This is a genomic window from Candidatus Clostridium eludens (genome assembly GCF_045310515.1).
Lineage (GTDB): Bacteria > Bacillota > Clostridia > Clostridiales > Clostridiaceae > Clostridium_B > Clostridium_B eludens.
Genome location: NZ_JBJHZX010000010.1, coordinates 1 through 57,671, shown reverse-complemented (window position 1 = coordinate 57,671; position 57,671 = coordinate 1). Strand labels below are relative to the sequence as shown.

Annotated in this window: 52 protein-coding genes, 5 tRNA genes and 1 riboswitch (1 of these 58 running past the window's edge); of the genes, 52 read left to right on the top strand and 5 right to left on the bottom strand. The window is 30.7% G+C overall.

Going from position 1 to position 57,671, the window contains the following annotated elements; all coding sequences use genetic code 11:
- On the bottom strand, positions 1-520 hold the beginning of the coding sequence (locus ACJDU8_RS08410; protein ID WP_406791703.1) for a glycosyltransferase family 4 protein. 608 nt of this gene lie to the left of the window's left edge; 520 of the gene's 1,128 nt are visible here — the first part of the coding sequence; its start codon is at positions 518-520; its stop codon lies beyond the left edge, outside the window.
- A 113-nt stretch (positions 521-633) separates the two neighbouring features.
- On the opposite strand from ACJDU8_RS08410, the gene ACJDU8_RS08405 reads away from it, so the two are divergent.
- The 11 genes from ACJDU8_RS08405 (at position 634) to spoIIR (ending at position 15,583) form a co-directional block, all read left to right on the top strand.
- A complete protein-coding gene (locus ACJDU8_RS08405) occupies positions 634-1,641 on the top strand; it encodes a CotS family spore coat protein (RefSeq protein WP_406791702.1) in 1,008 nt (335 codons plus the stop codon).
- A 124-nt stretch (positions 1,642-1,765) separates the two neighbouring features.
- Complete coding sequence (gene yabG, locus ACJDU8_RS08400) at positions 1,766-2,653, top strand: sporulation peptidase YabG (protein WP_406791701.1); 888 nt, start codon at positions 1,766-1,768, stop codon at positions 2,651-2,653.
- A gap of 204 nt (positions 2,654-2,857) precedes the next feature.
- Positions 2,858-3,094: a Veg family protein gene (locus ACJDU8_RS08395; RefSeq protein ID WP_333859646.1), complete on the top strand. Its 237-nt coding sequence runs from the start codon at positions 2,858-2,860 to the stop codon at positions 3,092-3,094.
- Between the two features lie 506 nt (positions 3,095-3,600).
- Positions 3,601-5,154: a DUF3794 and LysM peptidoglycan-binding domain-containing protein gene (locus tag ACJDU8_RS08390; RefSeq protein WP_406791700.1), complete on the top strand. Its 1,554-nt coding sequence runs from the start codon at positions 3,601-3,603 to the stop codon at positions 5,152-5,154.
- A gap of 130 nt (positions 5,155-5,284) precedes the next feature.
- Positions 5,285-6,085: a cyanophycinase gene (locus ACJDU8_RS08385; RefSeq protein WP_406791699.1), complete on the top strand. Its 801-nt coding sequence runs from the start codon at positions 5,285-5,287 to the stop codon at positions 6,083-6,085.
- A gap of 660 nt (positions 6,086-6,745) precedes the next feature.
- A complete protein-coding gene (gene cphA / locus ACJDU8_RS08380) occupies positions 6,746-9,370 on the top strand; it encodes a cyanophycin synthetase (RefSeq protein ID WP_406791698.1) in 2,625 nt (874 codons plus the stop codon).
- Between the two features lie 123 nt (positions 9,371-9,493).
- Complete coding sequence (gene ispE, locus ACJDU8_RS08375) at positions 9,494-10,336, top strand: 4-(cytidine 5'-diphospho)-2-C-methyl-D-erythritol kinase (protein WP_406791697.1); 843 nt, start codon at positions 9,494-9,496, stop codon at positions 10,334-10,336.
- Positions 10,337-10,811: 475 nt separating this feature from the next.
- A complete protein-coding gene (locus ACJDU8_RS08370; protein WP_406791696.1) occupies positions 10,812-11,006 on the top strand; it encodes a CLC_0170 family protein in 195 nt (64 codons plus the stop codon).
- 15 nt (positions 11,007-11,021) lie between these two features.
- Entirely contained in the window at positions 11,022-12,479 is a 1,458-nt protein-coding gene (locus ACJDU8_RS08365; protein ID WP_406791695.1) for a spore germination protein, read from the top strand.
- A gap of 106 nt (positions 12,480-12,585) precedes the next feature.
- Complete coding sequence (locus ACJDU8_RS08360; RefSeq protein ID WP_406791694.1) at positions 12,586-14,841, top strand: Ger(x)C family spore germination protein; 2,256 nt, start codon at positions 12,586-12,588, stop codon at positions 14,839-14,841.
- A 79-nt stretch (positions 14,842-14,920) separates the two neighbouring features.
- Positions 14,921-15,583 carry a stage II sporulation protein R gene (gene spoIIR / locus ACJDU8_RS08355; RefSeq protein WP_406791693.1) on the top strand — a complete coding sequence of 221 codons (663 nt, stop codon included), beginning with the start codon at positions 14,921-14,923 and terminating at the stop codon, positions 15,581-15,583.
- Positions 15,584-15,769: 186 nt separating this feature from the next.
- Here the strand turns inward: spoIIR and ACJDU8_RS08350 are convergent, their stop codons facing one another.
- Positions 15,770-16,978 (bottom strand): MGDG synthase family glycosyltransferase, encoded by a 1,209-nt coding sequence (locus ACJDU8_RS08350; RefSeq protein ID WP_406791692.1) that lies wholly within the window; start codon positions 16,976-16,978, stop codon positions 15,770-15,772.
- A 305-nt stretch (positions 16,979-17,283) separates the two neighbouring features.
- Between ACJDU8_RS08350 and ypeB the strand changes: the two genes are divergently transcribed.
- From ypeB to rho, 6 genes are all read left to right on the top strand, one after another.
- The gene (gene ypeB / locus ACJDU8_RS08345; RefSeq protein WP_406791691.1) at positions 17,284-18,657 is read left to right on the top strand and encodes a germination protein YpeB; all 1,374 of its coding nucleotides are present in this window, start codon (positions 17,284-17,286) and stop codon (positions 18,655-18,657) included.
- Between the two features lie 359 nt (positions 18,658-19,016).
- Positions 19,017-19,430, top strand: coding sequence for a YwiB family protein (locus ACJDU8_RS08340; RefSeq protein WP_406791690.1), 414 nt, complete (start codon positions 19,017-19,019; stop codon positions 19,428-19,430).
- A 274-nt stretch (positions 19,431-19,704) separates the two neighbouring features.
- The gene (locus ACJDU8_RS08335; protein ID WP_406791689.1) at positions 19,705-20,013 is read left to right on the top strand and encodes a ribose-5-phosphate isomerase; all 309 of its coding nucleotides are present in this window, start codon (positions 19,705-19,707) and stop codon (positions 20,011-20,013) included.
- A 253-nt stretch (positions 20,014-20,266) separates the two neighbouring features.
- The gene (locus ACJDU8_RS08330) at positions 20,267-21,865 is read left to right on the top strand and encodes a CTP synthase (RefSeq protein ID WP_406791688.1); all 1,599 of its coding nucleotides are present in this window, start codon (positions 20,267-20,269) and stop codon (positions 21,863-21,865) included.
- 414 nt (positions 21,866-22,279) lie between these two features.
- Positions 22,280-22,624 carry a hypothetical protein gene (locus ACJDU8_RS08325; RefSeq protein WP_406791687.1) on the top strand — a complete coding sequence of 115 codons (345 nt, stop codon included), beginning with the start codon at positions 22,280-22,282 and terminating at the stop codon, positions 22,622-22,624.
- Between the two features lie 227 nt (positions 22,625-22,851).
- On the top strand, positions 22,852-24,282 hold the full coding sequence (gene rho / locus ACJDU8_RS08320; RefSeq protein WP_406791761.1) for a transcription termination factor Rho: 1,431 nt from the start codon (positions 22,852-22,854) through the stop codon (positions 24,280-24,282).
- A 55-nt stretch (positions 24,283-24,337) separates the two neighbouring features.
- Here the strand turns inward: rho and rpmE are convergent, their stop codons facing one another.
- Positions 24,338-24,550 (bottom strand): 50S ribosomal protein L31, encoded by a 213-nt coding sequence (rpmE, locus tag ACJDU8_RS08315; RefSeq protein ID WP_406791686.1) that lies wholly within the window; start codon positions 24,548-24,550, stop codon positions 24,338-24,340.
- A 128-nt stretch (positions 24,551-24,678) separates the two neighbouring features.
- On the bottom strand, positions 24,679-26,679 hold the full coding sequence (locus tag ACJDU8_RS08310) for a methyl-accepting chemotaxis protein (protein WP_406791685.1): 2,001 nt from the start codon (positions 26,677-26,679) through the stop codon (positions 24,679-24,681).
- Between the two features lie 372 nt (positions 26,680-27,051).
- On the opposite strand from ACJDU8_RS08310, the gene ACJDU8_RS08305 reads away from it, so the two are divergent.
- The 29 genes from ACJDU8_RS08305 to mreB all read left to right on the top strand — a co-directional run bounded on the left by ACJDU8_RS08305 (position 27,052) and on the right by mreB (position 54,722).
- Positions 27,052-27,936, top strand: a complete 885-nt coding sequence (locus ACJDU8_RS08305; RefSeq protein WP_406791760.1) for a DUF1385 domain-containing protein — start codon at positions 27,052-27,054, stop codon at positions 27,934-27,936.
- Positions 27,933-28,799 carry a peptide chain release factor N(5)-glutamine methyltransferase gene (prmC, locus tag ACJDU8_RS08300; protein ID WP_406791684.1) on the top strand — a complete coding sequence of 289 codons (867 nt, stop codon included), beginning with the start codon at positions 27,933-27,935 and terminating at the stop codon, positions 28,797-28,799. The genes ACJDU8_RS08305 and prmC overlap by 4 nt, the downstream gene beginning before the upstream one ends.
- Positions 28,800-28,927: 128 nt before the next feature.
- Positions 28,928-30,001, top strand: a complete 1,074-nt coding sequence (gene prfA, locus ACJDU8_RS08295) for a peptide chain release factor 1 (protein WP_406791683.1) — start codon at positions 28,928-28,930, stop codon at positions 29,999-30,001.
- 66 nt (positions 30,002-30,067) lie between these two features.
- Complete coding sequence (locus ACJDU8_RS08290) at positions 30,068-30,703, top strand: hypothetical protein (protein ID WP_406791682.1); 636 nt, start codon at positions 30,068-30,070, stop codon at positions 30,701-30,703.
- 133 nt (positions 30,704-30,836) lie between these two features.
- The gene (locus ACJDU8_RS08285; RefSeq protein ID WP_406791759.1) at positions 30,837-31,499 is read left to right on the top strand and encodes a ZIP family metal transporter; all 663 of its coding nucleotides are present in this window, start codon (positions 30,837-30,839) and stop codon (positions 31,497-31,499) included.
- A gap of 59 nt (positions 31,500-31,558) precedes the next feature.
- A complete protein-coding gene (locus tag ACJDU8_RS08280; RefSeq protein ID WP_406791681.1) occupies positions 31,559-32,611 on the top strand; it encodes an L-threonylcarbamoyladenylate synthase in 1,053 nt (350 codons plus the stop codon).
- 25 nt (positions 32,612-32,636) lie between these two features.
- The gene (locus tag ACJDU8_RS08275) at positions 32,637-33,095 is read left to right on the top strand and encodes a low molecular weight protein arginine phosphatase (RefSeq protein ID WP_406791680.1); all 459 of its coding nucleotides are present in this window, start codon (positions 32,637-32,639) and stop codon (positions 33,093-33,095) included.
- Positions 33,096-33,192: 97 nt separating this feature from the next.
- Positions 33,193-33,642, top strand: a complete 450-nt coding sequence (gene rpiB / locus ACJDU8_RS08270; RefSeq protein ID WP_406791679.1) for a ribose 5-phosphate isomerase B — start codon at positions 33,193-33,195, stop codon at positions 33,640-33,642.
- 69 nt (positions 33,643-33,711) lie between these two features.
- On the top strand, positions 33,712-34,341 hold the full coding sequence (upp, locus tag ACJDU8_RS08265; RefSeq protein WP_406791678.1) for a uracil phosphoribosyltransferase: 630 nt from the start codon (positions 33,712-33,714) through the stop codon (positions 34,339-34,341).
- A 200-nt stretch (positions 34,342-34,541) separates the two neighbouring features.
- Positions 34,542-34,958 carry a deoxycytidylate deaminase gene (locus tag ACJDU8_RS08260; protein WP_406791677.1) on the top strand — a complete coding sequence of 139 codons (417 nt, stop codon included), beginning with the start codon at positions 34,542-34,544 and terminating at the stop codon, positions 34,956-34,958.
- A 46-nt stretch (positions 34,959-35,004) separates the two neighbouring features.
- On the top strand, positions 35,005-36,033 hold the full coding sequence (locus ACJDU8_RS08255) for an MraY family glycosyltransferase (RefSeq protein ID WP_406791676.1): 1,029 nt from the start codon (positions 35,005-35,007) through the stop codon (positions 36,031-36,033).
- A 52-nt stretch (positions 36,034-36,085) separates the two neighbouring features.
- Positions 36,086-37,234, top strand: a complete 1,149-nt coding sequence (gene wecB / locus ACJDU8_RS08250) for a non-hydrolyzing UDP-N-acetylglucosamine 2-epimerase (protein ID WP_406791675.1) — start codon at positions 36,086-36,088, stop codon at positions 37,232-37,234.
- A gap of 217 nt (positions 37,235-37,451) precedes the next feature.
- Positions 37,452-38,627: an acetyl-CoA C-acetyltransferase gene (locus ACJDU8_RS08245; protein WP_406791674.1), complete on the top strand. Its 1,176-nt coding sequence runs from the start codon at positions 37,452-37,454 to the stop codon at positions 38,625-38,627.
- 612 nt (positions 38,628-39,239) lie between these two features.
- The gene (locus ACJDU8_RS08240) at positions 39,240-40,415 is read left to right on the top strand and encodes an acetyl-CoA C-acetyltransferase (RefSeq protein WP_406791673.1); all 1,176 of its coding nucleotides are present in this window, start codon (positions 39,240-39,242) and stop codon (positions 40,413-40,415) included.
- Between the two features lie 1,371 nt (positions 40,416-41,786).
- A complete protein-coding gene (locus tag ACJDU8_RS08235) occupies positions 41,787-42,143 on the top strand; it encodes an ATP synthase subunit I (protein WP_406791672.1) in 357 nt (118 codons plus the stop codon).
- Positions 42,144-42,169: 26 nt separating this feature from the next.
- Positions 42,170-42,844 (top strand): F0F1 ATP synthase subunit A, encoded by a 675-nt coding sequence (locus ACJDU8_RS08230; RefSeq protein ID WP_406791671.1) that lies wholly within the window; start codon positions 42,170-42,172, stop codon positions 42,842-42,844.
- A 76-nt stretch (positions 42,845-42,920) separates the two neighbouring features.
- Positions 42,921-43,172 carry an ATP synthase F0 subunit C gene (atpE, locus tag ACJDU8_RS08225; protein ID WP_406791670.1) on the top strand — a complete coding sequence of 84 codons (252 nt, stop codon included), beginning with the start codon at positions 42,921-42,923 and terminating at the stop codon, positions 43,170-43,172.
- A 43-nt stretch (positions 43,173-43,215) separates the two neighbouring features.
- Positions 43,216-43,695 (top strand): F0F1 ATP synthase subunit B, encoded by a 480-nt coding sequence (locus tag ACJDU8_RS08220; RefSeq protein ID WP_406791669.1) that lies wholly within the window; start codon positions 43,216-43,218, stop codon positions 43,693-43,695.
- A 4-nt stretch (positions 43,696-43,699) separates the two neighbouring features.
- Entirely contained in the window at positions 43,700-44,245 is a 546-nt protein-coding gene (locus ACJDU8_RS08215; protein WP_406791668.1) for a F0F1 ATP synthase subunit delta, read from the top strand.
- A gap of 4 nt (positions 44,246-44,249) precedes the next feature.
- Positions 44,250-45,764, top strand: coding sequence for a F0F1 ATP synthase subunit alpha (gene atpA / locus ACJDU8_RS08210; RefSeq protein WP_406791667.1), 1,515 nt, complete (start codon positions 44,250-44,252; stop codon positions 45,762-45,764).
- Positions 45,765-45,784: 20 nt separating this feature from the next.
- Complete coding sequence (gene atpG / locus ACJDU8_RS08205) at positions 45,785-46,636, top strand: ATP synthase F1 subunit gamma (RefSeq protein ID WP_406791666.1); 852 nt, start codon at positions 45,785-45,787, stop codon at positions 46,634-46,636.
- Positions 46,637-46,648: 12 nt separating this feature from the next.
- Positions 46,649-48,043 (top strand): F0F1 ATP synthase subunit beta, encoded by a 1,395-nt coding sequence (gene atpD / locus ACJDU8_RS08200; RefSeq protein ID WP_406791665.1) that lies wholly within the window; start codon positions 46,649-46,651, stop codon positions 48,041-48,043.
- A gap of 49 nt (positions 48,044-48,092) precedes the next feature.
- Positions 48,093-48,491, top strand: a complete 399-nt coding sequence (locus tag ACJDU8_RS08195; protein ID WP_406791664.1) for a F0F1 ATP synthase subunit epsilon — start codon at positions 48,093-48,095, stop codon at positions 48,489-48,491.
- Positions 48,492-48,809: 318 nt separating this feature from the next.
- Complete coding sequence (locus ACJDU8_RS08190) at positions 48,810-49,547, top strand: hypothetical protein (protein WP_406791663.1); 738 nt, start codon at positions 48,810-48,812, stop codon at positions 49,545-49,547.
- Between the two features lie 190 nt (positions 49,548-49,737).
- Positions 49,738-50,997, top strand: coding sequence for a UDP-N-acetylglucosamine 1-carboxyvinyltransferase (gene murA / locus ACJDU8_RS08185; RefSeq protein WP_406791662.1), 1,260 nt, complete (start codon positions 49,738-49,740; stop codon positions 50,995-50,997).
- A gap of 133 nt (positions 50,998-51,130) precedes the next feature.
- The gene (spoIID, locus tag ACJDU8_RS08180) at positions 51,131-52,168 is read left to right on the top strand and encodes a stage II sporulation protein D (protein WP_406791661.1); all 1,038 of its coding nucleotides are present in this window, start codon (positions 51,131-51,133) and stop codon (positions 52,166-52,168) included.
- Positions 52,169-52,419: 251 nt separating this feature from the next.
- Positions 52,420-53,139 (top strand): peptidoglycan DD-metalloendopeptidase family protein, encoded by a 720-nt coding sequence (locus ACJDU8_RS08175; protein WP_406791660.1) that lies wholly within the window; start codon positions 52,420-52,422, stop codon positions 53,137-53,139.
- A 199-nt stretch (positions 53,140-53,338) separates the two neighbouring features.
- Complete coding sequence (gene spoIIID, locus ACJDU8_RS08170) at positions 53,339-53,593, top strand: sporulation transcriptional regulator SpoIIID (RefSeq protein ID WP_012104000.1); 255 nt, start codon at positions 53,339-53,341, stop codon at positions 53,591-53,593.
- A 97-nt stretch (positions 53,594-53,690) separates the two neighbouring features.
- Positions 53,691-54,722, top strand: a complete 1,032-nt coding sequence (gene mreB / locus ACJDU8_RS08165) for a rod shape-determining protein (RefSeq protein ID WP_406791659.1) — start codon at positions 53,691-53,693, stop codon at positions 54,720-54,722.
- Between the two features lie 99 nt (positions 54,723-54,821).
- Here mreB and yyaC read toward each other — a convergent pair whose 3' ends face one another.
- Positions 54,822-55,361 carry a spore protease YyaC gene (gene yyaC, locus ACJDU8_RS08160; protein WP_406791658.1) on the bottom strand — a complete coding sequence of 180 codons (540 nt, stop codon included), beginning with the start codon at positions 55,359-55,361 and terminating at the stop codon, positions 54,822-54,824.
- Between the two features lie 260 nt (positions 55,362-55,621).
- Here yyaC and ACJDU8_RS08155 point away from each other — a divergent pair.
- From ACJDU8_RS08155 to metK, 6 genes are all read left to right on the top strand, one after another.
- Positions 55,622-55,697: transfer RNA gene (locus ACJDU8_RS08155), tRNA-Thr, on the top strand.
- A 5-nt stretch (positions 55,698-55,702) separates the two neighbouring features.
- Positions 55,703-55,787: transfer RNA gene (locus tag ACJDU8_RS08150), tRNA-Tyr, on the top strand.
- A 12-nt stretch (positions 55,788-55,799) separates the two neighbouring features.
- Positions 55,800-55,875, top strand: a tRNA-Val gene (locus ACJDU8_RS08145).
- Positions 55,876-55,894: 19 nt separating this feature from the next.
- Positions 55,895-55,970 (top strand) — tRNA-Thr (locus ACJDU8_RS08140).
- 5 nt (positions 55,971-55,975) lie between these two features.
- Positions 55,976-56,060 (top strand) — tRNA-Tyr (locus tag ACJDU8_RS08135).
- A gap of 76 nt (positions 56,061-56,136) precedes the next feature.
- Positions 56,137-56,240: riboswitch (SAM riboswitch) on the top strand.
- A 69-nt stretch (positions 56,241-56,309) separates the two neighbouring features.
- Complete coding sequence (gene metK / locus ACJDU8_RS08130; RefSeq protein WP_406791657.1) at positions 56,310-57,485, top strand: methionine adenosyltransferase; 1,176 nt, start codon at positions 56,310-56,312, stop codon at positions 57,483-57,485.
- Positions 57,486-57,671: the final 186 nt, after the last annotated feature.

Genomic DNA, 57,671 nt, shown 5'->3' with positions numbered 1-57,671 from the left:
TATCTTCACTAGCGAGATGAGTAACGTATATTTTATTTTCTGGAAAATTAAAAGATTTAACTATGTCCTTTTTAGAGAAATTTGAAACTGTAATAATTCCATCGCATAAGGGTACTATTTTGGGTATATATTCTGAAAAAATTTTAAGGTATCTGTCACTTACAGTTTTAGGCATTCTATAGGGAATTACATCATGAAGTGTTATAATAAATTTGCAGTCTTTGTCAATAGGAAGTCCAACTCCATTTTGAGGTACATGATATATTTCTATTTTATTGTTTTTTATTATATTTGGTATACCAATTTCTTCCCAAAAATTAGCTTTGTTGTTTTGTGATACGTTATTTAATGTGAAATTTTTTTTGAGGTACATATCATTTTTCAAGCTTTCTGGCATAAAAAGCAGATAATTATTTATATTATCAATATCATTTAAGCACTTTATTAATTGATAAGTATAAGTCCCTATACCAGTACCCCTGTACCATTTTGCGGCACGTCCATCAATGCCTATTTTCATAAAATTGGTCCTCTCCAAATTACTATATTTCATTATATTAAAATGTAGTTAAAAATGTTAATGTTCTTCTAAATTAATTTAGGTGTTCATATAAATATATAGGGGTGATTAACATGATGCGAGAATTTGAAATAGAAAGACAATTTAATGTAAAAATTGAAAATATAAAACCAAGCAGAGGAGTATATTTATTAAAAACAGATAATGGGATGAAATGTTTAAAAAAGATAAATTATGGGACCCAGAAGCTTTTGTTTGTTTATGGAGCCAAAGAGCATCTTATTAAGAATGGATTTCCGAATGTAGATAAATATTCCATCAATATAGATGGAAATCCATATGCACTTATTAATGAAGATATATATACCCTTTCAGAATGGATTAAAGGGAGAGAATGTGATTTTAGAAATAGGGAAGATATTGTGAATGCAGCTAAGTGCTTAGCAAATATGCATATAGCTTCTAAAGGATATGAACCACCTGAAAACAGTAAATTGAAAACAGATCTTGGAAGATGGCACCATCTTATGGAAAAAAGAGTTAAAGCTCTTGATAAAATGAAGGATATGGGGAGGAAAAAAAATAATAAGGGAAACTTTGATTTAAATTATATGAAAGTAGTTAAGTTTTATAAGGATTTTGGTAAAAAAGCAATTGAAACTTTGGAGAATTCTAAATATGATGAATTGTGCAGTATTACTGAAGAGGAAAAGGGATTTTGTCATCATGATTTTACCTATCATAATATAGTAGTAGATGAAGATAATAAATTTAATATAATAGATTTTGATTACTGTAAAAGGGAAGTAAGGGCTTACGATATCTCATCTTTTATGATTAAAGTTTTAAAAAGGTCCGATTGGAATATAGAAAATGCACAAGTTATTATTGATTCTTATAATGAAGTCAGTCCAATTAAAGAAGAAGAATACAAGGTAATATTTGCCTTCTTATTATTTCCACAACGTTTCTGGAGATTGGCAAATAGGTACTACTATAATGAAGTTAATTGGCCAATGAATACTTTTAACAATAAACTAGAAGAATTAATTGCTGAACAGGAGAAATATATTGACTTTATTAAAAGATTTAAAGAAATTTATAATGAAAAAAACATCTAAATTAAAAGGTAAGGTCTATATCTGGATTTTAAATTAATCCAGTATAGACCTTATTTTTTGCACTTAAAACAGTATATAGTCATAATATATAGCATGACTTTTTATATATGGGGATGTATAGAATATGAAAATAGGTGATGTAGTAGTAAGAAAATCTTATGATAAAGATATAACTTTTAAAATAATAGACTTAAAACAAACTAAAGATGGTGTTGTATATAATTTGAAAGGAATAAATTTAAGAATAATTGCAGATTCCATGGAAGAGGATTTAGAAATTGTTTCACAAAATTCCTTTACAGAAGAGGAGAAGATATTCAATAAACAGGTTAATAAATCAATTAAAAATATTTTAATGAATAGAGGAGGATTTAGACAAAGGGGCGGTTTTAGGCAAGAGTATAATGTAACGAAATTCGCATCCCATAATTCTAAAAATGAATTGGCTTTTGGAAGGCCTGGTAAGATACTTCATATAGATGGAGATGCAGAATACTTAGATGTGTGTCTTAAAGTATATAAGCAACTTTTATTAGATGTGGTTGGAAAAAATATAGAGGAAAAAGAACAACCTGAAAAAGTATTAGCTTTAGTAAAGGAAGTCAAACCAGATATAATTGTTATTACAGGACATGATGCTATAGTTAAAGATGCTAAGGATTATATGGATCTAAATAATTATAAAAATTCCAAATATTTTGTTGATACAGTATCAGAACTTAGAAATTATAAATCTAATTATGATGACTTGGTAATATTTGCAGGAGCCTGTCAATCTTGTTATGAAAAAATTTTAGATTCAGGTGCAAATTTTGCAAGTTCACCTAGTAGAGTACTTATACATTGTTTGGATCCAGTATTCTTGTGTGAAAAGATAGCTTATACTAATATAGAAAAGGTTGTATCAATTCAAGAAGCTTTGCAAAATACAATAACAAGAACCAATGGCATTGGAGGATTGCAAACAAGAGGAAAATATAGAGAAGGATTTCCAAAATCGCCATATGTATAAAAATCATAAAAATTGTAAATATTATTGTATATATGAGGGACTTAGAGAAATAATCATTTTAAATAGTATAAATAAAGATAAGTTAAGTTTGTTTACAAAGGTTTAATATTGACAAAATAATTTATTAAGGATATACTAAAGTGTTTAATTGACATAACTAGATTTAAAGTGTATAATATAAAATGTAGAAAGAGGGTGTTTGGAATGGATGGTTCGAACGTATTAGCTTCTATAAGAGAAAATATAGAAAATCATGTAGGAGATAAGGTAACCTTAAAAGCAAATGGTGGAAGGAGAAAAGTTTTTATAAATAAAGGAATAATAGAAAAAGCTTACCCCAGCATATTTGTAATTAGGTTGGAGAATGACACCCAAAGGAAAGTCACTTATAGTTATTCAGATGTTCTAACTAAAACAGTTCAATTGGTTTTCGCAGTATAAATTGGTACTGAACTCAGAGCCAGTTTATTTTTACAATATCTATTAAATCAATTTATTGAAGTTACTATTCTTTTATTATTTCAGTAATGATCATTTGATATTTAAGCAATTGCGTTTTTAGATAGAAAATTTATTAGTATACATTTATAAGATAAAGTATTTTATTCATGAACAATAATTTTTAATATTTTATGTGGAATTAAAGTAGTATGTAGAATAGTTACTGTTCTGGATACTACTTTTTATTTGTTAATTACTTAAGTTCGAATATAGATATATCTCATAGGGTAAGAAGAAAGATGGCAAGTTTCCATCTTTCTTCTATGGTATAAAAGGGTATTGAGAATTTATGAGAGGTTATATGGTTAACAACCAATTTAATATTACGTCAAAACTCTGCAAATGTCAATATTAATAGACATTATAAAATTATCCAGAATGTTAGCATATTTTTTACTTTCAATTTATATATATAAGTAGTAGGCCTTATGGGGAGGTAAATAAATATGGATATAGATTTTATTAAGGAAAATATAGAATGTGAACAGATGTTGGCTGAAAATTTTTCTGATACTATTATAAAAGAGGAGTATATAATACCTGATACTCACCCGGATGTAGCAGATATTTTAATTCTTGAAGCAAGACCTGTTATAACTAATAAGGAAGTAATGCAAGATAAAGTATTTATAGAAGGGAAAGTAGAATATACTATACTTTATCGTGCTAAAGAAGATGAAGATGTGGGTATTTATAGTGTAGGTTATACAGGAGCTTTTTCTAATTATGTGGAAATGCCTGGAGCGGAACATGTGATGCTTTGTGATTCTAATTGTTATGTAGAACATATGAATTGTATGATAGCAAATGAGAGAAAAGTATCTGTTGAAGGAATTATAAAACTAAAGGCAGAGGTGTATAAAAAATACAAATTTGAAGTTATAAAAGATATTGGAGGTTCTGAGGATATACAAATGTTAAAAAATCCTGCTACCATAGATAAAATAGTAGGTACAGTCTCAGGAGATTTAGTTGTGAAAGCTGAAATACAAGTACCTGTAGATAAACCTCAAATTGAAAGTATATTACAATATGATGTAAATGTCCACAAGAAAAATGTAAAAATACTAGAGAATAAGGTATCTGTGGAAGCTTACGTGCTTACTAGGTTTCTTTATAGAGGAAAAGATACACAGGATATTGTATGTGTAGAAAAAGATGTGCTTGTAAATAAGGAACTTTCATTAGATGGAGCTTTTCCTTCCATGGAAAGTTATACTGGTTTTAATGTAAGTGAAGTAGAAAGAAATGTTAAGGAAGATGATTTAGGAGAAAATAGAATAATTGAAGTAGAAGCACTTGTAACGGCTAATACTAAAGTTATGTATAAAGAAGATATTGACATAATAGAAGATGCTTATTCTCCATCTAATTTTATGCAGATGGAAAGAAAAGATTATGAATTGAATGTAGTGCACGGACAAAACACTGTTCCAAGTATAATTAAGTCTAATATAGAATTAGGTAATGAGCATAAACCTACAGAGGTACTTATGTGTCATGGAGAAGTATGTACCACCGATAAAAAAATAGTGGAAGATAAAGTTATTGTTGAAGGAGTTTTAAATGCTAAGATATTGTATAAAGATTCAGATAATCAAATAAATAAGGTTTCTGATGAAATACCGTTTAGCTGTACTGTAGATATACCTGATAGTAAAATTGATATGCAGTGTATATCAAAAATATCTTTAGAAAGTATAGAAGCAAACATAGAAATAGATACTATAGCTGTAAAGGCAGTAGCAGAAGTGTATGCAAGGGTGAATTATATTACCCACAAAGAATTTTTAGTGAATATAGATACTGTTGAAGGAGAGTTCCCAGCTAAAAAATCTAGCTTGACTATTTATGTAATTCAGCAAGATGATACTTTATGGAAAATAGCAAAGAAATACTACACCACAATAGAAAGCTTAATAAAATTAAATGATATAGAAGATCCAGATGCCATAAAAGTTGGAGAAAAACTTATCGTACCTGGGAGAGCCATAATATAATTTAGGTGTATATATACTTCAGTAGTAAACTGCTGAAGTTTTTATTTTATGGCTATTTTCAGATAGCATGCGCATAATAATTAGGAATATGGAAAAAATATAAAATATCCACAAAAGAAGGTGTATGATTTTGGAAGAAAAGTTGGAAGGAAATTTAATAATAATAGGAGGGGCAGAAGATAAAACTGGTGATAAAAAAATATTGAAAGAAGTTTGCGGCAACTTAAAAAAAGACGAAGATATACTTGTAATTGCCACTATTGCTTCTGAAGTGCCTGAGGAATTAGGAAATGAATATTATAGAATATTTACAGAACTAGGCATAAAAAATGTAAAAATATTAAATATAATAGATAGAAAAAGTGCTTTTGCTGTAAACAGCATAGAAACAATAGAAAACGCTGCATTAATATTTTTTACAGGAGGTGACCAGCTCAGAATAACAAGCCTCATAGGTGGAACACCTTTATATTCAAAAATTCAAGAACTATATGGAAATGGATGTACCTTTGTTGGAACTTCTGCGGGAGCTTCTATTATGAGTGATACTATGATAATAACGGGGCCTAATGATGAATCACCTAAGAAGTGTACTTTGAAAATGGCTCCAGGACTTGGCCTTATAAAAGGTGTAATTATTGATCAACATTTTGCACAAAGAGGAAGAATAGGAAGGCTTTTAGTAGGAATAGCAGAAAATCCTCAAAGTCTGGGTATTGGAATAGATGAAGATACAGCTATTATAGTTAAAAATAACGGACAATTTACGGTAATGGGTTCGGGAGCAGTATATGTAATAGATGGTTCTAACATAACTTATAGTAATGTATCAGAACAGTATCAGGATGAGATATTATCCATCTTTAACGTAAAGCTACATATACTTAAAAATGGAAATAAGTTTAACTTTTCTACTAAAGTGCCTTCATAATAGGTAAGGGATTTTTAATTTTTGTACGGAATAAATGATAGCTTGTTGAAATATTTTAAAATGAACTAATTTTATAAGCAGTTTTTAAATTGGACATATTTGTTAAATAAGTCATTATAAAATATATTGGTAAACTAAATTATATAGAGGTTAACAAAAGGTCAAATAGATATAAGGGAGGAGTCGGAAAAAACCGTTAAATCAGTAAGGTGTCTGAAAATAAATACTGAGTTAGAGGTGGTAAGGCATTTTATATAAGGCAACAGCTCAGGTTCTTTGATAGTGATGTCAATGAATTCTGTTTGGAGCAGTATTGTGTAAAATATCATACCGACTGATAGTTATTTATTTGAAGATGACTAAATAGCATACGAATATAGATGCTGATATACCGTAAACTAAACGGGATTTTAAGCCCTTGGAGTATCAGGCCAAACGAAAGTAGCCTATTGGCAAAATCAGATACTATGAAGGGGGAAGTAAACAGAATTTTTATCAGGTTTTCTTAGATTCAGTGAAATTTTCTTTAGCTAAATTTTAGAAGAACTTATTTAGGCTGGCAGTAATGCTTATCTCCTACTTTGAAAAACTGGGTGTATTAGTTATGGCAGCCTTGGGATAGAAGTCAAATTGTTTACGTAACGGGCAATATACACAAAAATGAGGATAGATGATTTTAAAATTTTTGAAGGAAGAAATATATTTGCTCATAAAAGGTGCATAAAAATGTCTGTAGATTTGGAAGGATATAGTGAAACTCCAACTAATCAAATAAAAGGATTTAATAAAACTTTATTAGAGGTTATACCAGAGTTAGAGGAACATAGATGTGGCATAAACGAAAACCATGGTTTCAAAAAGAGATTAAGAGAAGGAACTTATCTAGCTCATGTTTGTGAACATATCATCATTGCTATTGAAAATAGTTTAGGAATTAACGTATCTTACGGCAAATCCCGGGAAATAAATGGGGATAAATATTACATAATATATGAGTATTTATATAAAAATACAGGTGTTGAAGCTGGGAAAATAGCCGTAAATCTAATAAATTCTTTTATAAAAGGAGTAAATTATAATTTCGATAAAGCCATGTCTTATTTAAAAGAAGTATTAAAACATGAAAAAATAGGTTCTAGTACATCATGTATAATATCTGAAGCTAAAATGAGGGGAATACCTGTAACTAGGATTGGAAATGAAAGCATGTTTAGATTAGGATATGGAAAGTATAGTAAAATAATAGAAGCCACCATATCTTGTAATACAAAAGCTGTAGGGGTAGATATATCCTGTGATAAAATGTTGACTAAAGAAATGCTGAAAAATCAATGTTTACCTGTAGCGGAGGGAGGAAGAATAGGGAATCCTTTAGAATTAGTCATAAAAGCTAAGGAAATAGGATATCCTATAGTTTTAAAACCTTGTTGTGGCAACCAGGGCAGAGGAGTATTTGTAAATATACAAGATGAAAAAGAGGCTATAAGCTCCTATAAAATATTATCTGAAAATTTTAGTGACATAATGGTAGAGAAAAATATATGTGGCAAGGATTTTAGGGTATGTGTAGTTAATGGGAAAGTAGTGGCTGTATCAGAGAGGATACCTCCTTATGTTATAGGGGATGGAGTAAAGACAATACTTGAATTAGTAGAAGATATAAATAAAGATAATATGAGAGGAGAAGGTCATGAAAAACCTTTAACTAAAATAAAAATAGATGAGGAACTGAGATCTTATATAAGTAAAAACAATTATACTTTAAATAGTATTTTGCCAAAGAATAAGAAACTTATAATAAGAGAAAATGGAAACTTGTCTACAGGAGGAAAAGCAATAGACTGTACAGAGCTAATATGCAAAGAAAATATAGATATTTGTGAAAGAACTGCAAGTACCATAGGATTAGATATATGTGGTATAGATATATGTTGTAATGACATAAGGAAACCTTTGATTGAAAGCGGAGGAGCCATAATAGAAGTAAATGCAGCGCCTGGTATTAGAATGCATCATTATCCAGGTAAAGGGAAAAATAGAAATGTAGCAGGGGCTATATTAGATATGTTATTTCCTATACCTAAATCCATACCCTTAGTTTCAGTTACGGGAACCAATGGTAAAACCACTACCACCAGACTTGTTGCTCATATTTTAAATAAAGCTGGATATAAAGTAGGTATGACTACTACAGGAGGAATATATATAGACAATAAATGCATATGCAAAGGGGATACTACAGGATATTACAGTGCTAAAACTATTTTAAGTAATGAAGAAGTGGAAGCTGCAGTACTAGAAACTGCAAGAGGCGGCATAATAAAAAAAGGTCTTGCCTATGATTTAGCAGATGTAGCTGTAATAACAAATATAACAGAGGATCATTTGGGTATGGATGGAGTAGATACCATAGAAGATCTAGCATATGTAAAAGCCTTAGTTGGAGAAGCTGTAAAGAAAAATGGATATGTGGTTTTAAATGCAGATGATTTAATAAGTAAAAATATAATTAATAGAATGAAGGGTTCTATTATAATGTTTTCAAAGGATAAGAGTAATCTGATTCTTAGAGATACTATAGATAAAGGTGGATGTGGCATATATATTGATGGATGTATCATGTATTTAGAGAAAAAAGACGGGGCAATTCCTATAATATCCATAGAAGATATAAAAATATCTTTAGGTGGAAAATTAGCTTATAACATAGAAAATGCTATGGCTGCTTGTGCTGCTGCAGTTGCACTTAATATAGATCATTCTGTTATAAGGGAAGGATTAAAAAGTTTTTATTGTGATCTTTCTTTTAATCCTGGACGATTTAATATATATAACTTGAATGGAATAAAAGTAGTTTTAGACTATGGACATAATATAGAAGGATATAAGGCAGTAATAAGTGCAGCTAAGAGTTTTAATTACAAGAGATTAGTTGGAATAATTGGAGTACCAGGGGATAGAACTGATAAAAGTGTGGAAAAAGTAGGAGAGATTGCAGGAAAAAATTTTGACTACATATATATTAAAGAAGATAAAGATAGGAGAGGCAGAAAATCTGGTGAAATAGCTTCTATTCTTAAAAAAGGCGTAATGAAAACAAATTTTAGTTTAAAAAAGGTAGAGACTATATTAGATGAAAAAATGGCCTTAGAAAAAGCAATAGATACTGCTAAAGAAGGAGATTTTATAATAATATTTTTTGAAGAAATGGATTCTTTGATAAAATTGCTAGATAAAAAATTAGATGAAGTAAATAAAAAATTAAATTCAATAGCTATGATATAGAGAAAAAAGCTATACTTTAAATATTTTAATCATTGTAAAAGTATAGCTTTAATTTTAAAATAATATTATACTTTTAGAACTAGTTCATTTTGAATATGGTTGAATAATTTTGGAGGATTAACAATGTTAGTAAAAGCATATGCTAAAATAAACCTTTCACTAGATGTAGTTGGAAAAAGAAAAGATGGGTATCATCTTTTAAAAATGATAATGCAAACTATAGATTTATATGATGTTTTAAAAATACAAAGGATTGAAAAAGGAATACAAATACAGTGCAATAAATCATATATTCCATGTGATAACAAAAATCTAGTATATAAGGCAGCTGAATTATTTGGAATTAAATATAACATAAAAAGTGGATTGAATATACATATTTATAAAAATATACCCGTAGCAGCTGGACTTGCTGGAGGAAGTACAGACGCAGCTGCTGTATTAAAAGCTATGAGAGACATATATACACCTGGGTTGAATTATAAAGAATTAATTGAATTGGGAACAAGCATAGGTGCAGATGTGCCTTATTGTATAATAGGGGGAACTGCTTTATGTGAGGGAATAGGAGAAAAAGTCACATCTCTCACTTCTTTTAAAAATCATGTTTTAGTACTGGTTAAACCATTTTTTGGAGTAAGCACTGCAGAGGTATATAAAAGTTTAGATGTAAGTAAAATAAACATGCATCCTGATACAGATATGCTACTAAGTGCTATAAATTCAGGGTCACTATTGAAGCTAAGTAGAAATATGAAAAATATATTGGAAAATGTAACTTTGAAGCAGCATCCTTTACTGAGAAAAATAAAAAGAGAATTAATTGACTTTGGGGCACTAGGGTCTTTGATGAGCGGGAGTGGTCCAAGCGTTTTTGCTTTTTTTGATGACATGTTAAAGGCTCAAATGTGTTATGATAAAATGAAAACTAAATATAAAGAAGTGTTTATTACCAGAACTATATAGATTTGAGATTAATATTTTTTTGTTTAGTTCTTCATATATCAAGTGATTCTTAGGTTCAGGTGGAGTATGCTTATGAGAACTGTTTTTCTCCAGCTGAACCTTATTAACAGTATTCTTAGTGTCTTTAGCACTTAGAATACGTTATCCTTTAGGGGAAGAACTTATCCCAGGCGCGTAGCACCTCTTATCCCCCACTTTGATAGAAAAGCAGAGAACCCAAAATTTTTAATTTTGTGTGAATCGCTTTCACAGAGTGCGATGGGGGTGTTAGTAGTGGTAGCGATCGGATAAAAATCTCATATTAAAATTGTATTTACAAAATGATTTACTGTTGGCAACATGATTGTCAACATTTTTTTATTTTGGCATGTGAATATATGTATTAATTATACTCAGCTTATGTATAAATAGCTTTTAATAGGCAAAGAATAACTTAAGATTATCCTTAAAGTAATAAAAGAGAGAAGGAAAAGGTGTGAGAATAGTTCACTTGCTGAATAAATATTTTTTTATACTTATGATGGTTCAGGGAGTTTTTCTAGTATTTATTGATCCCAAAAAGTTTAAAAGGGACAAATTAAGAAAAACAGCTTTAAAGTCTAGAATAATTGGAATAATTTTTATGGTATTTTCAACTGCGATATATATCTTCTCTATGTATTCTTTTTAAAAGGAAGTGACTGGCATGAAAGAAGAAGTAAAGAGTGCAGCATACTCTCAAGTAGATAAAAATATAGACTATTTAAAGGAATTATTTGAAGATAGTTCAGACATAGTTTTTAGAGAATTTTACATAGGTGATGTAAAATGTGCCATAGTATATATAGATGGTATGGCAGATAAAATACTTTTAAGTGATTTACTAAGGGGTTTAATGACTAGAGCTCGATATGTAAGGCATGTGGAAGGAATAAAGGATAAATTAATAGCTATATCTGATGTAAAGGAATTAGAAGACTTTAAGAAGGGAATTGATCTAATACTATCCGGTGATACTCTGATGTTTCTTGAGGGATTGAAAAGTTTTTATATACTTTCAACAAGGCTGTGGCCCGTAAGAGGTGTATCAGAACCTTCGGGAGAAACTGTTTTAAGGGGATCTAGGGATGGTTTTACAGAAACCCTTAGATTTAATACAGCTTTAATAAGAAGAAGGATACGGGATACAAGGCTTAAAATTGTACCAAAGCCCTTAGGAGTAAGATCTAAAACTGATGTAGTAGTGCTGTACATAAATGACATAGTTAATACTAAGGCTTTAGAAGAACTGATGAAAAGATTAGATAATATAAAAATAGATGCAATTTTAGATAGTGGATATGTAGAGCAGCTTATAGAGGATAATAAATGGTCTCTTTTTCCCCAAATTCAAAGTACTGAAAGACCAGATGTAGTAGCATCCGCGCTATATGAAGGAAGAATTACTATATTAGTAGATAATTCTCCTTTTGCAATTATAGTGCCTGCTACAATGCCTAATTTATTTCAATCACCAGATGATTATTATCAAAGATGGATATATGGTTCAACTATAAGAATGATAAGATTTATATCTATTATAATTTCGTTAATAATGCCTGCTCTTTATGTTGCGGTTACTTCCTTTCATACGGGAATAATACCTACCAAATTAGCATATTTTATTGCAGCTTCAAGAGAAGGAGTACCTTTCCCAGCATTTATTGAAGCTATAATTATGGAGGTGAGTTTAGCATTATTATTGGAATCCGTAGCTAGACTACCTAAATCTATAGGTGCTACTACAGGTATAGTAGGAGGTTTGATTATAGGTCAGGCAGCAGTTCAAGCAGGGGTGGTAAGTCCTATAATGATAATTATAGTTTCAATTACTGCTATAACAAGTTTTACCACACCTAGTTATGAAATGACTTCTGCATTTAGATTAATTAGATTTCTGCTTATAATTGCTTCAGCAATAGCTGGATTTTATGGAATTATGATTGGTCTTATATTCACTTTAATACATTTAATCAGACTTAAGAGTTTTGGAATATCTTATTTATCTCCAATGGTGAATGAAAATAGCAATGATTTTAAAGATATGTATTTGAGATTTCCTATTAGTTTTTTAAAGAAAAGACCAAAATATATGAATACTCGAGATAAAGTAAGACAAAGATGAAGTATTTGAAAGCGTGAAATGGATGAGAATGGGATTGGTATAAGTTTTTAATAACATCATATTTAGATTATAAAGCTTAAATTGGGATAAGGAGGTGAATATACTTATGGAGCATAAAAATTTTATAACAGGGTTTGGGTTGTTCAGCACTATTGTGGCAACTATCGTAGGAGTTGGAATATTTTCGTACCCCAGGGAATTAGCAAGCAAAGTAGGTACTGATGGATGGATTGTAACTATAGGAGCAGGAATACTAATTTATTTATTATTTTATATTTCTTATAAAGCTATAAAAGTAAATGAGTATAATAAATTTAATATTATACTTGAACGTAATTTTGGAAAAATATTTGGAGGTATTTTAGCACTTGGATTTGTGGCATATAATGTATTTTCCATATCTTTAGGTATGAGAATATTTGTAGAAGTTGTAAAGATGTATTTACTAGAAAGAACTCCTACGGAATTTTTAATAATTATCACTATATTTGCGGGAATTTATCTTGTGAGAAATGAAGTAGATGCATTAGTAAAATTTAATGAGGTTTCTTTCTGGATAATGTTTATTCCCATAATTTTAATGCTTTTGTGTGCTTTGAATAAAACAGATTTTACTAATATTTTGCCTGTGTTTAGGAATGATGCTTATAATTATTTGGATGCATTAAAAAGTGCAATATATAGTTTTGCTGGTATAGAAATAATATATTTAATTGGACCTTTTGTAAAGAATAAATCAAGTATAAACAAAATAGCCTTAAAGAGTGTTATATTTATAACTTTATTTTATGTCATAGTTGTTGTGTTTGTTTTAGCCATTTTTTCTAAAGAACAAACAAAAATATTATTGTGGCCTACAATAACTATGATAAATTCTATAAATATACAAGGAGCTTTTATAGAGAGATGGGAAGGAATAGTAATGGCTATTTGGATTATATTTTACTTTACTACTTTTTCTAATGTATATTATTTATCCTCTGATATAATAAGAGATGTATTTAAATTAGATGATATAAAGCTATCATCAGCTATAATAGCTCCGGCAATATATATAGTAGCGTTATATCCACAAAATATAGCAGAATTATATAGTATAGGAGATAAATTTGTACCTGTGTTATTTTTATACAGCGTAGTTATACTTCCTATAGCCATACTTCTATTTGGGAAATTAAGAAAAAAATCTCACGGAAGTAAAGTAGCGTCCATACTTATAATTTGTGTACTTTTAACTGGATGTTGGGATAAAGTTGAAATAGAGAATACTGAATTAGTGTCTATAATTGGAATAGATGCTGGAGAAGATATAGGAAAGAGGAAAGAACTTAAAAATGTGAAGCCTACAGATCCGTTAACATCTATAGATTTTAAAAAACTTCATGTAACTTTTGGAATACCGGATTTAAGTAAATTAGGTCCAGACAAAGGGGGAATATCTGGTGATAAATACATAGATGTAGATGGATATTCAATACAGGATGCCATAAGTAAAGCTATTCTTAAAAGCAGTAGAACTGTGAAATTTAGTCATACAAAGTTGTTAGTATTGGGTCAAAACTTAATGATGTATCCAGACGTGGTAAAAGAGGTTATTGATTACCTTCAAAGGGAACCCGCTTTAAACAGAAATATGTATATAGTGACGTCAGATGGAAATTCACAAAAATATGTAAAATTTAAAACCTCAGTAGAAAAAAGTGTTGAAATGTATATATTAGGTTTAATAGAAAATAATAGTAAGAATAGTGAAATCCTACCTGTTACTTTAAATGATTTTCTGATTCAAATGAGTGAAAATGGAAATAGTATATTACCTAAAATGGTTGTAGATGATGATAATAAAAATATAAAGGTTGTAGGCACAACTGCAATAAAAAATTTTAAGCAAAATGGAAATTTAAATGAAGTAGAAACTGCTAATATAGAATTATTAAGAGGTAATTTAAAAAGTGGTAAAAAAATGATATATATAAATGGGCATCCTGTGGACATAACAATTGATAATGCTAGTAAGAGAATGAGAATGTCCCAAGAAAAAGGAAAGATAACCTTTTATATAAATTTAGATATAGAGGGACAAATAAAAAACTACTATACTAATGATAAAGTTTTGTCCGTAGATACACTGGGTTATATTGAACAGAGTTTTAATAAAGCTATATCGCAAGAATGTGAAGCGGTAGTAAAAGTTACTCAAAAGGAGTTAGGAATTGATCCTGTGGGATTTAGAGAATATATTGAAAAATATCATCCAGGTGTATGGAGCCAGGTAAAAAGCAACTGGGAAAACGTATACAAAGATGCAGTTGTAAATGTAAATGTGGATACAAAAATAAGAAGAATTGGAGTAGTAAAATAAAATACAGTGAATATAAATAAACTTATATGTCAATAATTACTAATGAAATATCAAGGATTAAAAAATGGGGGTATGATTTATGAAAAGATTTTTATTAGTATTTATTATAAGTGTTATAAGTATATTTGCTGTATCTTCTTATTTAGTTAAAGTAAAAAGTAGTAGCTTACAAAGTGATATGGCTTCTAAAATTATAAGATTTCATGTTATAGCAAATAGTGATTCACAGAGTGATCAAAAGCTGAAATTAAAAGTTAGAGATGAAGTATTAAAATACATGACACCTAAACTAAAAAATTGTAAAGATATAAATGAATCTAGGAAAGTCTTAAAAGAAAACAATGAAGAGATACTCAATATAGCAAATAAGGTAATAAAAGAACAAGGTTATAGTTATAATGCAAAAAGTAGTTTAACTAAGGTTAATTTTCCTATAAAGAGCTACGGTAATATAACTCTTCCACAAGGAACATATGAAGCTTATAGGATAATCATAGGTAGTGGAAAAGGTCAAAATTGGTGGTGTGTTATGTTTCCGCCGTTGTGTTTTGTAGATATTACTAAGGGACAAGTGTCCTATAAACAGGTATCAAATGAAATGAAGAAAGTCTTAACACCGGAAGAATATAAAATGGTCAATAATAACATATTGTATGCAAATAATAAAAAGGATGATAAGAATAACATAAAAGTTAAATTTAAAATATTAGAAGTGTTAAAGGATATGGGTCTGCAAATATAATATACAAAGAAAGATTATTATATGAAAAATATGGACAAGTGTATTTTTGCTAATAAATTGATAAAATTAAGTTGGGAATTGAGAATTAAGAGTTATAGATAATTTTTTATTATACTTTGGCTTTTTACTCTTAATTCTAAACTTAAACATGTTTTTAGGTACTATGGAATAGTTTTAAAATTATTCTTAAAAAAGATTCTTCTGGATATTTAAAAAATGTTTTAGAGTTACCTTCAGCATAGATTTTTTTGGCTTTATTAACGAAGTTTCAATTAACTTTTTTTGTACAAGCAGATTAATTAAATTAAATATATTATTACTAGCATGGGGTTTAGAAAATTTGTCGCAATTTTTAACTATAGCTTTTAACTTATCTTGAGAATCTAGAAGATCTTCTATATTTTGTTTCAGTTTTTCTATGTCCGCCAAATTCACAGCTAGATTGTGTTTCAGTAAAAATTCTGCATTTTTTTCCTCCTGGCCAGGTATTGGAGAAAGCAATCCAAGCGGTATCTGACATATTAAAGCTTCGGTAATGGTAAGTCCTCCAGGCTTAGTTAAAAGAAGATCACTGGCTTGCATATATTTGTTCACCTGATAAGTAAAACCTATAATTATTGTTTTCTTTGAAGAATTTTCTTTCATTTTCAGGAGCTCTGAATAAAGCTTTTTATTTTTACCTGTTATAATTATTATTTGAATATCCGCATTAACTTTATTTAGTTGTTTATATATGTCTATTATTTTACCCATACCTAGGCTTCCGCCCATAATTAATATGGTAAATTTAGAATGAGATAATTTTAAACTTTCTAAAGTATCTTCTCTATTATATTTTATATTGAATTCAGGTTTAACAGGTATGCCTAAATTGTAAATAGTATTTTCAGGTATACCCTTAGATATCATTTTATTAGTCATGTCTTTATTAGAAACTATGTAAGCATCCAAGTAAGGATGAAGCCATGAATTATGAGGATAGTAGTCAGTAATTATACACATACATGGTATAGCCATATTATATTTTGATTTTAGCACTGATAACATCTCAGCAGAGAATGAATGAGTAGATATTAATATGTCCGGATTGAAATCATTAATAAGCGGAAGTAGCTTATAAGTCATAGCCTCAATAAGTCTTGAACTTATAACGTTTGTAATTTTGTAATCATATTCCGAATATGTATATAATTTTCCATACAAAGAGGGAGATAATTTTAAAGATTTTAAATAACCTCCTACTACTACCTTATCTATTATGGGATTTATATATTTAAGAGTATCAATAATTTTTATTTCTGATTTTGGTGCTCTTAAAATTATGTAATCTTTTAAGGCTTCTGCAGCATTACCATGACCGCCACCAGCAGAAATTGAAAGAATTAAAACCTTCATTTAATCACCTTCTGATTGAATATGTAATTTTATTATATAAAATGTAGTAAAAATAATAAACTGATTTAACAAACATTTAAGAAAAAATTAATAATAAAGTTTAGATACATTGATAGTATTAGCGTTTATGTTACATATTAAACAAAACAATACATAACAATTAGATAAATGTAGATAATATAATATATAAACTTAATGTAAAAATATTAAGAGCATTTTTATATGTTTTGTTATATTTGAAATTATTTATACTAGAATTTATTGTAATTTATACAAAAATAGTTGTAAGAAAGAGGTGTAACTTTATGAGGATGACTAAAAAGAGAATAATATATACTGCCTTAGTAACGCTTATTGTAGTGTTTTCAAGTACTTTTGCAGTCTTAATGACTCTTGAGAGAAATGATTACAGAAATTATTTGCAAGGTGAATATGGTAAAAGTATGTATGAATTAATAGATGCGGTTGAAAATATAAGAACAAATTTAACTAAGGCAGCCATAGTTAATTCAAGAGAGCAAAAAATAGTGGTCTTTGAGGAAATATTCAGACATTCTGCTGTAGCAAGTGATAAATTACATTCGTTACCAGTGTCCCAGCCTACAATATCAGATACTAGCAAATTTTTAACTCAAACTGGAGACTTTTGCTATAGCTTGGCTAAATCGTCTACAGAGGGAAATCAGCTAACTGATGAAGATTATAGGAGTATAGAGAGATTGAAAAAGCAATCCACTGCTTTAGAGAATCAATTGAAATCTGTAGCTGACAGCATAAATCAGGGAAGAGTGCGATGGGGAGAAATAAGGGAGAAAGTTACAGGAGTTCTTGCGAAAAACAACAATGACGCATCTATATCCCAGCAGTTTCAGGGAATGCAAAAGCAAATAGTTCAATACCCTGCATTAATTTATGATGGACCATTTTCAGATAATGTACTTGAAATAACTCCTAAAGTTAATTCTCAGAAAGAAATATCAAAAAGTGAAGCAGATAAAATGGCCAGGCAAATTATAGGGAAAGATAAAATAGAAAGTCTAGATGTATTAGAGTTCAAAGGAAAAGCCAATATACAAACTTATAGATTTACAGCAGCGCTTAAGGGTAGAACGAATAAAAATAATAGAGTGGTATGTGAAATAAGTAAAAGGGGAGGGGAAATATTTTACCTGATAAATGACAGAAGTATAAATAATAGTTCCATGGATGTAGCAAAAGCAGTAAATACTGGGCTAAAATATTTAAATAGTTTGGGATACAATAACATGGTTTCTACATATTCTTTAAAATATGGAAATGTAGCAGTTGTAAATTATGTATATAGTCAAGATGGTATTATTATGTATCCGGATCAAATAAAATTGAAAATAGCTTTAGATAATGGAGAAATTATAGGTGTAGAAGCAGAGAAATATCTAATATCTCATGAAGAGAATAGAAAAATCTCTACTCCTAAAATAAGTTATGAGAAAGCTAAGGGAAAAGTTGGTGGTAAGCTAAATATAGTAAATAAAAGACTTGTTGTAATTCCTACAGATACTAATAAAGAAGTATTATGCTATGAATTCTCTGGAAATTATAATAATGACAATTTTAAAGTTTATATAAATGCACAAACTGGTTATGAAGAAAGGATAATCCAAATAATTAATACTCCAAACGGTCAACTTACTATATAGTGTATGAATATAAAATCACGCTCTTTTGAGTGTGGTTTTTTAAGGTATACTTAAATGTATTATACTTTTATAATACATTTAAATATTAAAGTTACTTTGGTATAATATAATATAATTTAAATATTATATTAATAGATAAATATTATCTTAATTATGAATGTTAGGAATAAAGTTGAAATAACGGACAATATTACAGAAAAATTATTAAGAAAGGAAGGTGAAAGATCTTATAGCTTTACTAAAATTAATGTTAAAATTATATTTATGAAGTAAAAAGATAACTTTTTATAAAATTGTATAGCTGATTTTTAAATATATAGCAGGACATTTCGTATTTTAGTAGAGTATAAGCTTGTATTATGAAAAAGAAGGCAATCATATCTGTATCTAGTAAACAAGTTGACAATGAGGTTATAGAAGTTGTTACTCCAGGAAATTTTTATATGAAAAATGATTCTTATTATGCTGTCTATGAGGAAACAGAGTTATCTGGTATGGAAGGAACTACCACTACATTAAAGATAAAAGATGATAAATTTTCTCTTATAAGAATGGGCAGCACCAGTACTAAAATGGATTTTAACAAGAACAAGAAAAGTGTATCGATTTATAAGACACCTTATGGAACTATAGAATTGAAAATACAAACTAGTAGATTAAATATAAATATAAATGAAGCAGGGGGAGATGTGTTTGTCAATTATAGTATGAGTGCTGCAGGACAAGCTCCGCAAAATACACAATTAAGAATAAATATAAAAACGCAGGAATAAATTTCTTGCGTTTTTATATGATTAAAATTATTCATATATGGCAATTAATTAAATATGAAGTGATTCTTAGGTTCAGGTGGAGTTTGCTTATGAGAAATACTTTTCTCCATCTGAAACTTATTAACAGTATTCTTAGTGCCTTTAGCACTTAGAATACGTTATCCTTTAGGAGAAGAACTTATCCAGGTGCGTAGCAGTGCTTATCCCCCACTTTGAAAAAGGTAGGGGTGTTAGCAATGGTAGCGTTCGGATAAAATTAAAAGGGGAAGAATATATGAATAAGTATTTTAGAGATAAGGAAGAAGTATATTCCAAAATAATTAATATGTTGTGTGAATATAAAGGGTTAAGTAAGCAGGAGTTAATTGACATATTAAAAGATAAGTCCTGTAGATATTTATATTTTTTACTTATAAAAAAATATAAATGTTGTGATTTAGAATTAGTACAGAAAGACTTTCCTCTATTAAATGAAAACAAAATAAAGAACAACGTAAAAAAGGCAGAGGAAAAATTGTTATTAAACAAGCACATAAGAGAAATGTATTTTGAGGCAGAAGAAATAATAGATAAGGCAAAATAAAATAAATATTTTTTTAATCCGGTATTAAAAAAACTAGTATATAAATGAAAAATGTGATATTATATTAAGTATGTTTTTGACAACAAACATACCATTTTATATTATAAGGGTACTTTTAATTATAAAACTAATTAAATATTTTGTCAATATATTTTTTGGATTTTTATTAAGTAATATAATTAAAAGTTATATAATCTAAATTTTATTAGGATAAAAAACAGGGGGTGACGCTGCTTTTAAAAGCAGAAATTTTATGAATACAAAATATATATTTGTAACTGGAGGAGTGGTATCTTCACTGGGAAAAGGAATAACAGCTGCTTCGTTAGGAAGACTCTTGAAGAATAGAGGACTTAAAGTTTCAATTCAGAAATTTGATCCATATATAAATATAGATCCAGGAACTATGAGCCCATATCAGCATGGAGAAGTTTTTGTTACAGATGATGGAGCAGAAACAGATTTAGATTTGGGTCATTATGAAAGATTTATAGATGAGAGTTTAGGTAGAAATAATAATATTACCACGGGGAAAATATACTGGTCAGTAATATCAAAGGAAAGAAAAGGAGATTATCTAGGAAGTACAGTTCAGGTAATTCCACATATAACAAATGAAATAAAATCAAGAGTATATAAGGTTGCAGAAGAAAAAGATATAGATGTAGTTATAACTGAAATTGGAGGAACCGTAGGAGATATAGAGTCCTTGCCGTTTTTGGAAGCTATAAGGCAGATAAAATATGATGTTGGTGTTGAAAATGTATGTTTCATACATGTTACTTTAGTTCCTTATTTAAAAAAATCAGGAGAATTAAAAACTAAACCTACTCAGCATTCTGTTAAAGAATTAAGAAGCATAGGCATACAGCCAGATATAATAGTGTGTCGTTCGGAAAAATTAATTTCTGATGATTTAAAAGAGAAGATAGGGCTATTTTGTAATGTAGAAAGACATTCAGTTATTCAAAATTTAGATGCAGAAAATTTATACGAAGTTCCATTAATGCTTCATCAAGAAGGACTGGATAATTTGGTATGTAAAAAATTAAAACTTAAATGTAATGAAATAGATAATACTGAGTGGATTAGTATGGTAGATAGAATAAAAAATTTATCTAAAAATGTTACTATAGCTTTAGTCGGAAAATATGTAGAACTTCATGATGCATATATATCTGTAGTAGAGGCTTTAAGTCATGGAGGATATGCCAATAATGCAAATGTAAACATAAAGTGGTTAAATTCCGAAGATATTACAAGTAAAAATGTGGGAGAGCATTTGAAAGATGTAAATGGTATATTGATTCCAGGAGGTTTTGGTGATAGAGGAATAGAAGGTAAAATATTAGCAGCAGGATGGGCTAGAGAAAACAAAATACCTTTTTTCGGTATATGTCTTGGGATGCAATGTGCTCTAATAGAATTCGCTAGAAATGTACTTCAATATAAGGAGGCTCATAGCTCAGAGATAGATCCAGGGACTAAGTATCCGGTTATAGATTTAATGCCTGATCAAAAAGATATAGATAAAAAGGGAGGCACTATGAGATTGGGGAAATATCCCTGCAAACTTTTGAATGATAGTACGTCTTTTAAAGCTTATGGAAAAGAAGTTATATATGAAAGGCATAGGCATAGATATGAGGTCAATAATTTTTATAGAAATGAATTATCAGAAAAGGGTTTAATGCTTTCAGGAACAAGCCCTGATTCAAAGTTAGTAGAAATTATAGAAATAAAGAATCACCCATGGTTCATAGGCGTACAATTTCACCCAGAACTTAAATCGAGACCTAATAGACCACATCCTTTATTTAGGGAGTTTATAAAAGCTTCTTTAGCAAAATAAGAATAAATAATTTATTCTTGAATTTTCATTAAGGTATCTTTAAAAGAATGACTAGCCAGTATACTGATATATTTCACATGATCCATCATAGATAAGCTATCATGGAAACTTATTCGTTATTTTATGTAAAATATACTTAGTATTTTGAGCTAGTTATTTATTTTGAAATATCTATATTAAGTTTTTTGTCAAAAAAATAGTATACTATAGGTGATATTAAGAATTTTATGAAGGATTTTGATGATATTTATAGAAATTAACATATATAAGTAATTTATTTGATTAAATATAGGTTCAAAATACTCTTGAAGAAATAATCATTTATTACAACAATCTATTTTACGCCATGCCTGGAAACATAAACCATAAATGATGTAACTTAAAAGTCTGAAAATAATTTAGGAGGTGAGTTTTATGATATTTGAAACAAATATGAGTATTGCTATAAAAACTATAGAAAGAAACTATATAATTAAAAATCTTTCTGTGTTTAATCTAAATAAAATTAATGAAAATTCTACTTCCTTAAAGGTAAACTTTATAAATAATAAAATATTGTCTTTAAAAGTAAAATGTGCATTCTGTGAAAATATACATCATTATAGGTATAGCGTAGGTGAACTTATTAGAAAAGACATTACAATTGGAGGATGTGAAATGTTGGGATTTCCCATGTTATATATAGGCAATTATAAAATATTGGAAGATGAAATTTTAAAATACAGTAAAGTTAACACTCAAATATATGCAATGATATAATTTTTTTATTATTTACGTAAAAAATATGGATTAAATTATGAAAAAAGGGTATAATATATGTTAAAAGTATATCCTTTCCATATAAAATCTCTTTAATTGTTTATAAAAAATGTATTCATATGTATTTTCAATATTTATTTTTAGTATTCCCTGAATTAAGTTGTATTATAATTTCAAATTAGATAATTGTGAGGTGTTACCTTTTGAAGGATAAAGATATAAATGACATGACGGTTACAGAGCTAAGGGAAGTTGCAAAAACTTTACAAGTAAAAAATATATCTAAATATAAAAAAGTTGAATTGATTGAAGAAATTAAAAAAGTTTCTCCTGCACACATAAAAAAAGATGGTGTTATACTTAGAGAAAAAATAAGTCCTAAGAACGAAGGAATAAGTAGACATAAAGAGATGGAGCATACTGTGAAATTAGATGAGATGAAATTACAGGAACCCAAAGTAGAAGAACCAAAAATAAATTGTGATGAAAAAAAGGAAAAACTTAAAGAAATGATAAATGAATCGGACAGTGCAAGGGGAGTACTTGAGATAATTGAAAATAATAATTATGGATTTTTAAGAGGAAAGAATTATTTAACAGGTCCTGATGATATATATGTATCTCCCTCTCAAATACGAAGGTTTAATTTGAAAACTGGTGATGAGGTCTGTGGAAAGGTTAGAACTCCAAAAGAAGGAGAAAAATTCAAGGCATTACTATATGTTGAAAGAGTAAATGGAGAAAATCCGGAAAGAGCAGTTGGAAGAAAACCTTTTGAAACACTTACTCCCATATATCCAAATCAAAGATTAAGACTAGAAACTAATAGTTCGGATTTATCTACTAGGCTTATGGATATAATCTCACCTATAGGAAAAGGTCAAAGAGGAATTATAGTTGCCCCTCCTAAAGCAGGTAAAACTACTCTTCTAAAAAAGATAGCCCAAAGTATTTCAAAAAATCATCCAGGAATAAAACTTATAGTTGTACTTATAGATGAAAGACCAGAAGAAGTTACAGATATGCAAAGATCTATAAATGGAGAAGTTATTTATTCGACTTTTGATGAAGAACCAGAACATCATACTAAAGTTGCTTATATGGTACTTGAAAGAACAAAAAGAATGGTAGAACAAGGACAGGATGTAGTAATACTTTTAGATAGTATTACAAGACTTTCAAGGGCTTATAATTTAACTATAACCCCAACGGGAAGAACTCTTTCAGGAGGGTTAGATCCTGGAGCACTTATAATGCCTAAAAAGTTTTTTGGTGCAGCCAGAAATATAGAAGAAGGGGGAAGTCTTACTATATTGGCTACTGCTCTCATTGAAACCGGCAGCAGAATGGATGATATGATATTTGAAGAATTTAAAGGAACTGGTAATATGGAAGTTCATTTAGATAGAAAGCTTCAGGAGAGAAGAATATTTCCTGCTATCAATGTGTATAAGTCTGGTACTAGAAGAGATGATTTACTTTTTGAAAACCGTGCAGAAAAAGAAACTGCTTTTAACATAAGAAAAGTATTATACGATGAAAATAACAATCAAAATATTTTGGAACAATTGATAAGTTTAATGTCAAAGACTAAAAATAATTTACAGCTTATCAATATTGCCAATAAAATAGATATGGGAAAATCATCAGATAAATAATTAAGATAAAAACCTGTCTTTATGTTAAAAGACAGGTTTGTAAATAATGGAAATTTTATTCTTCATTTTTTAAATTGAATTTCTTTAAGAATCTATCAACTCTTCCACCGACATCCACTAGTTTTTGTTTACCAGTAAAGAAAGGATGGCACTTAGAGCATATTTCCACTTTTAATTCTTTTTGTGTTGAACCAGTTGCAAAAGTGTTTCCACATGCACACTTAACTACCGCATCATGATAGTATTCTGGATGTATGCCTTTTCTCATGTTATTCACCTCTTTCAAGTTTAAAGAGTAAAACTTTAATTTTAACTTCTGTATTATAACATAGCTATAAATTTAAGTCAATTTATATTTTCATACCGATATGATGTTAGAAAAATCAATATATATAATTATACATTAAATTTATTTACTATTTCACTTAACTTAATATATATAGCCTTAAGTTCTTTCATGTTTTCATTTATATTTTCTATTGAGTTATTCTGTTCTTCAACTGAAGCAGCTAGCTGCTGATTTTTTGCAGAAGATTCTTGTGAAACAGCAGATACATTTTTTATAGATTCTATAACATAATTTTTATTTAAGTCTACTTGTTTAACTTTTTGTGCCAGCATATCTATATTTGGCAGCATGTTATTCATAGAACTTTCAATTATGGAGAATGATTTACTGGACTGCTCCATGCTTTCATTAGCTTCCATGTTAGTTTTAACGGAATTGCAGACACTTGTCCGTGCAATTTCTATCTCGCTTTGTATTTCTTTTATTACTTTTGAAATTTTACTTATAGCTTGCTTTGTCTGGGCTGAGAGTGACCTTACTTGATCTGCTACTACAGAAAATCCTCTTCCGGATTCTCCTGCTCTGGCAGCTTCGATAGCAGCATTTAATGCTAGTAAATTAGTTTGCTCTGATATAGATTTTATGGCATCTACTATTTCGCCTATGGATTTAGATTTTTCTGTTAAACTATCCATACTTTTTGATACTTGTTCAGATGCTTTATTATTGTCTTTTAATCTTAAGTCTAAGAGCTTTATTGTTTCAATTCCCTGAGCACTAGTATCTTTTGTAGTATAAAAATATTTTTTAACCTGGTTGGCTTTATTTGATGCATCGTTAATTTCATATGATAGATTATTTAATTTCTCTACACCTTCATTAATATCATTTGCCTGAATGATTGAACCCTTTGCCATTTCTTCTGTAGTTCTAGAAACTTCATCTATTGACTTTGAGGACTCATCTAATGCAGTGGATATGCCAGATGAATATATGAATATGTCATTAGAACTATTTTTTATATCCTGAATTATAGCAGTTAAAGTACTGGAAAGTGATTCTATATCTGATGCTATTGTACCTAATTCATCTTTGTTCTTAATTATGCTGTTTAATTTATTTTTATCATATTTGAAATTTAATTTTTCTATTTCAGATATAACATATCTTATATTATTTATAGGTTTAGATATCATATTCGAAATGTATTTAGAAATTACAATAGCAGCAATTATACAAATAATAAAAATAATTGAGTTTAGAATTACAAGCAAACTTAATTTTTTTGTAAATTCACTTTTAGGTACTACAAACCCCACAGTCCAGTTTGATATTTTAATTTTAGAGGATAAGAAATATTTATCTACTCCGTCATAATCTTTTATGGACAACAATTTATTATTTCCATTTCCAAATTGCTTATACTTTCCATTCATAAAAGTATTTAAATTTTTAAGGGTATCTCCAGATGGTTTTAATTGCTTGTATGGATGAACCAGTACATTATTTTCTTCATTCAGTAAATAACCATAACTGTTTTCAACAGGCGTTGCCTTTCCTATTAAATCTGTAATAACATCCATTTTTAAATCTTCTGCTACCACCCCTACAACTTGTCCGTCTTTTACTACAGGTGTTGTTATGGATACAACTATCTTTTTAGTGTACATATCAAAGTATGGAATATATGATGTAGTGTTTTTTTCTATTGTATTTTTATACCAGGATCTTTTGGTACAATCATACCCATCCGGAGGTACCCAACCTGCTCCATCTAAAATGCCTTTACTAGGAAGTCCCATATATAAATCGGATATGTTAGAATTCGATTTAAGCTTTTCTTTAAAATAGGCAAGTGACTTATCATTATCTCCTATAATATTATCATCGTACATATTTTGTACGATTTGGTTAAATAAAGCGGTTTCTTTATCTAACCAGCTATTGACTATGTTTGAATAGTTCTGTGATGATTCAGCCATTTTGTCACTGTATTGATTTATGATGATATTTCGTGATACAAAATAACTTCCAATAGATGAAAACAACAATAATATTATAGTTAATGATAAAGTTAAAAAAGTGATTTTGCTTTTAATGCTTTTCATGATGACGCCTCCTCTTGCTCTAATAAAAATAAAGTGTTTTTATAAAAATAACTTTATTTATATATCGACAATATTTTTGATAATTTAATATATTTCGCATAGATTATTTATCAAATTCTTCATCAAATCTAAGGCGTGCTTTTGAACTGTGTAGGCATCCTGTGATTAGTACTATATTTATAATCTTTAGGAAAATCCACATGTAGATATATACAATTACTTTAATATTTTAGTTATTATACATAAATATGTACTTTTATATATGGTAAGTGTTTGTTAAAATAGATTTATCAATTTAAAAAAGTTTTAGAAGGAGGGATATTAGTGTCAAAAAATATATCTGTTGGAGGACAAGCGATAATAGAGGGCGTTATGATGAGAGGTAAGTGTGGCGTAGCCACAGCTGTAAGAAAATCAGATGGTGAAATTATTGTTAATAGAGAAGAAAGCATACCTTATAGTAAGAAGAATGTCTTTTTTGGATTACCTATTATAAGAGGATTCGTATCTTTAATAGAATCTTTAGTTATAGGTATACGTGCATTGAATTATTCTGCTTCCTTTTTTGAAGAAGATGGAGAGCAATCTAAATTTGATAAGTGGTTTGAAAATATATTTAAGGAGAAAACTGAAAGTGCCATTATGGCAATAACTTTAGCTATATCTTTAGTTATTACTATCTTGTTATTTTTTATATTTCCTACTTTTATAGCAAATATATTTAAGAAACTTGGAATACATGGAAGTATATCTCTTAATATGATTGAGGGAATAATCAGGGTTTTTGTTTTCTTATTATACTTGTTTCTAATAGGTAATATGAATGATATAAAAAGAGTATTTCAGTATCACGGTGCGGAACACAAAACTATTTTTTGTTATGAAAGTTCAAAAGAACTTACACCACAAAATGCACAAAAATTTGGCAGGCTTCATCCAAGATGTGGTACTAATTTTCTGTTTTTGGTTATGATAATAAGTATAGTACTTTTTTCACTAACGGGTTGGGGCAGTATTTGGGAGAGAATTTTATCTAGAATATTATTATTGCCTATAGTTTCTGGAGTTACTTATGAACTTATAAAATGGCTGGGAAAAAACAATAATTTTTTATCTAGAATTATATCTTATCCGGGACTTATGCTGCAGAAGATTACTACAAAAGAACCGGATTATGAGCAATTGGAGGTGGCAATTATGGCATTAAAGAGTGCACAGGGAATAGAAGAAGATGGAGAAAGTAGAGAATTATTATGATGTGTGAATCTGGTAATATTAATACACTTTTAAAATATGGGTATGAGATTTTAAAGAGTAAAAAAATAGATAGTTATGTCTTGGATACACAACTTTTATTAGGAAAGGCTATAAATAAAGACAGGTTATTTATATTTATAAATGGAGATCATAAAGTTACTGAGGAAGAAACCGAAAAATACTATTATTATTTAGAATTAAGAGAAAAAAAAATGCCCGTAAAATATATATTGGGACAGTGTGAATTTATGGGGCTGGATTTTATTGTGAAGCCTGGAGTATTAATACCACGGCCGGATACCGAAATTTTGGTAGAACAGGCTCTGAAGGAAATAAAAAACAACAAATTTTGTAACATATGTGATTTATGTTGTGGTACAGGAGCTATTGGAATATCTTTAGCCCAATTTATAGCTTATATAAATGTAGAGTGTTGTGATATATCAGATATAGCCTGTGAAGTTACAATGCAGAATATAAAAAGTCACTGCTTAGATGAAAGAGTTCATATAGTGAAAAGTAATTTAATGGAGTATTTTATTTCAAATAAAATAAAATTTCATATGATTATATCTAATCCTCCTTATATAAAAGAGGATGTTATAGATACACTGATGGAAGATGTAAAGAATTATGAACCTCGTGAAGCACTCTCTGGTGGAAAAGATGGTTTGGAATTTTATAGAAAAATAGCTGAAGAGAGTTTGAAGGTTTTGGCCAAAAATGGAATGATAATGCTGGAAATAGGGTATGACCAGAAAGAAGAGGTAACTAATATACTGCTACAGCATGGATTTAAAGATATAGTTTGTATAAAAGATTTGACAGGAAAAAACAGAGTTATTAAAGCAATGCTTCAATAACATTTAAAATAATATAATAATTTATACAGATATTTAATTATTTTTACAGGTATACATTTATTGTGATGAATAAAAATGATATGATATAATAATGAATTGTGAAAATATTTATACGGAGTGATAAGATTATGTTAGAGAGGCTTAATTTCATAGAAAATAAATATGAAGAACTATCTATTAAAATAAGTGATCCCACAGTTATAGCAGATCAAAAAAAATGGCAGAAGTTATGTAAAGAGCATTCAGAATTAGAAGAGATAGTTATGAAATACAGAGAATATAAAAAATCTTTACAGGATTTGGACGATAATAAGGAAATGCTAAAAGAAGAAACTGATAAAGAAATGAGGGATATGGAACAGGAAGAAATAAAAAGGCTTACAGAGATTATAGAAAAGAGGGAAGAGGAACTTAAAATACTTCTTCTGCCCAAAGATCCAAATGATGATAAAAATGTATTTGTAGAAATCAGGGGAGGGGCAGGAGGAGAAGAGGCAGCTTTGTTTGCGGCAAATCTTACAAGAATGTATACAAGATATGCAGAAGTTAAAGGCTGGAAAATAGAAACTATAAGTTTAAATGCTACTGACATAGGCGGATTTAAAGAAATAGTATTTATGATAAAGGGCAGAGGTGCATACAGTAGATTGAAATATGAAAGCGGTACTCACAGGGTACAGAGGGTTCCAGATACAGAATCAAGTGGAAGAATCCACACTTCAACGGCTACTGTAGCTGTGTTGCCGGAAGTTGATGATGTGGATATAGTAGTTAACCCTAATGATATAAGAATAGATGTATTTAGGGCATCAGGTCATGGAGGACAGTGTGTTAACACTACTGATTCCGCAGTAAGAATTACCCACTTACCCACGGGGCTTGTAGTATCCTGCCAGGATGAAAAATCACAGCTTAAAAATAAAGAAAAAGCTATGAAGGTCCTTAAATCAAGGCTTTATGAGAAGGCTGAAGAAGAAAGAAATGCAAGTATAGCAGAAGATAGAAAAAATCAAGTAGGAACGGGAGATAGAAGTGAACGAATAAGAACTTATAACTATCCTCAGGGAAGAGTTACAGACCATAGAATAGGAATTACTTTATATAAGCTGGATTCATTTTTAGGAGGGGATATAGATGAGATAATCGATGCGTTGATAACAGAAGATCAAGCTCAAAAGATGAAAGCTATAGGAAGCAGATAATATATAAATTACAATCCGAACCTAGAAAGGAGATGGAAAACCGTTAACTGTGTCTAACGGGAAAGTATGAATATAGATAAGGCTATTAGAAAGCAAAAAAAATCTTATAAGATATTTATGCTATCTATGAGCTTTATTTTTTTTCTGCTGCCCACGGTTTTTATATTAAATCGAAAGTTCAATATATTTTATATAATTTATCTTGTAGTGTTAGAAATACTTATTTTTCTAGCAATTGTTATAATATTCAATAATGAATTTTTAAAATTTCAATATGATGGCTATAGAGTAAAAGTAAACATGGGAGTAAGAAATATTAAATTAAATATAATATGTGATAGAATTATATTAGTACATGTGGAAAATTATATAGTAAAGAATAGTAAACGAGTGGATTTTAGAATTATTTTTCTTTCTACAGCTAAATTTAGAAATAATAGAATGATACCTGTAAACAAAGAATTCTTAAAGAAATATTCTTATGTAGCTCGCCAATATAATAAGCTGAAAATTTTACATCCTCATGTGAATTTCTATTATACTATAATAAAAAGTGGAGGATTAAATAAATATCTTTTTTTGGATACTATCTATAAAAGCTGTGTTTATGCTTATTTTACTGAGGAGTCCATAGAAAAAATAAAATATTATAGGGAAAATTCCGAAAAATATGATTTGTATAGGAAAAATATAACTAATTGAAAATATAATTCATATATTATGAAGTGCTGCAATAAATATGAAATATAAATAATAGACAAAGGTGAGTTTTATTTTGGGTACAAATATATTTTATATAGTGGTGGTAGGCAGCATAGTGTCTCTTTTAGGAACTATGATAGGGGCTTCACTAGGAGTAGTTGTGAAAAAGCCTTCTAATAGATTCTTGGGATTTATAATAGGTTTTGCAGGAGGAGTTATGTTGTCTGTAGTGGTATTTGATTTAATTCCTGAAGCTATTAGCAAATGGAGTTTTTCTTCCACTATAATATTTGCAATTTTAGGAGCTATAATCATTGCTGCAGTTGATGATAAAATAAACATAAATAGTTCCAACAGACATATTAAAGCAGCATTTATGGCTTCACTAGCACTTATGCTTCATAATTTTCCGGAAGGAATAATAGTAGGGTGTGGCTTTGCAGCAGGCAGTACACTTGGTATAAAGATGAGTATTATAATTACAATTCATGATATACCAGAAGGTATTGCCGTAGCAGCACCGCTTGTAGCATCTAACGTAAAAATTTCCAAGATACTTTTTTATGCTTTTATTACAGCTTTTCCAACTGCCATAGGAACTTTTACAGGTGCTTATATAGCCAATATTTCTCCAAACATATTGGGTATATGTCTTTCTATGGCATCTGGAATAATGCTATATGTAATATGCGGCGAAATGATACCAGAATCTTCAAAGCTTTGGGAAGGTATAACAAGTACATTGGGAACCTTAAGCGGCATTATTATAGGACTTATAATAGTACAGATACTATAAATTTTAAAAATATAACATATTATAAAAGTTTGCTTTATTATAAAAGGTGGTATTGTTTTATGAATACAAAGGTAAAAATCTTAAATGAGAAGGATTTAGATGTGGAAGTTATTGAAGAAGCAGGAAAAATAATAAGAGATGGGGGTCTTGTAGCTTTTCCAACGGAAACTGTATATGGGCTTGGAGCAAATGCTCTTGATCCTGAAGCGGTAAAAAAGATATTTCAAGCTAAAGGTAGGCCCCAAGATAATCCTTTAATTGTACATATAGCTGATATGGAAGATATAAAATCACTAGTTCTTCACATACCTGATGTGGCCTGGAAGTTTATAAAAAAATTTTGGCCGGGACCTATGACTATAATTCTTCCTAAATCATCAATTGTCCCGGATATTACCAGTGCATCACTTAAGAATATAGGAATTAGGATGCCCTCCAATATAATAGCTAGAGAACTTATAAAAGCGGCAAAAGTTCCTATTGCAGCGCCTTCTGCCAATATATCAGGAAGGCCAAGTCCTACAGATGTAGAAAGATGTATAGAAGATTTAGATGGGAAAATAGATTTTATATTAGGCGGAGATATATGTGAAGTGGGAGTAGAATCTACTGTTATAGATTGCACTGTAAGGCCCAGCTGTGTATTAAGACCAGGAGGTATAACTCTTGAGATGTTAAGGGACATAGAAAAAGAAGTCTATGTTGATCCAGCTGTAATGAACAAGACAGATGTAAACATGGTACCTAAAGCACCAGGAATGAAGTATAGACACTATGCTCCCAATGCACCTGTAAAAATAGTTAAAGGAGATTTAGATAAAACTATTGCAAAAATTAATGAAATGGTGGAGAATTATATAGGTGAAAATAAACTTATAGGAGTAATTGCTACGGATGAGACAAAAAAGTTTTATAAGAATGCAGTAGTTATATCAGTGGGTAGTAGACATAATATATCAAGTGTGTCTAAAAATTTATTTGAAACGCTTAGAAATTTTGATGATAAGAAGGTAGATATTATAATATCTGAAGCTTTCGAAGAAAAAGGCATTGGATTGGCAATAATGAACAGATTGAATAAGTCTGCCGGTTTTGATATTATAAAGGTATAATTTTTGCTTTGAGGGAGGTTAGTTCATGGAAGAAATATTATTTGTTTGTACTGGTAATACATGTAGAAGTTGTATGGCAGAATCCATATTTAATTTTAAATCTGACATAAATAATATTAAGGCTATTTCAGCAGGATTGTCAGTAATAGAAAATAGTGTAACCTCTAAAAATTCAGCGGCGATTTTAAAACAAAATATTGATATAGACATACACAAAAGAAAAGCTGTCCAACTAGATGATAATATGATAAAAAATTCAAAATTCATTTTAACTATGACTGCTTACATGAGAGATATATTGAGACAAAATTTTAAAAATTTTAAAAATAAAATATATACTTTAAATGAATTTGTTTCTTTAAAAGGAGATATAAAAGATCCTTTTGGACAGGATGCAGCTGAATATAGGAGTGTTTATATTCAACTGGAAAATAGCATTTTGCTGTTAATAAACAAGTTGAAGGAAGATATGGGCATTAACTAAATGTTATTATCTTCTTTTTTTACGAGTTTGGGCTTTTATCAAATTACTGGCAGTATAATTTAAAATAATGTATTATATATTTTTGGAGGTATTTTTTATGAAAATTGCTTTAGGTAGTGACCATGCAGGATTTCCTTTAAAAAGAGAAATAATAGAGCACCTGAAAGGTAGAGGCATAGAGCTTGAAGATTTCGGAACCCTTTCGGAAGTGTCCTGCGATTATCCTGATTATGCATTAAAAGTTGGAGAACAGGTTGCAAATAAGAATTATGATCTTGGAATATTGGTATGTGGAACTGGTATAGGAATAAGTATAGCTGCAAATAAAATTCCTGGAATTAGGGCAGCGCTTTGCGGAGATACCTTTAGTGCCCATGCATCCAGGCAGCATAATGATGCAAATATACTTGCCATAGGGCAGCGGGTAACAGGTGTTGGACTTGCCCTTGACATAGTGGATACTTTTTTGTCTGCTAGGTTTGAAGGAGATAGACATGAGAAAAGGATAGATAAAATAAGGCAGATAGAAAAAAAATACAGTAAATAGTAGCTGATGATTAATAATTACCTACCGGAAATTATTAAGTAGTAACTAAATAGATTGGAGGATATATGAATGAGTAAGATAACACAAATAACCCATCCGCTTATATTACATAAATTGTCTTTAATAAGAGATAAATATACAGGTTCTAAAGATTTTAGAGAACTTGTAGAAGAAGTAGCTATGCTTATGGCTTATGAGGTAACTAGAAATCTCCAGACAGAGGAGGTAGAGATAGAGACTCCTATATGTAGAACAACCTGTAAGATGCTTTCAGGAAAAAAAGTAGCTATAGTGCCTATACTGAGAGCAGGTCTTGGAATGGTGGGTGGAATGTTAAAACTCATACCTGCAGCAAAAGTAGGACATATAGGTCTTTATAGAGATGAAACTACACTAAAACCAGTAGAGTACTTTTGCAAGCTTCCTCAAGATATAGGAGAAAGAGAGGTAATTGTTACAGATCCAATGCTTGCCACGGGAGGGTCTGCTATAGATGCTATAACTATGTTAAAACAGAAAGGTGCTAAGAACATAAGACTTATGTGTTTAATAGCTGCCGAAGATGGCATAAAGGCAGTTATGGCAGCACATCCGGATGTTGATATCTATACGGCAGCTGTAGATAAAGAATTAAATAAAAATGGATACATAGTTCCAGGTCTTGGAGATGCTGGAGATAGGTTATATGGAACAAAGTAAAAATTGTTTATATTTTTAAGTAAGGAAGCCCAATTTATATTAAGATGGGCTTTTCTTACTTAAAAAATAATAGTTCAGTTTTGCAGAGGTTTAAGTTTGGGTGTATAAATCTATGGTATGAAAGGAATTGTTTTAAAATATTATCTAATAGTTTATAATATATAATGTATTCTTATAAATTGAGGAGATAATTGTTAGCTATGAGAAAAGATTGGGATAATTATTTTATAGATATTGCATTTAAAGTGGCGGAAAGAAGTACATGCTCTAGATTGCATGTGGGGGCAGTCCTTGTAAAAAACAGGAGAATAAAAGGTACTGGCTACAATGGAAGTCCTAGGGGATTAGAACATTGTGATGATGTAGGATGTTATATGAAAGACAACCATTGTGTAAGGACCATTCATGCAGAAGTAAATTGTTTACTTGAGGTATCGCCAGATGATAGGGAAAACTCTACATTATATGTAACACATATGCCTTGTCCAGAATGTCAAAAATTAATAATTACTTGTGGAATTAAAAGAGTTGTATATTGTGAAGACTATATACCTGAAATTAATTGGTTTAAAAAAGCACCTAAAATTGAATTGATATGTATAAAAAGAGCAAAATAATATAATATCTAAATAAATACATAAGATATAATTAAGGAAGGTTAATATGAATAGTTTATATCTATTTGCAATAGTATCAATAGTATTTTCGCTTGCACTTACACCATTTGTTAAAAAAATTGCTGTGCAGTTAAAAATTATAGATATACCAGAAGGGAATAGAAGAATACATAACAAACCCATACCACTCTTAGGCGGGTTGTCCATATATTTTTCTTTTGTAATCACCTTATTGTTAAAGCAAGGTAGCCTTACTGGGGATGAGATGGGGCTTATATTGGGTGCTACAGTAATAGTAATAGGAGGCCTTTTAGATGATAAATTTGATATAAAGCCTAGATATAAATTAGTATTTCAGCTTGCAGCTACTTTAATTTTAATGATTTATGGTGTAAGGATATCAGTAGTTACCAATCCTTTCAGTAGTTTATATGAATTTGTTGATGTAGGGATAATGTTTATTCCATTAACTATAATTTGGGTGGTGGGAATTACTAATGCATTAAACTTAATAGATGGGCTGGATGGCTTAGCTGCGGGTATTGGCTTAATATCTGCTTTAACTATTTTAATTATAGCATTGTTAAACAAGAGATATGAAGCTGCCATACTTGCTGTTATATTATGCGGTGCCCTACTTGGATTTTTACCTTACAATTTTAATCCTGCTTCTATATTTATGGGAGATACAGGGGCACAATTATTGGGTTTTCTGCTTGCAGCTATATCCATTGAAGGCGCTTTAAAATCTGCAGCAGCATTTTCCATAGCGGTTCCTATTCTTGCACTAGGAATACCAATATATGATACTCTTTTTGCCATGATAAGAAGAAAAATCAATGGTAAACCTATTATGCAGGCAGATAGAGGACATCTTCACCACAGGCTTCTTGATATGGGATTCAGTCAGAAACAAGCCGTTGTAACAATGTATATTATAAGTGCGGTACTTGGCAGTTTTTCTATAATAGCCATGGAAATAAATGTACAGAGTTCTTATTTTCTTTTGGCAATAGTTATGGTTATTTTAGTTCTTATAGCTTGGAGAGTTGGATTTTTTAAACATAGAGAGTAAGGTAGAACGCTTGTGATTCATTTTCAGATAGCTAAAAATGGAGGTTTTAATTATGGGTAAACTTAAAGTTATTACGATATTTGGAACAAGGCCTGAGGCAATAAAAATGGCTCCTCTAGTTAGAGAGCTTAAAGGAAGGCAGAGCATAGAAAATAAGATCTGTGTTACAGCTCAGCACAGACAGATGCTGGATCAAGTTTTAGAGCTTTTTAATATTGTTCCTGATTTTGATTTAAATATAATGAAGAGTAATCAAACGTTGACAGGTATAACAAATAGAGTACTTCAAGGTCTTGAAGAAATATTCGAGAAGGAAAATCCTGATTTAGTACTTGTTCACGGAGATACCACTACTACATTTGCAGGAGCGTTAGCAGCTTTTTATAGAAAGATAAGAGTAGGCCATGTTGAGGCAGGACTTAGAACTTACGACAAATATTTTCCTTTTCCAGAAGAAATGAATAGAAAACTTACAGGTGCTATAGCTGATTTGCACTTTGCGCCAACATCTGGTTCCAGAGATAACCTACTTAAAGAAGGAGTACCTGTAAATAAAATATTTGTTACTGGCAATACTGTAATAGATGCAATGAAATTCACAGTACAAAAAGACTATGTATTTAATAATAATGAATTAAATAGCATAGATTACAATAAAAAGAAAGTAATAATGGTGACTGCCCATAGAAGAGAAAATTGGGGAAAAGGAATCGAAAATATCTGTAATGCACTTAAGAAAATAGTTGAAGAAAATAAGGAAGTGGAAGTAATTTATCTTGTACATTTAAATCCCATAGTAAAAGATATGGCATATAAAATACTGGGATGTGTTCCTAGAGTTCACTTATTGGACCCTTTGGATACTAAAGAGGCTCACAATTTAATGGATAGATGTTATATGGTTATGACTGATTCAGGAGGACTTCAAGAAGAGGCTCCTCATCTTGGGAAACCTGTATTGGTACTTAGAAGCGTAACTGAAAGACCTGAAGCTGTAAAAGCAGGTACAGTAAAATTAGTTGGGACTGATAAAGATAATATAGTGAAGTTTGCTAGAGAACTCATATTAGATTCTAGTAAATATGATGTTATGAGTAAAGCCATAAATCCTTATGGAGATGGAAAAGCATCGGGAAGAATAGCATCAGCTATTTTACAGTATTTTAATATAGAAAAAGGAGAATATGAGGAATTTATTTGAGCATACTACTTTTAGATTAATAAATTTAAAATATATAATTGATCAGTGAAAAATAAGGCTGAAAATATGTGTTTTAGCCCTTAGAAAAACTTTGTGTTTTTTTTAACAAAAACGTTGACAACGTTATAATTACTTAGTATAATTAATCTATAGACAGAAAACTTTGTAAATTAAAGTTAGTTATTTATTTTAAATAAACTTTTTAGGAGGATTTACTATGAGAGAAGTAGTTATTGTAAGTGCTGTAAGAACAGCTATAGGAAGTTTTGGAGGAGCTTTTAAAGATGTTCCTGCAGTAGAATTAGGAGCTACAGTTATAAAAGAAGCAGTAAAAAGAGCAAATATTAAACCAGAACAAGTAGATGAAGTTATATTTGGAAACGTATTACAAGCAGGTCTTGGACAAAGTCCAGCAAGACAAGCAGCTGTAAAGGGAGGAATTCCTGTAGAAGTACCAGCTTTTACAATAAACAAGGTGTGCGGATCAGGACTTAGAACAGTAGCTTTAGCAGCTCAGATTATAAAAGCTGGAGATGCTGATGTTGTTATAGCTGGTGGAATGGAAAACATGTCTGCTGCTCCATATGTACTTCAAAAGGCTAGATGGGGACAGAGAATGGGAGACGGAAAATTAGTGGATGCTATGATAAATGACGGATTATGGGAAGCATTCAATAAATACCACATGGGAATTACAGCTGAAAATGTAGCAGAAAAATGGAATTTAACAAGAGAAATGCAGGATGAATTTTCAGCAGCATCCCAACAAAAGGCAGATGCAGCTCAAAAAGCAGGAAAATTCAAAGATGAAATAGTACCAGTAGTTATTAAGACTAAAAAAGGAGAAAAAGTTGTTGATACTGATGAATACATTAAACCAGGAACAACTGTTGAGTCATTAGCAAAATTAAAACCAGCATTCAAGAAAGATGGAACAGTTACAGCAGGTAACGCTTCAGGAATAAATGATGCAGCAGCAGCATTAGTTGTTATGAGTGCAGATAAAGCAAAAGAACTTGGAATTAAACCACTTGCAAAAATACTTTCTTATGGAAGTAAAGGATTAGATCCAACAATAATGGGATATGGACCATTCTATGCAACAAAATTAGCGCTTGAAAAAGCTAACATATCAGTAGCAGATTTAGACTTAATAGAAGCAAACGAAGCATTTGCTTCCCAGAGTTTAGCTGTAGCAAAAGATTTAGAATTTGATATGAGCAAAGTAAATGTAAATGGTGGAGCAATAGCTTTAGGACATCCAATTGGTTCATCAGGTGCAAGAATACTTGTTACATTACTTCATGAAATGCAAAGAAGAGATGCTAAGAGAGGTCTTGCAACATTATGTATAGGCGGCGGAATGGGAACTGCTTTAATAGTTGAAAGATAATAATAAATGATATATTAATTTTGTTTAAATAAAAAAACAAAGTAAGTTATACTTACTTTGTTTTTTTATTACTTAATTTTATATTTTCCACGCTAACATTTTTAAATATAAAACGTTTTCTGCTTTTATAAAAAATAAGACTAATTAGGTAGAACTTGTGGATTTATTATTAAAAAAAGCCAATATAAGTAATTCGACGTTCTTAATATATTTCAAAATAAGCTGTATTTAGGAATTTTCGGCTAATATATACAAATATGATTAAATAACTCAAAGAACATATGAGAGACTTTACATACAGTCTATTTATGAAACTTTGTGTTTTTTTTAACAAAAAATATTGATAAAATATTAATTAATTAGTATAATTAACATATAATAGAATTGTATGAATTGAGTTAATTATTTAAAAGAATGCCATTTAAAAGATAAATTTAGATGATTGCGAATTAACGTCATGCAATTTCAAGATTTATAGAAATTTTCTTAATAAAATAACAATGTTTTATATATAAAAATGTAGGTACTAAGATTTAAAGTCCTTGAAGTTTAATGACCTAAAATTTCACAAGACTCTAATTTAAATAAATTTATTTTAGGAGGATTTGATTTATGAAAGATGTAGTTATTGTAAGTGCTGTAAGAACAGCCATAGGAAATTTTGGAGGAGCTTTAAAGGATGTTCCAGCTGTGGATTTAGGTGCTATAGTTATAAAAGAAGCAGTAAAAAGAGCAAATATTAAACCAGAGCAAGTAGATGAAGTTATATTTGGAAATGTAATACAGGCAGGTTTAGGACAAAGCCCAGGAAGACAAGCAGCTGTGAAGGCAGGTATTCCTGTAGAGGTTCCAGCTTTTACATTAAATAAAGTTTGCGGTTCCGGACTCAGGACAGTAAGTTTAGCAGCTCAACTTATAAAGGCTGGAGACGATGATGTTGTTGTAGTTGGTGGAACTGAGAACATGTCTGCTGCTCCATATATACTTCCAAAGGCTAGATGGGGATACAGAATGGGAGAAGGAAAATTAATAGATGGTATGATAAAAGATGGACTTTGGGAAGCATTCAATAATTATCATATGGGAATTACAGCTGAAAATATAGCAGAAAAGTGGAACATAACAAGAGAACAGCAAGATGAATTTGCAGTAGCATCACAGCAAAAAGCAGAAGCAGCTATAAAGGCTGGAAAATTTAAAGACGAAATAGTACCAGTGACTGTTAAGCAAAAGAAGAAAGAAATAGTTTTTGATACTGATGAATTCCCTAGATTTGGGACAACTATTGAATCATTAGCAAAATTGAAACCAGCATTTAAAAAAGATGGAACAGTTACAGCAGGTAACGCTTCAGGAATAAATGATGCAGCAGCAGCGTTAGTTGTTATGAGTGCAGATAAAGCAAAAGAACTTGGAATTAAACCACTTGCAAAGATACTTTCTTATGGAAGTAAAGGATTGGATCCAACAATAATGGGATATGGACCATTCCATGCAACAAAATTAGCACTTCAAAAAGCCAATTTGACTGTAGGAGATTTAGATTTGATAGAGGCAAATGAAGCTTTTGCTTCCCAGAGTTTAGCTGTGGCAAAAGATTTAGAGTTTGATATGAGTAAAGTAAATGTGAATGGTGGAGCATTAGCCCTTGGACATCCAGTTGGTTGCTCAGGCGCAAGAATACTTGTTACATTACTTTATGAAATGCAAAGAAGAGATGCTAAGAGAGGTCTTGCAACACTGTGCATAGGCGGCGGAATGGGAACTGCTTTAATAGTTGAAAGATAATATATACTAGTCTTAAATAAGGAACAGAGTAAGTTTTGGTTTACTTTGGCTTAGAGTGTAGCCAAAAGCCAAATTCTAGATATGAGGATTTGGCTTTTGGCATATAGTGTCAAATAGTAATCTCATTCCATGATTCTCTTTACTATCAGCAGGTACATTCCATGTTTTTTTCTTCTTTTATATACGCATTTAACATATTTATCACCTTGTATAATGAACTTATAGTAAATTCATCATACTTCTCCTTTCTTTAGGATAATTTACTATAATAATATAGGACGCTGTGGATTAGTTGGATAACGCATGATGTTTTATATAGAGCAAGGATACATTTAACATAAAGCGAGTGGAACATAGCGGACTAAACAATAAGGAGTGTTCTTATGATTTATATTGGCATCGATGTAGCAAAGAATAAGCATGATTGCTGTATCATTGGTTCAGGTGGTGTTATTATTAATGATTCTTTATACGCGCAGTATTTTATCTTTTTAAAAATAATACCGCATTTGTTTCACAAATATAATTCTATTTTTTGAAAATGTAACTTTTTAAGAAACTAAAAATATGATTTTTTTAAAAAAATTATCTTGGCTTTATATAGTTGGTCTTTTAATTTAATTATACAATCACGACTCTATGTCCTTTAAAATGGGAATGGGCACTTTGATATATTTTAAAATGATGCATTTCAAAATAAGGCATATTTGAACATTTCAAGATAATATATGGAGGTATAATTAAATAGCTTAGAAATCATAGAAAAAGCTTTATATACATTGATCTTTATAAAACTTTGTGTTTTTTTTAACAAAAAATGTTGATAAGATATTAATTAATTTAGTATAATTAACACATAATAGAATTATATGAATTAAGCTAATTATCTTAAATAATATTGTTTTTAACATAAATTCAGGTAACTGCCGGTTGGTGCCATGAAATTTTAACACTTATAAAAATTTTTTTAATTAAAGTAGTGAGGTTTATATTTAAAAGATAAGTACTAAGAGTTAAAGGTCTTGCAACGCTTTACATAGGTGGCGGAATGAGAACTGTTTTAATAGAGAAGAGGTAATTTATATAAACGTTTAGATAGGTACGGGAAATATGCTTTTAAGGAATCGGTTTATTTAATGGACATGTTTCTTGTGTTTTTATGATAACTTTAGATTATGGAAGCTAAAAAAGTTCTTATATAATTTTGAGAAATAAAAAGATATAGCTGAAAATCGATATGTATTAATGAGGTGATTTATCGTAGTCAATATATAACGTAAAAAATAGACAAATTTTAAGTTTCAACAAAAATTAATTTTAGTTATATAATTATTATATAACTGGTATACTGGTATAGTAGGTGAGTTTTATTTGGGAGAAGACTTGAAAAATGTATTAAAGAATGTAGGTAAAATAGATATTGTTATTGCCATTATAGTTTTAATATTCTCTTTTCAATTTTATAGAAGCTATACATTTATTGTCATTATAGGCCTTGTAATGGCAATTATAAACTTTATATTCAATGCAGTTACAAGCAGTTATTTATTGTCTATTGGAGGAAAAAAAAATTTGATTATCCTTTCATCGGCAATAAGAATTATAATTACAATAGGTATTATATTATTACTTTATAAGAATAATAAATATAACATTGTAGCTTTTATAGCAGGATATACTTTACATTATGTAGCCATTATTATATATGGAGTAAGGACAAAAAAATAAAATATAGTTAGAGAAGGGGTGTTTATATGAGTCTAAACGCTGAAACAGTATTTTCATTAAACATATTAAATCACACTCTAAATGTAACCACGAGTATTGTTGTTCAATGGATAACTATGATTGTAATTACTGTTTTGGTAGTAATTCTGACCAGGGATTTAAAGGAGATCCCAGATAAAAGACAAAGTGTTTTAGAAATGATCGTAGATTTTATAAATGGTTTAGTCTCTAGTAATATGGGCTCCAGATACAAGAGTTTTGTGCCATTTATAGGTACTATGGGTATTTTCTTGTTTTTTTTAAACTTATCAGGATTGGTGGGGGTGGAGCCATCCACTAAAGATATAAATGTGACAGCTGGATTTGCACTAATAAGTTTTGTGGTGATCAATGGAAATGCATTTATGAAAGCTGGAATTAAGGGGTATGGTAAAAAATTAATTGAACCATTTCCTTTAATGTTTCCAATGAATTTAATTGAGAAATTTACTCTCCCAATTTCATTGTGTCTAAGGTTATTTTGCAATATGCTGGTAGGTTCGATAATAATAGGTCTTCTCTATCAATTAAGTCATATTACTGCATTTGTAATCCCAATACCGTTTCACTTCTTTTTTGATGTATTTGATGGTATTATACAAGTGTATATATTTATGATGCTTACTATGTTGTATACTAGAATGGGGGCAGAAATGGAATAATTCACAAATAGCTATATCAAAATATTGGTGTAGGTATTATAAATTCAAATTTTGTTTAAACTTAAGGAGGAGAAAAATGAATATTGATGCTAAAACTTTCTTAGATGGAATGTGTGCAATAGGAGCAGGCTTAGCTGCAATCGGATGTCTTGGCGGTGGTGTTGGTATAGGTACTGTTACAGGGAAAGCAGTTGAAGCGATAGCAAGACAGCCTGAGGCTAGAGGTCCTGTAACGTCAACAATGTTTATTGGCTTAGCTTTTGCTGAAGTTACTTCGTTATATGCTTTGCTTATTTCAATACTGCTACTGTTCTTAAAATGGCAATAAGAATATTTTTTGAAAAATAAGCCTGAAGGGAGGCTTTTAGGATATGAATGGAAATGTATTCACTATAATTGTTACAATAATAAACTTTTTCGTTCTTATGGCTATATTAAAACACTTTTTTTTTGATAAGGTTAGTAGCGTAGTTGAAGAAAGAAGTAATGAAGTAAAAGATACATTGGATAAAGCAAATTTAGATAGAAAAGCAGCTGAATCACTAAGAATTGAAAATGAAAAGAATCTTCAGCAGTCAAAGGTGGAAGGCAAAAAAATAGTGGAAAGTTATAAAGAAAAAGCTGAAAAGCTATCAGAAAAAATTAAGGAAGAAGCTTCAATTGAGGCTGAGCTTACCCTTGAAAGAACTAGAAAGGACATTGAAAGAGAAAAAGAAAAGGCTCAATCTGAAATAAGAAATCAAGTTATTGACTTGGCTCTTTTGATATCTTCAAAGGCTCTTGAAGGTTCTATTGATGAAAATCAACATAGAAAACTCATTAAGGATTTTATAGCTAAGGTAGGTATCTAAAAATATGCATGAATATTTAGATAGAAGATACGCTCTTGCACTTTATCAGATTGCAGAGGAAAAAGGGAAGATTGAGGAATATTTAGAGGAATTAAATGATGTTGCTGATCTTATAAATGATAATGTTGAACTCTTAGGATTTATGGAGCACCCTGAAATTAGTACATCAGCAAAGAAGGAAGCACTTACAAATGTATTACAGGGTAAAATAAATGAAGATATACTTTCGTTTTTATTAGTGCTTATTGATAAAGGTAGAATTAACGAATTACATGGTAAGCTTAGAGAAATGGGAAGAATATATCTTGAAAAGAATAATACAGTTATTGCAAAAGTAAAAACAGTTATTCCACTAGAGGATGATGAGAGAGAAGCTTTAGTTGAAAAATTGAAGAAAAAGTTTAATAAAGAAGTTTTGATTAAAGAAGAACTAGATCCTGGCATAATAGGTGGGGTTTATGTGGAGGTAGACAACGTAGTTATTGATGGAACTATAAAATCAAAACTTTCTGAAATGAAAAAATTAATGCTTAAGGGAGAACAGAGGTGAGCCTATGAACGTAAAACCTGAAGAAATAACTTCAATTATAAAAAGTCAAATAGAAAAATATGAAAAGAAAATAGAAACCATTGATTCAGGTACAATAATTCAAATTGGTGATGGCATTGCTAGAGTTTATGGCCTTAATGGATGTATGGCAGGAGAACTTTTAGAGTTTCCTAATGATGTTTACGGTATGGCTTTAAATCTTGAACAAGATAATGTAGGTTGTGTTCTTTTGGGTTCTCAAGAAGGAATAAAAGAAGGAAATACAGTAAAAAGAACAGGTAAGGTTGTAGAAGTGCCTGTGGGAGAAAATATTATAGGCAGAGTTGTAAACTCACTTGGACAGCCCATTGATGGTAAGGGTTCTATTAAGACCACTGAAACAAGAGCCATAGAACTTGTTGCACCAGGAGTTATAACCCGCCAAGCCGTTAAAGAGCCTCTCCAAACAGGAATAAAGGCCATAGATTCCATGATACCAATTGGCAGGGGACAAAGAGAACTTATAATAGGAGACAGACAGACAGGTAAAACTGCTATTGTCATGGACACTATAATGAATCAAAAAGGAAAAGACGTAATATGTATTTATGTAGCTATAGGTCAAAAACAATCTACAGTAGCACATATAGTAAATAATTTAATAGAAGCCAGTGCTATGGATTATACAATAGTTGTATCTGCATCTGCTTCAGAATCAGCACCACTTCAATATATTGCTCCTTATGCAGGATGTTCCATGGGAGAATATTTTATGAATAAGGGAAAAGACGTGCTTATAGTATATGATGATTTATCCAAGCACGCAGTGGCATATAGGGCTATGTCTCTATTGCTTCGAAGGCCGCCGGGAAGGGAAGCATATCCGGGAGATGTTTTTTATCTACATTCAAGACTTTTGGAAAGGGCTGCGAAACTTTCAGATAAGCTAGGCGGAGGCTCACTTACAGCACTGCCTATAATAGAGACACTAGCAGGAGATGTTACTGCATATATACCAACCAATGTTATTTCTATAACAGATGGTCAGATATTTTTGGAAACAGAACTTTTCTATGCAGGACAAAGGCCAGCTATAAATGCAGGTATATCAGTATCTAGAGTTGGAGGTAATGCACAGATTAAAGCTATGAAACAAGTTGCAGGTACCCTTAGAATAGATCTGGCACAGTATAGAGAACTTGCAGCTTTTGCACAATTCGGTTCTGATTTAGATGCGGAATCAAAAAGAACTCTTGAAAAAGGTAAAAGATTAACTGAAATACTAAAACAACCTCAATATAAGCCAATGCCTGTAGAGAAGCAGGTAATGATATTATTTGCGGCAAGTAGAAATTACATAATGGATGTACCGGTGGAGAAAATATCACAATTTGAAGAAGAGTTCTTGGATTATATGGATACCCACCATAGAGAAATAGGGGATGAAATAAGAGAAAGTCGAATTATATCTGATGAATTAAGTGATAAACTTGGAAATGCCATAGAAGAATTTAAAAAAATATTTTTGGTAGAGATGTAGTTATCTCAAGGAGGTGAAGTATGGCAGGAGCAGGACTTGTTACAATTAGAAGAAGAATTAAATCAATAACTAGTACTAAAAAAATAACCAAGGCCATGGGACTTATTGCCACCTCTAAATTTAGAAAAGTTAGGAAGAAACTTGAGGCAAACAATAAATATTGTGAACTTTTTAGTTCTATTGCAAATGAATTTGCATTAGAAGCTGATGAAAATAATATTTATACAAAGGGTAATAAAAACAATAAAAAACTATATATAGCTTTAAATTCCGACACGGGATTGTGCGGAGGTTTCAATGTCAACGTTGTAAATGAATTAAATGCTATAAAATTAAAAGATGAAGAAGAATTTTTTCTAGTAGCTGTTGGACAAAAAGGAAAGATGTATTTCAAAAGGCTGAGCTATAATATAGAAGCAGAATATATAGATATTCCTGATGTTCCTACAATAAGAGAAGCAGGTGATATAGCATACAGAGCACTAGAACTCTATAGAAGCGGCAAAGTTGGAGAAATTAATATAATATTTACTAAATTCATTTCAACTGTTAAGCAAAATGTAATTATTGAAAAGCTGCTTCCTATTGAAGCTAATCAAGTGGAAAAAAGAAATTTTATTGTGAAATTTGAACCACCTGCAGATGAAATGATGGAAAATGTGGTAGAGCTGCATTTGGGACAAAAAATACTTAATTGCATGATAAATTCAAAGGTTAGTGAACAGGCCTCTAGAATGACAGCAATGGATGGAGCTACTAAAAATGCAAATGAGTTGTTAGATAAATTAAATCTTCAATATAATAGAGAAAGACAAACTGCTATAACGCAGGAAATAACTGAAATAGTTGGAGGAGCAGAAGCTCTAAGGTAAGGAGGGACGTTCATGCCAAATATAGGCAAAGTTGTTCAGGTCATAGGACCTGTAGTAGATATAAAATTTGATGAAGAAAACCTTCCAGACATATATAATGCCATAAATATAGAATTAGAGGATAGAAAGATTATCACAGAAGTTGCACAGCACTTAGGTGATGATATAGTAAGGACTATATCTATGGAGAGTACAGATGGGTTAATGCGGGGTATAGATGCTTTAGATACTGGAGCACCTATATCTGTGCCTGTAGGAGAACCAGTTTTAGGAAGACTTTTTAATATGTTAGGTCAGCCTATTGATGAAAAGGGAGCGGTAGAAGCAGAAAAATATTTTCCTATTCATAGGCCGGCGCCAAGCTTTGAAGATCAATCTGTTAAGCCCGAGATGTTTGAAACAGGTATTAAGGTTATTGATCTTATTGCACCATACCAAAGGGGTGGAAAAATAGGATTATTTGGTGGTGCAGGTGTTGGTAAAACAGTTATTATACAAGAACTTATAAACAATATAGCAAAAGAACATGGTGGATTATCTGTTTTTACAGGTGTTGGAGAAAGAACCAGAGAGGGTAATGATTTATATTATGAAATGCAAGAATCTGGTGTTATAAATAAAACTGCTTTGGTATTTGGGCAAATGAATGAACCTCCGGGTGCAAGAATGAGAGTGGCACTTGCAGGACTTACTATGGCAGAGTATTTTAGGGATGAGGGTCAGGATGTGCTTTTATTTATAGATAACATATTCAGGTTTACTCAGGCAGGTTCTGAAGTTTCGGCCTTACTAGGCAGAATACCTAGTGCTGTTGGATATCAACCAACACTTGCTACAGAGATGGGTTCCCTTCAGGAAAGAATAACATCTACAAAGCAGGGCTCTATTACATCTGTTCAGGCAGTATATGTTCCTGCAGATGATTTAACTGATCCGGCACCGGCAACAACTTTTACACATCTTGATGCTACTACAGTACTTTCAAGGTCTATATCAGAAATTGGTATTTATCCTGCAGTTGATCCTTTAGCTTCAACATCAAGGATATTAGATCCTAGGATTGTGGGAGAAGAACATTATAAAGTGGCATCAGATGTTAAACATATACTTGAAAGATATAGTGAACTTCAAGATATTATAGCAATTTTAGGTGTAGATGAACTTTCGGAAGAAGACAGATTAGTGGTTATAAGAGCTAGAAGAATACAAAGGTTTTTATCACAACCATTTGCTGTTGCAGAACAGTTTACAGGATATGAAGGAAAATATGTACCTGTAAAAGAGACCGTGAGAGGTTTTAAAGAAATCCTTGAGGGTAAATATGATAATTTACCAGAGACGGCTTTCTTGTTTAAAGGAAGTATAGATGAGGTTGTTGAATCTGCTAAAAGCATGGTAAACAATTAAATATGTATTTAAAAGTAAAATTATATTTACTTTTAAGAAGGAGATTAGTATGTCAGAAGTTTTAAAATTAACTATCCTTACTCCTGACAGGGAATTTTATAAAGGAGAGGTAGTGGAAGTAATAACAGAAAGCATTGAAGGCAGCATAGCAATTCTTCCAGGTCATATGCCTTTAGTTACTACATTAAAACCTGCAGACACTGAAATTGTTCAAAAAGATGGTAAAAGATTAAAGGCATTTACATCAAGTGGGATATTAGAAGTAAAAAATAATGAACTGAAAATATTATGTGATGTTTGTGAATGGCCAGAAGAAATAGATATAAAAAGAGCGCGAGAAGCTAAAAAAAGGGCCCAAGAAAGATTGGTTGATAAAAATGGAATAGATATAAAAAGGGCACAGTTAGCATTGGATAGAGCATTAGCTAGAATTAATTTAATACAGTAAAACTTTTAGTAATTTGGGTATTTCTTTTAACATAAAAGACACTATCGAAAATCACCGTAGTAGGGTGAATTTTGATAGTGTTTTTTTATGTCAAATATGCACATTCTATTGAGCATATTTATATATTAATATAAGACCCCTCATATATGAAATCTTTATTTTCTGAAGTTGTTAATGGAAACTGTTATTTTAAATCTCTGTAAAAATAATACAAAATAGAAATTTTTACGAATATTAATAGAAAAGTTGTCCATAATTTCTAAAGTAAAGGTGAGGGGGTGAGAAGTCCTGTACAATGTCTTTGCAGGACTATATCATATGAAAAAGATAGGAATAATATTTTTTTTACTATTGTGTTTAGTTTTTTTTCAATGCTATTTAGGTGTTCCAGTGAATGGTTACTATAATAAGCAGATATTGCAAGAAGGGTTTAGTTCTACTGGAGAAAAAGTAGATTTATTTAGAAATATATTGGATAGCACCAACAGCAAACCTACAGAATGTGGAGTCATGGCAGTTTTCACTACTGAAGGTTCTGGAGAAAAAGCTGTAGATGAAATATCCATAAAATTAGATAAATATTATAAGCTAAATAAAAAAGTATCAAAAAATAATGAAGCTTATTCAATATACTTTAACAATGATAGTATTGATGGTTATATACAGAGTGTAAATTATGAAAACTATAATGTTATAACAGTTAATATTATAAAGATATGCAGTACTTATGAGTTAGAAGATATAAAGAGTAATATAAAGATGTGTTTATCTGGTCAGGCGGAAAAGTGCAGATATTTTGAATATGTTAAGGCAAAAGTTGAGAAAGGAAATGTTGATGCTATAAATAAACAAGTAAAGAGCATTCTGGAGTATTGGAATACCTGTAATATAAAAACAATACCTTTGGAAGATGGATATACTTCTACCGCATATACTGGTCGATATGAATCTATACAAAGCGAAGGAAATCTAATAGATTTTAATTATGCTGTTATGAAGTATGATATGGGAACTTATATAATTATGGGCACTCCAGAGATAATGGAAACATATTGAAAATATAGCTTGTGTTAAATTTTAATATAATTTACAGCACTGATTACTGTTTTTTCCTGCTTTAGTCAATTTTAATTTGTTATTTACTTTTATGTACCTTATTAAAGGTAATATTGCTTTTTGTTAAAAATAGTCAGTAGCTTGATAAAAATTAATTAACATATCAGCAATTATAGAATGGAGGAACACTATGAGTAAAATAGTAGTTAGAGGGGGAAATAAACTCCATGGAGAAGTCAATATCAGTGCTGCTAAAAATTCTGTATTACCTATTATAGCAGCTTGTATTTTAAGTGGAGGTAAGTGTGTTATAGAGCAGGTGCCTATGCTAGAAGACGTTTTTGTAATAAGTAATATATTAAAGAGTATATCAGCAGGTGTAAATATAGATAAAGATACAAATAAAATTAGTATAGATACCTCTAATATAGATTATTGTGATCCTTGTAGTGAATTAGTGAAAAAAATGAGGGCATCATTTTTAATAATGGGACCCATGATATCCAGATTTGGAGAATTTAAATTATCCCTTCCAGGAGGATGTAATATTGGAAGCAGGCCGATAGATTTACATTTAAAAGGCTTTGCTGCCCTTGGTGCAAAAGTAAATGTAGAACATGGTTTTGTTGAGGCTAAGGCTAAAAAGCTTATAGGAAACAGAATATATCTGGATTTTCCCTCAGTGGGAGCTACAGAAAATATAATGATGGCAGCAGTGACTGCTCAGGGGGAGACTATAATAGAAAATGCAGCAGAGGAACCAGAGATAAAGGACTTGGCAAATTTTTTGAATAGTATGGGAGCAAATATTACTGGTGCAGGCTCTAGAGCCATTCATATAATAGGGGTAAAAGAGTTAAAAGGAAGTACTCATAGGCCAATATGTGACAGAATAGAATCAGGAACTTTTATGGTGGCTGCAGCAATAACACGGAGTAAAATCAGAATAAATGGTGTGAATGAAGAGTACTTAAAACCAATAATCGCCAAGCTTACTGAAGCTGGTGTGTATATAAAATGTGATGGAAATAGTTTAATTGTGGATGGAGATAGAGATTTAAATCCTATAGATATCAAAACCATGCCTTATCCAGGGTTTCCTACGGATATGCAGTCACAGATTACAGGACTTTTATGTACAGTGAGGGGTACGAGTATTATAACGGAAACTATTTTTGAAAATAGGTTTATGCATGCAGGGGAAATGAAGAGAATGGGGGCAAACATAAAAATAGATGGAAGAAGTGCAGTTATAGAAGGAGTTGATAAGCTTACAGGAGCAGAAGTTAAGGCTACAGATCTCAGAGCTGGTGCGGCACTTATACTTTGTGGACTAGTAGCAGAAGGAGAAACAGAAGTTGGGGATGTATATCACATAGATAGGGGATATGTGGATATTGAAAAGAAACTAAAGGTGTTGGGAGCTGATATTAAAAGAATAAATGAATAATTTTTTGTTATTGATAAAAGGAGAAAATCTTTGCTGCAATTTTCTCTTTTTTATTTAGTTATAGGGGTTTTAATGGAATAATTTTAGTACTGTCATAATAGAAATATATTAAGCTATAACATAGGAGAGCAAAATGAAAAAATATATTATGAACTTTATAAAAAAACTGGTTATTTTAATATTTATGAGTACAGCATTTATAATTTTACTTTCTTTATTTATAACAGGAATGCAAAGTGGAAAGTATACTCTACCTGAATTTATAATGAAATCAAAAAATGAGAGCTACAATTATATTCCACAGGATATAAAAGTGTACATAACTGAAAAAGATAAAGTAGAAAAAATTCCATTGGAGGAATATGTAGTGGGGGTGGTAGCATCTGAAATGCCTGCAGAATTTTCAGAAGAGGCAATTAAGGCTCAAGCTGTAGCAGCTAGGACTTTTGGAGCGGCACATATGGAAGTATATGGCGGCAAAAAATATAAAAGTAATACTGGAGCTGATGTATGTGATACAGTGGCATGTCAAGTATTTATGAGTAAAGAAGATATAATGAAAAAGTGGCCTGAATCTAAGAAAGATGAATATTGGAATAAAATAGTAAATGCAGTGGGAGCTACTTCAGGACAGGTATTAAGCTACGAAAATAAGTTGGTTATGGAGCCCTATTATTTTGCAGTAAGTGGGGGTAAGACAGAAAATGCAGTAGATGTGTTTGGAAAGGGAGAAGAATATTTAAAGAGTGTAGAAAGTCCAGGAGAGGAATCTGCACGTAAATATAGAACTTCTATAGAACTATCTTATGCTGCTTTTATAGACAAAGTAAATTCAAAATATCCTGATTCGGGATTGTCTGTAAAAAATTTATCTAACCAGATAGTTGTAAAATCCAGAAATGAAGGAGGTTCCGTTAAGGAAATTAAATTAGGAGCAGTTACTGTATCTGGGGTAAACTTCAGAACTATTATGTCACTAAATTCTTCAGATTTTAATATATATTTTAGAGATAATATAATTATTGAGTGTATTGGATATGGACATAGAGTGGGAATGAGTCAGTGGGGAGCTAACGCCATGGCTAAAGATGGTAAAGGGTATAAAGAAATATTAGCTCATTATTATAATAAAACAGGGTTACAAAATGTAGAAGCATTTTATGTAAGATAATGTGAAATTTATTCGGAGGTTACATTACTGACACTCCAGTCACTTGAAAATGGAACATAGGTACGTTGTGCTTATAATAAGTCTTTCTAAAGTTTAGAATCACTTCATGAGAAAGTTAAATATATAAAGAGACAAGGTGAAAAATTTTTATCTTGTCTCTTTATAATTTTTTGTAAAAATTATAAAGAAAAAATTATATAATATGTATTTTTTGTCATTGTCTGGACAAACTACAAAAAGGAGGTGTTCATATGGACAGAAAAATTTTTAGTAGAACATTTAACTTTTTAAAAAAGGAGGGTTTTTATATAATACTTTTTATTTGTCTTTGTGTTGTGGCAACAGTTGCAGTGATAACTGCAAGAAATAATAAAAATCAAAGTGCTGAATTACAAAAAAGTGTAGCTTTACAGCAAAAACAAACTAAAGAAATAGCAAAGACAGATAAAGAATCTTCTTCAAGTTATGATAATGCTCTCCAGGTAAAAAAGAATAATAAAACAAATGCTAATGCAAATGCATCTGAAGAAACTTCAAAAAGTGTATCTAGTTCAGCTAGTACTTCTTTCCAAAAACCAGTGGAAGGAACTATTGCAAGAGCATATTCAGAGGATCCAGTATATTGGGATTCTACAAGTACTTATAGGCCAAACTTGGGGTATGATATACAAACAGCATTAGGAAAACCTGTATTTGCAGCTATGGATGGAAAAGTAGAAGAAGTTAATAAAGCCACCCAAGATGGAGTAGAAGTTATCATAGATCATCAGAATGGATTAAAAACTGTTTATTCCAATTTAGATCCTAATGTAGAAGTTAATGTAGGGGAAACATTGAAAAAGGGAACTGCTATAGGAATAGTTGGCAAAAGTACTTTAAGGTCAGCTTATGAAAAATATGGGGATCATCTACATTTTGCAATTTTAAAAGGCAATGAATTTGTAGATCCAGGAAAATATATAAAATACTAGCAATAGGCCATTTCTCAGAATTTTGTGGAGAAATGGCCAATACACCATGAATTTAAAAATATAAATGAGCATATTTATAAATATAGGGGGACGAGCAATTGCGAAAAATTATGAAACTGTATAAAAAATATTTATGGATGCATTAAAAACTTTTATTTATTGCTGTTAAGTGCTAACTGTATAAAGGAGTTGAATAAATTTGAAAGATTACATTGAAGAAAGAGTTTTAGAAGTTGCTAAATATATAATAGGGTCTAAAGCCACTATAAGGAAAACGGCTAAAGTTTTTGGGGTAAGTAAAAGTACTATACACAAGGATATGACAGAAAGGTTGCCAAAGATAAATCCACAAATTGCCCAAGAAGCCAAGAATATATTGGATTATAATAAGGCGGAAAGGCATATAAGAGGTGGAAAAGCTACAAAAATGAAATATAAAGCTATTGAAGGGTAAAAACATTCCCATTATAATTAGAATATGATATGATAATAAAGATAATAAGTTTACATTTTTATTGTGAAAAGCTAGTAAGATTAGGAGTGAAGAAGGAATGTTTTTTAATATAGGAACTGATATGGGCATAGACCTAGGCACAGCTACAGTACTTGTGTATATTAAAGGTAGGGGGGTAATTTTAAAAGAACCTTCAGTTGTTGCTATAGATAAGAGTAAGAATAGAGTACTTGCTGTAGGGGAAGAAGCATGGCAAATGATAGGGAGGACACCAGGTAATATTGTTGCCATTCGTCCATTAAGAGAAGGTGTTATATCTGACTACGATGTAACAGAAAAGATGTTAAAATATTTTATAAGTAAAGCTTGCGGAAAGAAAAGGATGTCAGCACCTAGAATAGTGGTGTGTGTTCCTTGTGAAGCTACTGAAGTTGAAAAAAGAGCTGTAATTGATGCGGCTAAAAATGCAGGTGCAAAAAAGGTATTTTTGATTGAAGAACCTCTAGCTGCAGCTATAGGTGCAGGAATTGATATAACTAAGGCAAGTGGTAATATGGTAATAGACATAGGCGGGGGAACTACGGATGTGGCAGTGATTTCTCTAGGAGGAATAGTTGTAAGATCCTCTATAAAAATAGCAGGAGATAAGTTTGATGAAGCTATAATGAAATATATTAGAAAAGAACATAAGCTAATGATTGGAGAAAGGACTTCAGAAGATTTAAAAATAAATATAGGTTCTGCTTTTAATAGAGAAGAAGAAGTGACTATGGAAATAAGAGGAAGAGATTTGGTTACAGGACTTCCTAAAAATATAACGGTGTCTTCTGAGGAAATGAGGATAGCATTAAAGGAAATCGTAAACGCTATAGCGGATACAACCCATGCAGTATTAGAAAAAACTCCACCAGAATTAGCAGCGGATATAGCTGAAAAAGGTATTTTCATGACTGGTGGAGGAGCATTATTAAATGGGTTAAGTGATCTAATAAATGAAGTTACACATGTACCTGTTTATGTGGCTGAAGATCCAATATCCTGTGTGGCTTTGGGTACAGGTAAAGTTCTTGAATATTTAGATAAAATGGAAGTTTTTTTTACTGGTGACGATATAACATTAATAGATTGATCATGCAAAATTAATATATTTTAACATATTAAAAGTGAAATCTAACTTATTGTTCCTGTAAATTACATTTATTTAAGTTGGGTTTTTTATTATGTATGCTTAAGATAATATATTGTTGTAATATAGATAATATGAATGAATTAATGAATAAAGTATTACCTCAGCCATATTTAAAATTAAATTTAGACGTATGTTGTTAGAGTTATTAAATAGGTTTTCATTTTCATTTGAATCAACTATACCTATTATAGAAGAATTTCCTACGTTTGGAAGGGACTTTCCAACGCCTTTACCAGGATGAACAGGGAAATCTCTTGCTTGTATTTCTCCTATGTTTTCTGAATTTCCTAAGCAAGCATCTATTCCTATAATATTACTATTGGGATGAATTAGCTTTATCTGGTTTAATTTATTTTCAATGTTTAGTGCATGTATAGGGTCTGAAATTGTACCGTAAGTTGGAAGCGGAAAATGTTTGCACTTTAACAGGGTACCTACTAAAGGACCTAAACAGTCTCCTATATATCGATCTGTACCAATACATATGATAATAGTATCTTTATCAATATAATTTTTCAGAAAATAGGCAAGCTCATAGTAGGACAAAGGATTTTTATAATTGACTTTTACTTTATTCAATATATTCACCTTCCTTCATGTATAAAACCTTATAATGTTTTTGTAGAGAACATTATATATTAATGTATATGATAACATTATATGAAATATTAGAATTGAATTAGATACATATGATTTTTGGAGAAATATAAAGAAATGCAGAGTAATAAACGTTTAATATTATGTTATACGGGTATAGTAGGTTTGAAAATAAATGAATGAGAATGTATACTAATCTACGTTAGGTGTGTTTGTATTCTAGATAGATAGCTTAAAAATAAGCTGGCATAGCTCAGCAGGTAGAGCAACTGACTTGTAATCAGTAGGTCGTGGGTTCGAAGCCTACTGCCAGCACCAAATGTGGAGGAATTCCCGAGTGGCCAAAGGGGGCAGACTGTAAATCTGTTGTCAGTGACTTCGATGGTTCGAATCCATCTTCCTCCACCATAAAAAAATTTTGGGCGCATAGCTCAGCTGGGAGAGCATCTGCCTTACAAGCAGAGGGTCACAGGTTCGAGCCCTGTTGTGCCCACCATTATTTAATAATAAAATAAGCTGGCATAGCTCAGCAGGTAGAGCAACTGACTTGTAATCAGTAGGTCGTGGGTTCGAAGCCTACTGCCAGCACCAAATGCGGAGGAATTCCCGAGTGGCCAAAGGGGGCAGACTGTAAATCTGTTGTCAGTGACTTCGATGGTTCGAATCCATCTTCCTCCACCATAAAAAGCACTTTTAAGTGTTTTTTGTTTTACGTAAGTGTTTATTTCTTTACAGTTAAGAAAACATAATATAAAAGCTCTTATCAAGAGAGGTGGAGGGAAAAGGCCCTGTGAAGCCCGGCAACCAGTGTGTACCCACCAAGGTGCCAATTCCGGCAGTTAAAAGTCTGCGAGATAAGAGAGTAGTTAATTCATTTAACCTCTTCTTATTGAAGTGGTTTTTTATTTTATACAGTAGGAGGTATCGAAAATGAGAAAGTTATTTACATCCGAATCAGTTACAGAGGGACATCCAGATAAAATGTGTGATCAAATTTCAGATGCTATTTTGGATGCTATTTTAGAACAAGATCCTTATGGAAGAGTAGCATGTGAAACTGCAACTACTACAGGTATGATTTTAGTTATGGGAGAGATATCTACTGAATGTTATATTGACATTCCTAAAATAGTTAGAAAAACTATAAAGGAAATAGGATATACTAGAGCTAAATATGGATTTGATGGTGATACTTGTTCCGTTTTAAGTTCAATTGATGAACAATCATCAGATATAGCTATGGGAGTTAATCAGTCCATGGAAGCTAAAGCAGGTAAAATGGAAAAGTTGGATGCCATAGGAGCTGGAGATCAGGGTATGATGTTTGGCTTTGCCACAAATGAAACTCCAGAATATATGCCTATGCCTATAAATCTTGCTCATAAACTTTCAAAGAGATTAGCGCAGGTTAGGAAAGAAGGTATTTTAAATTATTTAAGGCCGGATGGTAAAACACAGGTTACTATAGAATATGAGGATAATAAACCAATTAGAGTTGATACAATAGTAGTATCTACCCAGCATGATGAATTTGTGACCAGAGAGCAAATTGAAAAAGATATAATAGATAATGTTATAAAACCTATCGTATCACCACAATTTTTAGATTCTAATACTAAATATTTTATAAATCCAACAGGAAGGTTTGTAGTTGGAGGCCCTCAGGGGGATTCTGGACTTACAGGAAGAAAGATAATAGTTGATACCTACGGTGGTTACGGAAGACATGGCGGTGGGGCATTTTCAGGAAAGGATCCTACTAAAGTGGATAGATCCGCTGCTTATGCTGCTAGATGGGTGGCTAAGAATTTAGTTGCCGCTGGAGTTGCTGACAAGCTAGAGATACAAATTGCTTATGCTATAGGTGTAGCAGAACCTGTATCAATAAGTGTAGATACTTTTGGCACACAAAAGATACCAGAGGAGAAGATAATTGATATAGTAAATAGAGTGTTTGATTTAAAACCAGCAGCTATAATAAGAGATCTAGAGTTAAGAAGACCTATATATAGGCAAGTTGCAGCTTACGGACATTTTGGAAGAACAGATATAGATTTACCTTGGGAAAGGTTAAATAAAGTTAATGATATAAAGAGTTATCTTTAAAAATAAAAGAACTCTGTATTGTAGTGAAATGTACCCTTTGTCAAGGGCAATAAAAAAAGACTAGGCTAGATTAAGAAGATGATTTCTGTATTGAACAGGGGTCATCTTTTTTTATTTTAGAATACCACAGGTTTTACCTGTGGTTCCGGAAAGCTTATAGCTATGAGTAGGAAAAAGAAAAACTCC

Excerpts from the sequence above, each read along its gene's own strand:
- ACJDU8_RS08405 (WP_406791702.1), top strand. The coding sequence starts at position 634 with ATGATGCGAGAATTTGAAATAGAAAGACAATTTAATGTAAAAATTGAA.
- yabG (WP_406791701.1), top strand. The coding sequence starts at position 1,766 with ATGAAAATAGGTGATGTAGTAGTAAGAAAATCTTATGATAAAGATATA.
- ACJDU8_RS08395 (WP_333859646.1), top strand. The coding sequence starts at position 2,858 with ATGGATGGTTCGAACGTATTAGCTTCTATAAGAGAAAATATAGAAAAT.
- ACJDU8_RS08390 (WP_406791700.1), top strand. The coding sequence starts at position 3,601 with ATGGATATAGATTTTATTAAGGAAAATATAGAATGTGAACAGATGTTG.
- cphA (WP_406791698.1), top strand. The coding sequence starts at position 6,746 with ATGAGGATAGATGATTTTAAAATTTTTGAAGGAAGAAATATATTTGCT.
- ispE (WP_406791697.1), top strand. The coding sequence starts at position 9,494 with ATGTTAGTAAAAGCATATGCTAAAATAAACCTTTCACTAGATGTAGTT.
- ACJDU8_RS08365 (WP_406791695.1), top strand. The coding sequence starts at position 11,022 with ATGAAAGAAGAAGTAAAGAGTGCAGCATACTCTCAAGTAGATAAAAAT.
- ACJDU8_RS08360 (WP_406791694.1), top strand. The coding sequence starts at position 12,586 with ATGGAGCATAAAAATTTTATAACAGGGTTTGGGTTGTTCAGCACTATT.
- spoIIR (WP_406791693.1), top strand. The coding sequence starts at position 14,921 with ATGAAAAGATTTTTATTAGTATTTATTATAAGTGTTATAAGTATATTT.
- ACJDU8_RS08350 (WP_406791692.1), bottom strand. The coding sequence starts at position 16,978 with ATGAAGGTTTTAATTCTTTCAATTTCTGCTGGTGGCGGTCATGGTAAT.
- ypeB (WP_406791691.1), top strand. The coding sequence starts at position 17,284 with ATGAGGATGACTAAAAAGAGAATAATATATACTGCCTTAGTAACGCTT.
- ACJDU8_RS08340 (WP_406791690.1), top strand. The coding sequence starts at position 19,017 with ATGAAAAAGAAGGCAATCATATCTGTATCTAGTAAACAAGTTGACAAT.
- ACJDU8_RS08335 (WP_406791689.1), top strand. The coding sequence starts at position 19,705 with ATGAATAAGTATTTTAGAGATAAGGAAGAAGTATATTCCAAAATAATT.
- ACJDU8_RS08330 (WP_406791688.1), top strand. The coding sequence starts at position 20,267 with ATGAATACAAAATATATATTTGTAACTGGAGGAGTGGTATCTTCACTG.
- ACJDU8_RS08325 (WP_406791687.1), top strand. The coding sequence starts at position 22,280 with ATGATATTTGAAACAAATATGAGTATTGCTATAAAAACTATAGAAAGA.
- rho (WP_406791761.1), top strand. The coding sequence starts at position 22,852 with ATGACGGTTACAGAGCTAAGGGAAGTTGCAAAAACTTTACAAGTAAAA.
- rpmE (WP_406791686.1), bottom strand. The coding sequence starts at position 24,550 with ATGAGAAAAGGCATACATCCAGAATACTATCATGATGCGGTAGTTAAG.
- ACJDU8_RS08310 (WP_406791685.1), bottom strand. The coding sequence starts at position 26,679 with ATGAAAAGCATTAAAAGCAAAATCACTTTTTTAACTTTATCATTAACT.
- ACJDU8_RS08305 (WP_406791760.1), top strand. The coding sequence starts at position 27,052 with ATGATGAGAGGTAAGTGTGGCGTAGCCACAGCTGTAAGAAAATCAGAT.
- prmC (WP_406791684.1), top strand. The coding sequence starts at position 27,933 with ATGATGTGTGAATCTGGTAATATTAATACACTTTTAAAATATGGGTAT.
- prfA (WP_406791683.1), top strand. The coding sequence starts at position 28,928 with ATGTTAGAGAGGCTTAATTTCATAGAAAATAAATATGAAGAACTATCT.
- ACJDU8_RS08290 (WP_406791682.1), top strand. The coding sequence starts at position 30,068 with ATGAATATAGATAAGGCTATTAGAAAGCAAAAAAAATCTTATAAGATA.
- ACJDU8_RS08285 (WP_406791759.1), top strand. The coding sequence starts at position 30,837 with ATGATAGGGGCTTCACTAGGAGTAGTTGTGAAAAAGCCTTCTAATAGA.
- ACJDU8_RS08280 (WP_406791681.1), top strand. The coding sequence starts at position 31,559 with ATGAATACAAAGGTAAAAATCTTAAATGAGAAGGATTTAGATGTGGAA.
- ACJDU8_RS08275 (WP_406791680.1), top strand. The coding sequence starts at position 32,637 with ATGGAAGAAATATTATTTGTTTGTACTGGTAATACATGTAGAAGTTGT.
- rpiB (WP_406791679.1), top strand. The coding sequence starts at position 33,193 with ATGAAAATTGCTTTAGGTAGTGACCATGCAGGATTTCCTTTAAAAAGA.
- upp (WP_406791678.1), top strand. The coding sequence starts at position 33,712 with ATGAGTAAGATAACACAAATAACCCATCCGCTTATATTACATAAATTG.
- ACJDU8_RS08260 (WP_406791677.1), top strand. The coding sequence starts at position 34,542 with ATGAGAAAAGATTGGGATAATTATTTTATAGATATTGCATTTAAAGTG.
- ACJDU8_RS08255 (WP_406791676.1), top strand. The coding sequence starts at position 35,005 with ATGAATAGTTTATATCTATTTGCAATAGTATCAATAGTATTTTCGCTT.
- wecB (WP_406791675.1), top strand. The coding sequence starts at position 36,086 with ATGGGTAAACTTAAAGTTATTACGATATTTGGAACAAGGCCTGAGGCA.
- ACJDU8_RS08245 (WP_406791674.1), top strand. The coding sequence starts at position 37,452 with ATGAGAGAAGTAGTTATTGTAAGTGCTGTAAGAACAGCTATAGGAAGT.
- ACJDU8_RS08240 (WP_406791673.1), top strand. The coding sequence starts at position 39,240 with ATGAAAGATGTAGTTATTGTAAGTGCTGTAAGAACAGCCATAGGAAAT.
- ACJDU8_RS08230 (WP_406791671.1), top strand. The coding sequence starts at position 42,170 with ATGAGTCTAAACGCTGAAACAGTATTTTCATTAAACATATTAAATCAC.
- atpE (WP_406791670.1), top strand. The coding sequence starts at position 42,921 with ATGAATATTGATGCTAAAACTTTCTTAGATGGAATGTGTGCAATAGGA.
- ACJDU8_RS08220 (WP_406791669.1), top strand. The coding sequence starts at position 43,216 with ATGAATGGAAATGTATTCACTATAATTGTTACAATAATAAACTTTTTC.
- ACJDU8_RS08215 (WP_406791668.1), top strand. The coding sequence starts at position 43,700 with ATGCATGAATATTTAGATAGAAGATACGCTCTTGCACTTTATCAGATT.
- atpA (WP_406791667.1), top strand. The coding sequence starts at position 44,250 with ATGAACGTAAAACCTGAAGAAATAACTTCAATTATAAAAAGTCAAATA.
- atpG (WP_406791666.1), top strand. The coding sequence starts at position 45,785 with ATGGCAGGAGCAGGACTTGTTACAATTAGAAGAAGAATTAAATCAATA.
- atpD (WP_406791665.1), top strand. The coding sequence starts at position 46,649 with ATGCCAAATATAGGCAAAGTTGTTCAGGTCATAGGACCTGTAGTAGAT.
- ACJDU8_RS08195 (WP_406791664.1), top strand. The coding sequence starts at position 48,093 with ATGTCAGAAGTTTTAAAATTAACTATCCTTACTCCTGACAGGGAATTT.
- ACJDU8_RS08190 (WP_406791663.1), top strand. The coding sequence starts at position 48,810 with ATGAAAAAGATAGGAATAATATTTTTTTTACTATTGTGTTTAGTTTTT.
- murA (WP_406791662.1), top strand. The coding sequence starts at position 49,738 with ATGAGTAAAATAGTAGTTAGAGGGGGAAATAAACTCCATGGAGAAGTC.
- spoIID (WP_406791661.1), top strand. The coding sequence starts at position 51,131 with ATGAAAAAATATATTATGAACTTTATAAAAAAACTGGTTATTTTAATA.
- ACJDU8_RS08175 (WP_406791660.1), top strand. The coding sequence starts at position 52,420 with ATGGACAGAAAAATTTTTAGTAGAACATTTAACTTTTTAAAAAAGGAG.
- mreB (WP_406791659.1), top strand. The coding sequence starts at position 53,691 with ATGTTTTTTAATATAGGAACTGATATGGGCATAGACCTAGGCACAGCT.
- metK (WP_406791657.1), top strand. The coding sequence starts at position 56,310 with ATGAGAAAGTTATTTACATCCGAATCAGTTACAGAGGGACATCCAGAT.